The 54,531-nt window shown below is 59.3% G+C and carries 48 protein-coding genes; 25 read left to right on the top strand and 23 right to left on the bottom strand.

Translation table 11 applies throughout. The annotated features are described in order from the left end of the window. From E4M07_RS25915 to E4M07_RS25930, 4 genes are all read right to left on the bottom strand, one after another. Positions 1-1,207, bottom strand: a 1,207-nt coding sequence (locus E4M07_RS25915) for a M10 family metallopeptidase (protein WP_136661323.1), incomplete at its 3' end; no start/stop codon positions are given. A gap of 301 nt (positions 1,208-1,508) precedes the next feature. Further along, complete coding sequence (locus tag E4M07_RS25920; RefSeq protein ID WP_169054404.1) at positions 1,509-2,819, bottom strand: HlyD family type I secretion periplasmic adaptor subunit; 1,311 nt, start codon at positions 2,817-2,819, stop codon at positions 1,509-1,511. Next, a complete protein-coding gene (locus E4M07_RS25925) occupies positions 2,812-4,665 on the bottom strand; it encodes a type I secretion system permease/ATPase (protein WP_136661325.1) in 1,854 nt (617 codons plus the stop codon). Before E4M07_RS25925 ends, E4M07_RS25920 begins: the two co-directional genes overlap by 8 nt. Positions 4,666-5,092: 427 nt before the next feature. Beyond that, positions 5,093-6,439, bottom strand: a complete 1,347-nt coding sequence (locus E4M07_RS25930) for a ferredoxin reductase family protein (protein WP_169054405.1) — start codon at positions 6,437-6,439, stop codon at positions 5,093-5,095. Positions 6,440-6,795: 356 nt separating this feature from the next. Between E4M07_RS25930 and E4M07_RS25935 the strand changes: the two genes are divergently transcribed. Beyond that, entirely contained in the window at positions 6,796-7,533 is a 738-nt protein-coding gene (locus tag E4M07_RS25935; RefSeq protein ID WP_169054406.1) for an FkbM family methyltransferase, read from the top strand. Between the two features lie 167 nt (positions 7,534-7,700). After that, positions 7,701-8,105, top strand: a complete 405-nt coding sequence (locus E4M07_RS25940; RefSeq protein WP_136661328.1) for a DCC1-like thiol-disulfide oxidoreductase family protein — start codon at positions 7,701-7,703, stop codon at positions 8,103-8,105. On the opposite strand, the gene E4M07_RS25945 is transcribed toward E4M07_RS25940, so the two are convergent. Next, a complete protein-coding gene (locus E4M07_RS25945; protein WP_136661329.1) occupies positions 8,089-9,111 on the bottom strand; it encodes a hypothetical protein in 1,023 nt (340 codons plus the stop codon). The genes E4M07_RS25940 and E4M07_RS25945 overlap by 17 nt on opposite strands. Further along, complete coding sequence (locus tag E4M07_RS25950) at positions 9,108-9,614, bottom strand: hypothetical protein (protein WP_136661330.1); 507 nt, start codon at positions 9,612-9,614, stop codon at positions 9,108-9,110. Before E4M07_RS25950 ends, E4M07_RS25945 begins: the two co-directional genes overlap by 4 nt. A gap of 146 nt (positions 9,615-9,760) precedes the next feature. On the opposite strand from E4M07_RS25950, the gene E4M07_RS25955 reads away from it, so the two are divergent. Then, the gene (locus E4M07_RS25955; protein ID WP_136661331.1) at positions 9,761-10,006 is read left to right on the top strand and encodes a tetratricopeptide repeat protein; all 246 of its coding nucleotides are present in this window, start codon (positions 9,761-9,763) and stop codon (positions 10,004-10,006) included. Here the strand turns inward: E4M07_RS25955 and E4M07_RS25960 are convergent. Next, positions 9,970-10,995 (bottom strand): helix-turn-helix domain-containing protein, encoded by a 1,026-nt coding sequence (locus E4M07_RS25960; protein WP_136661332.1) that lies wholly within the window; start codon positions 10,993-10,995, stop codon positions 9,970-9,972. The two genes, E4M07_RS25955 and E4M07_RS25960, sit on opposite strands and share 37 nt — an antisense overlap. Before the next feature lie 141 nt (positions 10,996-11,136). Between E4M07_RS25960 and E4M07_RS25965 the strand changes: the two genes are divergently transcribed. From E4M07_RS25965 to E4M07_RS25990, 6 genes are all read left to right on the top strand, one after another. Next, positions 11,137-12,360, top strand: coding sequence for an NAD(P)/FAD-dependent oxidoreductase (locus E4M07_RS25965; RefSeq protein WP_136661333.1), 1,224 nt, complete (start codon positions 11,137-11,139; stop codon positions 12,358-12,360). Between the two features lie 41 nt (positions 12,361-12,401). Then, on the top strand, positions 12,402-13,304 hold the full coding sequence (locus E4M07_RS25970; RefSeq protein ID WP_136661334.1) for an alpha/beta fold hydrolase: 903 nt from the start codon (positions 12,402-12,404) through the stop codon (positions 13,302-13,304). A 285-nt stretch (positions 13,305-13,589) separates the two neighbouring features. After that, on the top strand, positions 13,590-14,267 hold the full coding sequence (locus E4M07_RS25975) for an isochorismatase family cysteine hydrolase (RefSeq protein WP_136661335.1): 678 nt from the start codon (positions 13,590-13,592) through the stop codon (positions 14,265-14,267). A 408-nt stretch (positions 14,268-14,675) separates the two neighbouring features. Then, positions 14,676-15,914, top strand: a complete 1,239-nt coding sequence (locus E4M07_RS25980) for a site-specific integrase (protein WP_136661336.1) — start codon at positions 14,676-14,678, stop codon at positions 15,912-15,914. Positions 15,915-16,794: 880 nt separating this feature from the next. Continuing rightward, positions 16,795-17,133, top strand: a complete 339-nt coding sequence (locus E4M07_RS25985; protein ID WP_136661337.1) for a helix-turn-helix transcriptional regulator — start codon at positions 16,795-16,797, stop codon at positions 17,131-17,133. Beyond that, on the top strand, positions 17,123-18,403 hold the full coding sequence (locus E4M07_RS25990) for a HipA domain-containing protein (RefSeq protein WP_136661338.1): 1,281 nt from the start codon (positions 17,123-17,125) through the stop codon (positions 18,401-18,403). The genes E4M07_RS25985 and E4M07_RS25990 overlap by 11 nt, the downstream gene beginning before the upstream one ends. 194 nt (positions 18,404-18,597) lie before the next feature. Here E4M07_RS25990 and E4M07_RS25995 read toward each other — a convergent pair whose 3' ends face one another. Further along, on the bottom strand, positions 18,598-19,779 hold the full coding sequence (locus tag E4M07_RS25995; protein ID WP_136661339.1) for a Fic family protein: 1,182 nt from the start codon (positions 19,777-19,779) through the stop codon (positions 18,598-18,600). Positions 19,780-19,931: 152 nt separating this feature from the next. Then, the gene (locus E4M07_RS26000) at positions 19,932-20,981 is read right to left on the bottom strand and encodes a hypothetical protein (protein ID WP_246660620.1); all 1,050 of its coding nucleotides are present in this window, start codon (positions 20,979-20,981) and stop codon (positions 19,932-19,934) included. Between the two features lie 48 nt (positions 20,982-21,029). Between E4M07_RS26000 and E4M07_RS29675 the strand changes: the two genes are divergently transcribed. Then, positions 21,030-22,295, top strand: coding sequence for a hypothetical protein (locus E4M07_RS29675; RefSeq protein WP_246660621.1), 1,266 nt, complete (start codon positions 21,030-21,032; stop codon positions 22,293-22,295). A 5-nt stretch (positions 22,296-22,300) separates the two neighbouring features. After that, positions 22,301-24,292, top strand: coding sequence for a hypothetical protein (locus E4M07_RS26010; protein WP_136661342.1), 1,992 nt, complete (start codon positions 22,301-22,303; stop codon positions 24,290-24,292). An 887-nt stretch (positions 24,293-25,179) separates the two neighbouring features. Here E4M07_RS26010 and E4M07_RS26025 read toward each other — a convergent pair. The 14 genes from E4M07_RS26025 to E4M07_RS26090 all read right to left on the bottom strand — a co-directional run bounded on the left by E4M07_RS26025 (position 25,180) and on the right by E4M07_RS26090 (position 40,405). Further along, positions 25,180-26,895, bottom strand: a complete 1,716-nt coding sequence (locus E4M07_RS26025) for a DUF3363 domain-containing protein (RefSeq protein WP_136661345.1) — start codon at positions 26,893-26,895, stop codon at positions 25,180-25,182. Between the two features lie 250 nt (positions 26,896-27,145). Next, complete coding sequence (locus E4M07_RS26030) at positions 27,146-27,673, bottom strand: S26 family signal peptidase (RefSeq protein WP_136661346.1); 528 nt, start codon at positions 27,671-27,673, stop codon at positions 27,146-27,148. Further along, positions 27,660-27,890, bottom strand: coding sequence for a helix-turn-helix domain-containing protein (locus E4M07_RS26035; protein WP_136661347.1), 231 nt, complete (start codon positions 27,888-27,890; stop codon positions 27,660-27,662). The genes E4M07_RS26030 and E4M07_RS26035 overlap by 14 nt, the downstream gene beginning before the upstream one ends. A gap of 113 nt (positions 27,891-28,003) precedes the next feature. Continuing rightward, positions 28,004-28,825 carry a DUF6499 domain-containing protein gene (locus E4M07_RS26040; protein WP_136661348.1) on the bottom strand — a complete coding sequence of 274 codons (822 nt, stop codon included), beginning with the start codon at positions 28,823-28,825 and terminating at the stop codon, positions 28,004-28,006. Between the two features lie 150 nt (positions 28,826-28,975). Continuing rightward, positions 28,976-29,299 (bottom strand): DUF736 domain-containing protein, encoded by a 324-nt coding sequence (locus E4M07_RS26045; RefSeq protein WP_136661349.1) that lies wholly within the window; start codon positions 29,297-29,299, stop codon positions 28,976-28,978. A gap of 452 nt (positions 29,300-29,751) precedes the next feature. Further along, positions 29,752-31,479 (bottom strand): ParB/RepB/Spo0J family partition protein, encoded by a 1,728-nt coding sequence (locus E4M07_RS26050; protein ID WP_136661350.1) that lies wholly within the window; start codon positions 31,477-31,479, stop codon positions 29,752-29,754. A 48-nt stretch (positions 31,480-31,527) separates the two neighbouring features. Continuing rightward, entirely contained in the window at positions 31,528-32,469 is a 942-nt protein-coding gene (locus tag E4M07_RS26055) for a zincin-like metallopeptidase domain-containing protein (protein WP_136661351.1), read from the bottom strand. Positions 32,470-32,758: 289 nt separating this feature from the next. Further along, a complete protein-coding gene (locus E4M07_RS26060; RefSeq protein ID WP_136661352.1) occupies positions 32,759-33,355 on the bottom strand; it encodes an isochorismatase family protein in 597 nt (198 codons plus the stop codon). Between the two features lie 133 nt (positions 33,356-33,488). Further along, positions 33,489-34,898 carry a M20 family metallopeptidase gene (locus E4M07_RS26065; RefSeq protein ID WP_348640542.1) on the bottom strand — a complete coding sequence of 470 codons (1,410 nt, stop codon included), beginning with the start codon at positions 34,896-34,898 and terminating at the stop codon, positions 33,489-33,491. Positions 34,899-34,963: 65 nt separating this feature from the next. After that, entirely contained in the window at positions 34,964-35,965 is a 1,002-nt protein-coding gene (locus E4M07_RS26070; RefSeq protein WP_136661354.1) for an oligopeptide/dipeptide ABC transporter ATP-binding protein, read from the bottom strand. Between the two features lies 1 nt (position 35,966). Then, positions 35,967-36,953 carry an ABC transporter ATP-binding protein gene (locus E4M07_RS26075; protein WP_246660622.1) on the bottom strand — a complete coding sequence of 329 codons (987 nt, stop codon included), beginning with the start codon at positions 36,951-36,953 and terminating at the stop codon, positions 35,967-35,969. A gap of 21 nt (positions 36,954-36,974) precedes the next feature. Continuing rightward, positions 36,975-37,874, bottom strand: coding sequence for an ABC transporter permease (locus E4M07_RS26080; protein WP_136661356.1), 900 nt, complete (start codon positions 37,872-37,874; stop codon positions 36,975-36,977). 1 nt (position 37,875) lies between these two features. Beyond that, positions 37,876-38,793 carry an ABC transporter permease gene (locus tag E4M07_RS26085; protein WP_136661357.1) on the bottom strand — a complete coding sequence of 306 codons (918 nt, stop codon included), beginning with the start codon at positions 38,791-38,793 and terminating at the stop codon, positions 37,876-37,878. A gap of 70 nt (positions 38,794-38,863) precedes the next feature. Then, complete coding sequence (locus E4M07_RS26090; RefSeq protein WP_206057403.1) at positions 38,864-40,405, bottom strand: ABC transporter substrate-binding protein; 1,542 nt, start codon at positions 40,403-40,405, stop codon at positions 38,864-38,866. A gap of 152 nt (positions 40,406-40,557) precedes the next feature. Between E4M07_RS26090 and E4M07_RS26095 the strand changes: the two genes are divergently transcribed. From E4M07_RS26095 to E4M07_RS26160, 14 genes are all read left to right on the top strand, one after another. Beyond that, positions 40,558-41,334 (top strand): IclR family transcriptional regulator, encoded by a 777-nt coding sequence (locus E4M07_RS26095; protein WP_136661358.1) that lies wholly within the window; start codon positions 40,558-40,560, stop codon positions 41,332-41,334. Positions 41,335-41,349: 15 nt separating this feature from the next. Beyond that, the gene (locus tag E4M07_RS26100) at positions 41,350-42,123 is read left to right on the top strand and encodes an IclR family transcriptional regulator (protein ID WP_136661359.1); all 774 of its coding nucleotides are present in this window, start codon (positions 41,350-41,352) and stop codon (positions 42,121-42,123) included. Between the two features lie 211 nt (positions 42,124-42,334). Beyond that, a complete protein-coding gene (locus E4M07_RS26105; protein WP_136661360.1) occupies positions 42,335-44,380 on the top strand; it encodes a conjugal transfer protein TraG in 2,046 nt (681 codons plus the stop codon). Positions 44,381-44,383: 3 nt separating this feature from the next. Next, positions 44,384-44,968, top strand: a complete 585-nt coding sequence (locus E4M07_RS26110) for a CopG family transcriptional regulator (protein ID WP_136661361.1) — start codon at positions 44,384-44,386, stop codon at positions 44,966-44,968. Further along, positions 44,961-45,956 carry a P-type conjugative transfer ATPase TrbB gene (gene trbB / locus E4M07_RS26115; protein ID WP_246660623.1) on the top strand — a complete coding sequence of 332 codons (996 nt, stop codon included), beginning with the start codon at positions 44,961-44,963 and terminating at the stop codon, positions 45,954-45,956. The genes E4M07_RS26110 and trbB overlap by 8 nt, the downstream gene beginning before the upstream one ends. A 13-nt stretch (positions 45,957-45,969) precedes the next feature. Further along, a complete protein-coding gene (locus E4M07_RS26120) occupies positions 45,970-46,329 on the top strand; it encodes a TrbC/VirB2 family protein (RefSeq protein ID WP_136661362.1) in 360 nt (119 codons plus the stop codon). 17 nt (positions 46,330-46,346) lie between these two features. Further along, positions 46,347-46,616, top strand: a complete 270-nt coding sequence (locus E4M07_RS26125; RefSeq protein WP_136661363.1) for a VirB3 family type IV secretion system protein — start codon at positions 46,347-46,349, stop codon at positions 46,614-46,616. 9 nt (positions 46,617-46,625) lie between these two features. Beyond that, positions 46,626-49,154, top strand: coding sequence for a conjugal transfer protein TrbE (gene trbE / locus E4M07_RS26130; protein WP_136661364.1), 2,529 nt, complete (start codon positions 46,626-46,628; stop codon positions 49,152-49,154). Next, positions 49,151-49,885 carry a P-type conjugative transfer protein TrbJ gene (trbJ, locus tag E4M07_RS26135; RefSeq protein WP_136661365.1) on the top strand — a complete coding sequence of 245 codons (735 nt, stop codon included), beginning with the start codon at positions 49,151-49,153 and terminating at the stop codon, positions 49,883-49,885. Before trbE ends, trbJ begins: the two co-directional genes overlap by 4 nt. 118 nt (positions 49,886-50,003) lie before the next feature. Further along, complete coding sequence (gene trbL / locus E4M07_RS26140) at positions 50,004-51,296, top strand: P-type conjugative transfer protein TrbL (protein WP_136661366.1); 1,293 nt, start codon at positions 50,004-50,006, stop codon at positions 51,294-51,296. Between the two features lie 7 nt (positions 51,297-51,303). Beyond that, a complete protein-coding gene (trbF, locus tag E4M07_RS26145) occupies positions 51,304-52,047 on the top strand; it encodes a conjugal transfer protein TrbF (RefSeq protein ID WP_136661367.1) in 744 nt (247 codons plus the stop codon). Then, positions 52,044-53,099: a P-type conjugative transfer protein TrbG gene (trbG, locus tag E4M07_RS26150; RefSeq protein WP_136661368.1), complete on the top strand. Its 1,056-nt coding sequence runs from the start codon at positions 52,044-52,046 to the stop codon at positions 53,097-53,099. Before trbF ends, trbG begins: the two co-directional genes overlap by 4 nt. Further along, positions 53,089-54,315, top strand: coding sequence for a TrbI/VirB10 family protein (locus tag E4M07_RS26155; RefSeq protein ID WP_136661369.1), 1,227 nt, complete (start codon positions 53,089-53,091; stop codon positions 54,313-54,315). The genes trbG and E4M07_RS26155 overlap by 11 nt, the downstream gene beginning before the upstream one ends. 2 nt (positions 54,316-54,317) lie before the next feature. Continuing rightward, the coding region (locus E4M07_RS26160) for a DUF2274 domain-containing protein (RefSeq protein ID WP_136661370.1) at positions 54,318-54,531 on the top strand (214 nt) is incomplete at its 3' end.

Genomic DNA, 54,531 nt, shown 5'->3' on the forward strand with positions numbered 1-54,531 from the left:
GATCATAGCCCGAACCACCGTCAAAGGACGTGTCAGCCGAATCGCCGTATATCCGGTCATCGCCGGCACCGCCATCAAACTGATCAGCGCCCGCGTCGCCAACAAGCGTGTCGTTGCCATCACCACCATTCAAAATATCGTTGCCGGAACCGCCTTCCAGAATGTTGGCCAGCTCGTTCCCGCCGATCGTGTCATTCCCGCTCCCGCCAATCGCGTTTTCGATCCAGGTGTTGTGGGCGATGCCGAGGTTGTTGGTCATCGTGTTTGAAACACCGCCAACTGAGGAGTAACTTCCCGGCGTCAGGTCGATGATGGCCCGTTGCGAGAAGCCGGAAAGGTCCAGCGTGTCGATGCCGCCGGCGTCGTAGATCGACAGCACCGGCGCCTGGTTCTGGGAAAAGTCGAAAACGTCGTGGCCGGCATTGGAGTTGAAGCCGTAGGTCGTGTCGCCGGTGCGGGTGGTCGTGTCGGCGCCGTAGATCGACTGGATCGTCAGGATGTCGTGCACCATCGGCGTCTGGGCGTATTTCCACCCGGTTCCGCCATTGTTGTCGGCGCCGGTGTAAGACGCGCTGAAATAGGACATGACCGACCATTGCCGGGTATCCTGCGCGTATTCGGCGTCATTCGCGTAGGAGGGCGATCCGCCGTTGTAGCTGCCGGGGTGGCTGAGGCCCAGCGCATGACCCACCTCGTGGATGATCGTCAGCCAGTAGTAGTCGCCGTAATCGGGCGAGTAGAGGCCGGAATAGGTCGGCGCGTTGAGCCAGACCGACCCGCCGACATCATAGAAACTGTTCGGATAATAGGCGTGCGCATAGGAGATGTTGGTGTTCGTGTTGCCGAAATTGACATCGGCGCTGCTGGGGTTGGACGTGTTCTCGACGAGGTCGACGGCAATCAGTTCGTCCCACAGCTCCATGATCTCGCGCGTTGCGGATTTCTGCTGGGCATTGAACGCGACAAACCCGTTCTGCTCGCCATAGGCCCATGACGGCCCGCTGTTCAGAAATCCATAGGAGATCTGGCTTCCGGACCAGCTGTAGCCGGAGTTGATCTGGTTGATGACCTGGGCGTCGGTAAAGGTCGGTGCGGACTGCGGTCCGGGATTGTCGCCCGTCTCCGTCACGTCCACGGCCTCGAAATCGATTTCTCCCGTGCAAATGGGGCATGCGCAATGCCCAATCAGCTGGTGTTGCAGGCTCATACGGACGCTCTCCTAGTCAAGCGCAATACACTTCGATCTGCCCCGCGTCAGCGACGGACGCGGGCTTGAAACTCCCCTCTCGCGAATACGAATCCCCGCGAACACCTTAGCGCATAACGCTTGAAGCAGTCCTTAACCGGTTTCTCAAAAAGGCGCGGCCGGGATTAACAGTCTGTTATCCCTGTCCCGGTGCCCGGCGGCGGCAAAGGCCAGCCTCCCGCCATCCATGCCTCTGTAATGATTCGACAATTGAAAACGGTAAGGGCCTGTGGGAAACCGTGTTTCGCTATCCCGGGCAGATTCACGTTTCGCGAAAGGCTTTCATGATGGACGTCGAGAACGGCTTGAGAAGGTAGTCGAGCGGCGTGCGCTCGCCCGTGCTGATAAAGGCCTCGACCGGCATGCCGGGAATCAGGACAAGGTCGGCGTCGAGCTTGGCGAGCTCGGTGTCCGGAATTTCCAGAGAAACGGAATAATACGGCGCGTTGGTTGCCCGATCCACCAATTGCGCGGCGGACATGTGCACGACGTGCGCGTTGAGGATCGGCGTCGTGCGCGCGTCAAACGCGGAAAGGTTCACGGTCGCGCCCTGGCCAACATAGACAAGATCGATATCCGTGGTCCTGACCCGCGCCTCGACGATGAGGCGGTCCTTGTCGGGAATGATCTGGAGGATCGGCGCCGCCGGCGAGACCACGCCGCCGACCGTGTGGACCGACAGGTCATGGATGCGCCCCGAAACGGGCGCAACGACGAGAGTTCTGACCAGTTGCTCTTCCAGCGCGGATCTCTGCTCCCGCAATTCGGCGATCCTGTTGTTGACCTCGCGCAGTTCCGACTGCACCTGCTCGCGGAAATCAACGTCGATCTGCAGGACCTGCAGTTCGGTCTCGTTGATCTGGCTGCGGACGCGGGCGATGGTATTCTGCAATTGGCCGAACTCGCCGGCGAGATCCGCCTGGCGCCCGTAGAGCTGGTCCATCGTGTCGCGCGAGACGATGCCCGATTCCGCGGCCGGCTCCTTGCGCTCGATATTGGCGGAAAGGATATCGGCCTGCCTGACATTCGAATCGATCTGCGCCTCAAGGCCGCGAATCTGTTTTTCCAGCTGCCGAATCTTCTCGCGCATCACCTTCTTCTGGCCGGTGCGGGTGGCGCGGCGGGACTGGAACAGGCCGGTCTTGCTTTCGATAATGCGGCTGACGAAGAGCGGATTTTGCGATCCGTGCAGTTCATCCGGAAAGGAGATAGTTTGCGCGCCATACTGTTCCGCCTCGAGCCTTGCCTTGCGCGCGATCAGTTCCGTCAAGCTGTTATTGACGATGTTGAGGCTTGCCTCCAGAGCCGTCTCGTCGATGCGCAGCAGCGGGGCGCCGGCGCCGACCTCGTCGCCGTCGCGCACATAGATCTGGCTGACGAGACCGCCGTCGAGGTGCTGGACGGTCTTGACCTTGGATTCGACGCCGATTGTGCCGGAGGCGATAACGGCACCGGATATCTTCGCGAAGGTCGCCCAGGCGCCGCCGGCGCCGAAGACGGCGACGATAATGATCAGTCCGGCGGCGATCCACGGACCGTTGCCGAAATCGCGCCTGTTCGTCCGTTCACTCACCGGAAACCAGCCTTCCCGGCTTGGCTGCACTGGTGCGCGCCCTCCTCGACGTGTAATTGCCGCCGGCCGTCACCCGGATACCGGATCCGGACGTGCCCCACTGGTTGGCGGCCATGGCGCCGGGGCCTTGCGGAACCTGCCGCTTCTTGAGTTCGGACAGAACGTCCTCGCGACTTCCGAAGGCCACCTGGGCCCCGGAATTCAGCACCAGCAGGTCATCGGCAAGGTTCAGCGTCTTCGTGCGGTGGGCGATGGTTATCGTGGTCTGGCCGCGGTCCCGCATCCCGACGATGGCAGAATAAAGGGCCTCTTCGCCCTCTTCATCGAGATTGGAATTGGGCTCGTCCAGTATTACCAGCGGCGGCTCGCCATAGAGCGCGCGCGCCAGGGCAACGCGTTGGCGCTGGCCTGCCGACAGGTTGCTTCCGCCCGGACCGATGCGTGTTTCATAACCGCCGACGCGCTTGATCATCTCGTGTGCGCCGGCTTGCCGGGCCGCCTTGACGATGTCTTCCGAGGCGGGTGACGCCTGGAGACGCGCAATGTTCTCGGCGATCGTTCCATCGAACAGTTCGATGTCTTGCGGCAGGTAGCCGATAAAGCGGCCGAGCCGTTCGCCGTCCCACTGATCGAAAGTCGCGCCGTCCAGCCGGATCTCGCCGGACGTCGGTTTCCACACACCCGTGAGAACCCGGGCCAGCGTCGTCTTGCCCGAAGCGCTGGGGCCGATGATGCTGAGCGTACGTCCGGGCGAAACTCGGAAATTGATGTTTTTGAGAATATGGACCTTGCCGCTCGGGTCGGAGGCGTGAAGCTGCCGGACCTCCAGCTCGCCCTTCGGCCGCGGCAGCCGTGTTTTCGGCGCCTCGGCCGGTGTATTCTCAAGCAGGGTCGACAGGTTCTTCTTGGCCTCGCGGTAGCGCACCAGTCCGCGCCAGTGGACGATCGACTGCTCGATGGGCTGCAATGCGCGGCCGAGGATGATCGAGGCGGCGATCATGACACCCGGCGTGATCTGCCCCTGGATCACCAGGACCGCGCCGGCGGCGAGAATCGCGGACTGGACGAAAAGCCGGAACGCCTTGGAGAACGCCGACAGGGTGCCGGCGCGGTCGCGCGCCTCGGACTGCCAGTCCAGTGCCTCGAGGTTCTTTTCCGACCACCTGCGCCGCAGCGGCCCCAGCATTCCCATGGCTGCCAGGACCTCGCCATTGCGCTGGCCCGCACCCGCCAGTTCGGACGCTTCGCTGGCCGCCTTGCCGGATTGTGTCGCCGGCGCCCGCGCGCGCCAGTCGTTGAGGAGCGCGACGACGAACAGCACGCATGCGGCTCCCAGGGCAAGCCAGCCGAGCATCGGGCTGAACAGGAAAATCACCAGGAGGTAGACCGGCACCCACGGCGCGTCGAAGAGAACGACAAAGCCCGGTCCGGACAGGTACTGCACGATGGTATCGAGTTCGCGCAGCGGCGCGATCGACTTTCTGTCCCCGCTGGTGCGCAGCCCGAGGAACATGACGGCGTCGAAGAGCCGTTCCTGGATGCGCTGCGCGACATGCGTACTGATGCGCACCAGGACCCGCGAGCGGACCAGTTCCAGCAGCCCCATCACCAGGAAGAGAACCGCGACAAGCCCGAAGAGGGCCATCAGCGTCGGCAGCGACCGGCTCGCCAGCACCCGGTCGTAGATCTGCAGCATGAACAGCGGACCGCTCAGCATGAGCAGATTGATGAAGAAACTGAAGATGCCGATGGCCACGAATGACGGCCGGCTCGCCTCGATCGCCTCCTGCACGGTCAGACACGGGCGCCGCATCGTCTCGCTGCTGCTTTTTTCGGAAAAATCCAATCGTCTCACCCGTACCACCGTGCCGCCCTTATGCCAGGCTGGGATCTTGGATCTGTTGGCGCGAAAAATAGCCGGGAAGTATTCTTTACTGAAATGCCGTATCCTGGCAGCCCGTTCCGCCGCTGTCCCAAAGAACCCGCCGGGTTGCTTCCTGCTGGTCTACACCAAATTGCGCCCCATACGGATGACATATTGTTTTCAACCGTCGCGATTTCGTTAGAAACGATGATGCAGAATCACCGCCCCGTTGATGCCCCATGAGACAGCGGGACGTTTAACATTTGTTAAAACTCGGGCGGGCCGGCGGTACAGTCCTGAATTATTGGTGTATTTTCGGTTACCCGCCACAGACAAATTGCGTATGGAGGACGCTCAACGCCGATAGTCGTGCCGCCATCCATCCCGCTTTGCATGATTATGACCGCTCTCATCGCTTCTGTCCGGCGGCGGACGCACCGGCGATCCCGCCGCCCCAACCCTTCAGGAATCCGAGAATAGGATCGATCATCCGTGCGAGACCGATGCCGGAGCGCAGTTCGAACGCCTCGTAGTGGAAACGCCTCGGCTTCAGGCCCCGGGCAACGAGTCCGGCCATCAGCGCCAGCCTCAGCGGCTTTGGACCGCAGTAATGGACCGTCGCCCCGGCAAGCGGCTGGCCGCAGAGCCTTTCCACCTGGTCGGCGGTCAGCCGCCGCCCCTTGGCGGATTCGAACAGATGAATATGAAAGCCGGGATTGGCCGCCGCGATCTCCTCAAGCTCTGCGAGGCACGGTGCGTGCCTACGATCCTTCACACAGTAGAACAGGTGCACCGGCGCGTGCCCGTCGGGCAGCGCCTGCGCCATGGCCAGGAACGGCGTCACGCCTATGCCGCCGGCGATCCAGATGGCCGGCCGCTTGCCGCTGCCGGCGGCAAAGTGTCCGTAGGGGCCGCAGACGGAAGCCGATGCGCCGACCCTGATTTCCCCTTTTAGTCGCCTGGTGAAGTCGCCGAGCGGCTTGATGGTGAATTCAAGCGTACGCTCGCCGTTGGGCGCGCTGCTGATCGAGAAGGGATGCGCCTCGCCGAGACCCGGGACATTGAAACGGATGAAAGCGAACTGGCCCGGCCTGTGGCGCAGCCCCCTCCCCTCGGGAGCAAGGCGCAGGCGAATTGCGTCGCCGGAGCTTTCGGCCGAGGTCACCACATAGGCGTGACGGCGAACGCGAAGCGGCCCGTCCAGAAGATCGTGAAGGTAGGAAAGGACACCGACGGCGCCAAAACCGAGCAGGTAGAGACCCAGAGGATCGAGATTGGTGAACGGCTTTAGCGCGGTGGCAAGATGCAGGACCGCAAGGGCGAATACCGCGCCCATCAGCTTGTGTGTCCAGCGCCACAGGTTGTAGGGAATGAACATTGCGACCGAGATGCCGGCCAGGATCAACAGGCCGTAATAGGCAACCTCGCCGAAATCCTCTGAAATCTCCGTCAGCGGGGTTTCGGCGCCGAGGCCGCGAATTTCCGCGCCGATAGCATCATGCGCCAGAACCGCGCAAACCGCCCCGATCCCCAGCCATTTGTGCAGGACGTAAACGCGGTCGAGCCCGCCGAAGACAGGTTCGACAAAGGGCAGCCGCGTCGAAAGAAGCTGCGAGATCGCCATCGCGATGATCGCGGCCGCGCCGAGATAATGGCTGAAGACCGCGGCCGGATCGTATCGGAGAAAGAGCGGCTGGAACCAGTAAAGCGGCAGCGAAAATGCCGCGACGACAAGAATGATTCCGACCGGGCGCATGCGCTTCTCCATCGTGCGGACCGCAAATTGCGGGAAGCGGCCAGGTGCGGATCATCCGCCGTCCGGCCGCTGGCGTGGCCCAGAGATGGTTTGGGGCTGCGTCACTGTCAACGCGCGCGCGGCACCCGAACAGGCAAAATAAACCTTAGTGCCATGTGAAAAGGCGGAATCCTGTTCGGCGCGGAAAAAGGTGACGACGGTATTGCGCGCATATGCTCGAAAAATGCTATGGCTCGCAGGAAGTGTCCGGCGTTACAGTGCCAAGGGCGGGACCGAACACGCATCTCGGCCGTTTGCCCACATGGGATTCGGCTCGGGATGGGACCGGCGGCGGGAAGACAGGCGGGCGGCAGGGTGTGAACATACGAACGGCGACACGCAGGCACAGATATCTCCTCGGCCGCTATTTCAGGGACTACGTCATTCCCGGTCACAGGCGGCGGCGGGCGATGCGGGTCTTCTTCGGAAAGTCCTTCTCGCTCGGCGACATCGACAAGAGGCTGATGGCGTTCCTGTCGGCCGACGGCGGATACTTCATCGAGCTCGGCGCGAATGACGGCGTCTCGCAGTCCAACACCTATCTGCTGGAGGCAAGGCACGGATGGCGCGGATTGCTCGTCGAGGCGGTCCCCCATCTCTACATGCAATGCAAGCACAACCGCTCCCCGCAAAACGACTACTGCCACGCGGCGGCGGTCGATTTCGATTATCCGGGCCGGTTCGTCGAGATGCACTACAGCGGCCTCATGACCGTGGGGGAAACGAGCGCGCTGGATATCGAGCACCACGCCCGTGACGGCGTGGAATTCCTCGGCGACGGCGAGGAGGTCATTCGGTTCGGCGCGCCGGCCCGCACGCTGACGTCGATCCTGGACGAGGTGGAGGCGCCGCGGCGCATTGACTTCGTGTCCCTCGATGTCGAAGGAGCCGAACTGTCGGTCCTCGGCGGCATCGATTTCGAGCGCTATTCCTTCGGCTTCCTTCTGATCGAGACCGGCGATTTCGACGGCGTCGCCGCGATGCTCGCCAAAAAGGGCTATGGCCTCGTTCAGGTATTCAGCGCGCATGACTACCTGTTCGCGCCGGGCGCCTAGGTGATGGGCGGCGGTCGGCCCATTGTGAGCGCCGCGCGTAACGCGACTTTCACAAGGACACTCGGGTGCCTGTGTATAAAATTGTAAAGGAAATGTTTAAGGCGCGGACCTATCTATAGGGAGATAAGACCCCGTGGAGGCGCCGGAAACGCGATCGTATCCTTGCGATGACACACACTCAGGAAACAAAGCCGCCGGCTGGCCAGGCGACACTGATATATGACGGCGACTGCCCGTTCTGCAGCCGGTTTTCAGACTATATCCGGTTGAAGAAGGCGGTCGGCAATCTGGTGCTTATCGACGCCCGTCAGGGCGGCAGCGCCGTCGACGATGCGGTTGCGCGGGGCTTTGACCTGAACGAGGGCATGGTTCTGATCGTCGGCGACAACTTCTACCACGGTGCCGACTGTCTCAACCGCCTGGCGCTGATGAGTTCCCGGTCCGACCTGTTCAACCGGGTGAACTACATTCTTTTCCGCTCGCCGCTGGTCTCCAGAGTGAGCTACCCGATGCTGCGGGCCGGTCGTAATCTGGTTTTGCGGTTGCTGGGACGGCCTATGTTGGAGACTTGATCGACGGGCGTGTAGCGACCGCCGCCCGTCCGCCCTCCGCCAGCAAGGGCCTGAATGCAAGGCCGAAAACCGGAAGCTGGCGCAGGGCCGCTCTCCAATCGAACCGGTCCGGTGCGAAGGGCGAAAAGTAGAACAGCATCGCATTGATCAGGACATGCGGCGGGAACGGGATCGCCATGAACAGGAACGTCCCGAAGTGGAAGGCAATGAGCATCAGCCCCCAGGTCCGGTGTAGCTCAGGCCGCAGGAACACGAAAATCGCCACGAGTTCGATGTAGTAGAGCCCCAGATAAAGCGGCCACCCGACCCAGGCATTCTCGATAATGAAGGGCGCCCAGATGGCATCGGTGCCTGTCTGCAGCATACGGTTGGCAAGGGTGATGGCCATGGCGTCCGGCGAAAACCCGCCGACCTCGCCCTGCACCAGGGCGCCCGCCGCCGCCGCCACCTTGTAAAAGCCTGACAGCGAATAGAACAGCAGGATCAATGCCTGGGCGAGCGAAAAGACCATCAGGAACGATAGGCGGGTCGCCCTATCCGGACTGTCACCCCGTCCGGAACGCGCAGGCAGAAACAGGAAGCAGACGCCAATCCAGAACCACTCGTGGAACCCGTGATTGATGCTGCCGAACGAATTGCTGAATGCGGCCACCAGAAGCTGGGAAACCACGACCAAGAGACGCGCACTGCGGTACTGCCAGAACATCATTCCGACAAAGCCCGCAACAATCGAGATATGCAGGATAATCAGGGAGCTCTGCTCGACGCCGACCCACTTCACCCAGATCACCGGCCAAAGCGGATCGAGCACCGCGCTCGACAGCCCGTCCTCCCTCAAGCCCGCAAGCTGGTTGTACACGAAGTAGAGGTTGGCCATGTAGTAGAAGCGAACGATCCAGGCGGCCTTGTCATACATCGCCTGATGCTTGGAAAATCGGGCCTTTTGCCGCGGCTCGGACGCGCCGCTGAAGATCCGCCTGTATCGCCTGACAATCTGGTCGGTCACCTGGTCAATGCTCCCGTCTGGAACTCGCCGAGCAGTTTCGTCGACATCACGGTGCCGTCGCGCCACCGGTCGATCGGGTTGTAGGTCCGGGTCAACAGCTTGTAGCGCACGTTCCTGCGCGCACTCAGGAAGCTGTTTTCAATGACCCTCCGAAGCGCATCGAATTCCGCCTCATTACCCTCGATGCGCGCCACACACGCCCTCTGCAGGGTTTTCAGAAGCCTGATGTCGCGGGATAGAGCGGCGGGAAAATACTCAGGCAGGTCGTAAAACTGCGTCGGTGCGGGCAGCTCCTCGCCATCGACAGAGATCACATCCAGTTCGCACAGCACGCGAGTGTCGCTCACATAGGTAAACAGCGACCAGCTGAAGACCGGGAAAAACTCGGCTCTGCTCGAGAGGCCACTCCCCAGCATGGCGACGAACGTATAGCAGGCCAGGAAGACCGGTATCGTCACGACGATACGACGGTAACCCGCCAATTTGCCCTTTGTGCGCATCATCCAACAGGTGCCCTGATTGATGGGCTACCCTTGGCGATAAACCGTAAAATTTCGTTTAAGTTTCCGAACTTTAACGGGTCCTCGGCGACATTTGCCTGTTCCGTTTGGTCCGGCCGCACGCTTCCGCGATAACGGATCGTTGCTCAATGGGTGGCAATTCGGTCGGAATGAGTGGAGACCAAGAGAAGGCCATCGCCGACTACCGTAGGGCGCTCGAACTGGCGCCTTTCGACAAGGACACCAAACAAGGCCTCAAGCATCTCGGCGCGCCGCCCGAGCAGCACGCCTGGCAAATTGCGGCTGTCGGGCTCGTATCTGCTGTGCAGCGGAGGTTCCCTCAAACTGCCGGCAGCAATCAAATCTGTGCGACGGCGCGAAAACGCTGGCGGTAACGCGCCGGCGTGACGCCCGTGCGCTTCTTGAACAGGCGGCGGAAATAGGTCGGATCCTCATAGCCGATCAGCCGGGCGACGCTGTCGGTCGCCATATCGGAGGTTTCCAGGATCTGTTTGGCCTCCTCGATACGCAACGTCTGCACGTAATCCATCGGCGAATAGCCGGTGGCCTGGCGAAAACGGCGCTTGAAGGTGCGCTCGGCGAGACCCGACTGCGCGGCCATCTGCGATACCGGGTTGTGCTCGCAATAGTGCATCGCCACCCAGGTCTGACAGTCGGCGATCACCGCGTCCTCGTGCTGACGGCGCCGGCCCATGGCCACATAGGGCAGCTGACCCTCGCTACGGTCGCCGAACAGATAGATCTTGGCCGCCTTGACGGCTTCGGCCGGACCGCAGAAACGAGCAATCAGGTAGAGCGCCAGATCTTCCCACGAAGACGTGCCGCCGCTGGTGATGATGCGATGCTCCTCTCCGACCGGAACGACAATACGTTCGGGCTTCAACTGGATGTTCGGGTAGTAGGCGTGCAGCAGGTCGCAGGCGCCCCAGTGGGTCGTGGCCTCGTGGTTGTCCAGCAGGCCGGCGTCGGCAAGCAGGATCGCGCCGGTGCAGACCGAGCAGACCGTGGCGCCGCGGTTGTGCTGGTCGACCAGCCATTGTGTAACGGCCGGCCAGCGGCCGCGCGGATCGAATTCGGCGGTGAATTCCAGATCGGTCGCCAACACCACGTCGGCCGTTCCCGAGTCGGCAAAGGAGCAGGCCGGGTTGATCGGAACCCCCAATGCACCGGTAAACGGCTTGCCGTCTTCGGAGACGATGGCAACGTCGAGCCTCGGCCTGATCTCGCCATCTCCGGTGAGCGCCGGCCAGATGACGCCGACCGACGAGAACACCTCATACATGCCGTAGAGCGCCGTGGGCGTCGTTTCCGGCAGCGCTAGGATGAGGATCCGGACGGGCGTCTGTCGTTTTTCTTCGATCATGGTTCCAATGTTGGCATAAATGCCCCGTTTGTGTCCATTATCGCTCTAGAGGCAACCAATGTCGTCACCTACTTTCCGGGCATCGACAGGCCAGGGCGGCGTTTGCCGCGGGCCTGAACCGTTTTCCGAAAGGTAAGAGCGATGACCATGCACAAACATCCCGCACCGCCTGCCGGGGCATGCGGCGAGCGCCCCGATGCGGACGTCGTCATCATCGGTGCAGGGACCGGCGGGCTGAGCACAGCCCATGCGCTGAAGCGGCGCGGCGTTGACGTGCGCATTCTCGACCGGGCATCGGAGGTGGCGACGTCCTGGCGCCGGCGGCATCCGCAGCTTTGCCTCAACACCCACCGGTCGCTGTCGAATCTGGCCGGCCTGCCGTTTCCGAAATCCGCCGGTGCGTTCCCGGCGCGCGACACGGTTATCCGCTATCTCGAAGATTATGCCCGTTTCGTTGGTGTCCCCATCGAGCACGGCGTCGAGGTGCAGCGGATCGACCAGGCGGCGCAAGGCTGGCAGTTGCAAACCTCCGCCGGCCGTGCGACCGCCGCGCATGTGGTTGTGGCGACCGGACGCGAGTGCGTTGCTTTCGTGCCCGACTGGCCGGGCCTGGACAGCTTCACGGGCGTCGTTCGTCATTCGGCGGATTTCGGCGATCTGAGCCAGTATCGCGACAAACGCGTTCTGGTCGTCGGTGCCGGTAATTCCGGGACCGACGTGCTCAACCACCTGGTGCGGGCCGGCACCCGGTCGCTGCGCGTTTCTGTGCGGCACGGCCCGGCCATCGCGCCGTCCCGGATGCTCGGCTTCCCGATGCAGCGGACGGCGCCGCTGCTCGAAATGATGCCGGCCCCGCTCGCCGACCGGGCGCTCAAGGATATGGGGCGACTGGCGTTCGGCGATCTCGCGCGGCTGGGGCTTCCCCAGCACCCGCAGGGCGGGGCAACGCGATTGCGCAAGGGCGGCATCACGCCGGCCGTCGATGACGGTTTCATCGCAGCCCTCAAGGCGGGGCGTATCCATATTCACCCGGCCGTCGAACGGTTCGACGGCGCGGACGTGATCACGGTCGACGGGCGCCGTGTCGAAGCCGACATCGTGATTGCTGCGACCGGTTACCGCACCGGGCTGGAGCCGATGCTCGGCCATCTCAACGTGCTCGACGGCAAGGGCGAGCCGCTGGCCAACGGCGCCATGGCGATCGACCATTGTCGGGGGCTGTGGTTCATCGGCATGCGGGCGTCGCTCAGCGGCTTCTTCCGCGCCGCCCGCAAGGATGGGCAGGCCATCGCCCGCCTGATTCATGCCGATCTCGCCGGCCGCGAGTTCGCCGGCCCGTCGCCCGGCTTCGCGCAAGCCGGCTGAGACTCCGACAACATCAGAAGCGGGAGAAAGGAAACGATCCCATGAAAACGCTGCAACTCGCGCGCATGCGCGCCCGCTATATAGACAGGGGAACCGGCCCGGCCGTGCTGTTGGTGCACTGTTCCAGCGCCAGCCATCGGCAATGGTCGTTCCTGGCGGATAACCTGGCTTCGCGCTATCGGGTCGTCGCGCCCGACCTGCTGGGCTACGGCGGATCCTCGCCATGGCCGGAGGCCGGCGGCGCCGTCGTCGACAACGACCTCGACCTGCTGGTGAAGCTCATCGACACCATCGGCGAGCCCGTCCACGTCGTCGCGCATTCCTACGGCGCAGCGGCCTGCCTGGAAGCAGCCCGGGTCAAAGCGGCGATCGGCGGCGATGCCATTGCCAGCCTGTGCCTGGTGGAACCGGTGGCCTTTCACCTTCTCAAAGCCGATGAGGAGCAAACGGATTGGCGCACCATCAGCCGCGTCGCGCACCTCTGCATGGACGGCGTCGCCGCCGGCAGCCGCCGGCGGGCGGCCAATGCCTATATGGGTTTCTGGCTGGGACCGCTGAAATGGCGCCTGGCGCCGCGGCGCTTCCGCCGCGAAGTCATGCGCACGGTCCACAAGGTGGCGGCGGAGTTCCGCGGCATGTTCGACATCGGTCTGTCACCGGCCGATTATGCCGGCATCTCCTGTCCGGTCACCCTGGTGCAGGGAACACGCAGTCCACAGCCGGCGCTCCGGGTCGTCGATCTGCTGGCCGAAATCCTCGGTGAAGCGCGCACAGAGACAATTGAAAACGCCGGCCACATGAGTCCGTTCACACACCGCAGCGAGATCGCCAGGATCGTAGAGCACCATTTGCATCGTGCTGCAAAGAGGCAGCCCGAATGTCCCGAAGCGAAGCTGCCCACGGACACGCTTTCGACACGGCACAAGTGCGCTAACTACGGTTGATTGCGCGTCAGTACCTGACCTTCGATCGACGCAACGACAAGCAAGCCGGCCGAAGACTGAGCGTCCTTACCGACCAGATGTATGTCAGAATATTGAACGAGCCAATCATCTGTCGGCAGACAGCTTGCGGCTATCCCTTTGATTGAATGGCGCGCTCGGGAAGATTCGAGCTCCCGACCCGGCAGCGGTTTGAAAAAGGTCAATCTTGAAATCAGTCCCAAAGTCAGCAAACTTCATGCAATGAAACCGCGCGAAGCAAGTAGCGGTCAGGTTTGAGGCTCACTTATGGAAGCATATGTCTACGGGAATCGCCGCATCCTGCCGCCGGAATTTCAAGTGTTCAATGACGTTGGAAACACGGCGGTCATCTCCGTTGATATGCATCAGGGTCATCTTTCAGATTCCCCGGAATGCCCGTGTCCAGCCCCGCGGGCACGCGATGTCGTGGACCCAATCAATGACTTTCATCGATTGGCACGCGCCGCCAAGGTTCCGGTCATTCATGTTCGCAGCGTTCTGCGAAAGGGTGGCGTTGATGACATCAATGGCGTCAAATCTGCATGGCGGATGACTTTCCCCTTGCACGTTGGCGACATCCCGAATGCCGATGAACATGCTATCGAGGGGACGCGCTGGACGGAATTCGTCACAGAGGTTACCGATGACGACTTGGTGGTAAGCGGTAAAAAACGTCTGTCACCGTTTTTCGCAACCGACCTCGACTTTCTGCTTCGCCAAATGGGAACAAAGGTCGTTGTGTTGAACGGTGGGATGACCGATTGCTGTATTCTAAACGCGGCCTTCGATGCCAGCAATTACGGGTATCGTGTCATAGTCGCCGGCGATCTTGTCCGGGGAACGGACCAAAATCTTGAGGCAGCGGGTTTGTCGATTGTCTCGCTGCATCTTGGTTTGGTGATGGATGCGGATGACATCATGGCTATGTGGTCAGCCCGGACATAACCAAGTTGCCACACGCGAATTAGGCACCGGGCAGTGCGGGTCACCGGCCAACCACAAAACGCGCGTCTGCGATTTTGTGCGGCCACATTTGAGCGCAATGTGGGTATCACACCAAGGCTTTGCTCCTAGCGTGCCCCCGGAACTGTCGGCTTGCGACCCAAAAAGCTATCTTTTTGAATTTTATGGCGCGCTCGGGAAGATTCGAACTCCCGACCCCCAGATTCGTAGCTTTAGAATGGGCGATTTCTAGAGTTTTCTGCAGATGGCCAAAAGTGGACTAACCCTCTGTTTTATAATATAATATTAATGCTTTCCGCTTCCTGCACGTTCTTCTGAATTCCCTCCAGTTGGACGCCATATGGACGCCATTTTTGTTGCCTTACCGTGATCCAAAACCTGGAGTTGGAGATGAAACTCTCGAAACGTAGCGTTGCAGCCCTGCCTCCGCGAAGCGGAAGATATTTCGTTTGGGACGATGAACTTTCAGGGTTCGGGCTTCGAGTAGAAGAGAGTGGGCGGAAAACGTTCTTGTGCCGATACCGCAAAAACGGAGTGAGACGGCAATATACGCTCGGACGTTACGGAAACATCACGCCTGACGAAGCTCGCACAGAGGCTAAGAAGATCATCGGCGCAGTGGCATTCGGGCAAGATCCAAGCAATGCCCGAAATCTCGAACGCTGTGCGATCAGCTTCAGTGATCTTTTTGATTTTTATCTCAGAGAGCACGGACCAAAGCTGAAGGAAAGTTCCAAGGCTGAATACCAACGTGCAATCACAAAGCACGCATTGCCCGCCATTGGCCAATTGCAAGCTGAGGCTATTACCCGTCAAGACCTCAACAAAATTCACCTCTCACTGGCGGATCGACCGCACAGGGCCAATCGAGTCATATCATATCTTGGCGGTGTATTTAGCTGGGCAGCAAGCAACGGATATCTGCCTGAAGGCAATAACCCAGCCCGATCAATCAAGCGATTTCGCGAACAAAGTCGCCAACGATATTTGACTGAAGAAGAGCTGTCAGCTCTTGGGAATGCATTAAGACTGGCAGAGACCTCCGGCATTCCCTGGATCACAGCGGCGACGGGAACTTCAGCAAAGCACACGCCAAAATCTAATCCGAACGTGACCTACCCCAACAGTGTTACGAACGCCATTCGCTTATTGTTGTTCACGGGCTGTCGGTTGAGAGAAATCCTGAACCTCCGCTGGAAAGAGGTTGATCTTCAGAGGGGCTTTCTATTTCTTCCGGATTCAAAAACTGGCCAAAAGGCTGTTGTGCTGAACGAAGCCGCTATTTCAATACTGCATGGGTCGCCTCGCGAGAGTGATTATGTCATTCCCGGTGACAATCCTGATCATCCCCGGCACGATCTGAAACGCCCATGGAAACACATCCGCGCGGTAGCTGGTATTGAGGATGTGCGGTTGCATGATCTTCGTCACACGCACGCAAGCGTCGGCGCAGCTGCAGGATTCGGGTTGCAAATTGTTGGGAAGCTACTCGGACATTCGTCACCCCAAACAACTCAGCGGTATGCGCACCTCGCAGACACACCGGTAAGACGTGCTTCAAATGCAATTGGAAGTGCCTTGGAACTGGCGCTTACCGAAAATAAGAAGGACGATTTCAGTAGCGGTTGAACAGCACCGCCCGCCAGATTGTGATTAGATCAAGCGGTCACTTCGAACAGCGCACTGGCTTCAGAAATCGTACAATTTTTTGGTCCAGTCGAAGGCCAACCCACGCAACATCGTAGAGTCCGCTGCTGCCTCCATCATTTGTACGCCGATAGTGGGGCACGATTGGATGCCGATCGGAAGCAACAGCGTGGTGGGCTATGGAATGCCACGCGATCTTGGCGGGAGTAATGATAACCGGGAAAGATCAGTCATTGGCCGACACGGGATTTATGACACGCTCATAGACCACCCAATCGCAGGCATCGGCGTGTCGATCATAAACGGCTCGCGCCCAGTAGTTGTCTTCTGATGTCGTGGTAAACTAATTATTCGGACTCTTTCAGTTTGAGGCTCGATAGCAGCCATTTTTGTAAAGTTATTACTGAGACTTTTTAGGGCTTTTCAGCCCATGACTGCATCAGGCTATCCGCATATTTGAGCTACTCGTCACGATTGGCGTTATGGCCGAGTTGGTAAATCGCTTACCTCGCAATCTTCATGTGCTTGGTTGGCTCATTGATTGTCGTGGCTCGCCAAAATGGTCCTAGCTTGGGACCAGTACGGTTGAGTTCCAATGCACTTGTCCTGCCATCGTTCTCGCGCAGCAAGGCAAGCAAACGCCAAGCGGTACTTTTTGAAATGGAAAGCTTGGCTGCGGCAGCACAGGCGAAGGCGGACGCACCCCAAAAACTGTAGCACCTTGCTCCATAAACAGATAACGAAGCAATCCTAAGATCTATTTATGGAACAAATGCTTCCCAATTGGCTTGCGATTTGATAAAATGGTCTATAAATGAGGCATGAAGCCTTTTTGTGATTGATTTATGGAACAAGAGAACCGATGGCAAAGCCTGCGCACAGAAGCTATTCCCGCTATGCCCGCGAAGCCGCAGAGCTTCTCGGGCTGATGATCCGTAACGCGCGCGCTGCGCGTGGCCTCACCGTCGCCGATGTCGCCGAGCGGGCCGGGATTTCGCGCGGCCTCGTCCATAGGATCGAAAAAGGCGAAATGGGCTCCTCCATAGGTGCGGCCTTCGAGGTGGCCGCAATTGTCGGGCTGCGCCTGTTCGAAGCCGAACCGACGACGCTAACGCGTCATCTGTCAATGGAACGCGACAAGCTCAGGCTGCTGCCGCAATCCGTCCGCATGGGGAAGGCGAAGGTAAAAGATGACTTCTGATCGCCCCGACACGAAAGCGCCGGACGAAGCCTATGTCTGGATATGGCTGCCCGGCGCGACGGAACCGGTCGTCGCCGGCCGCATCGCGCGAGAAGGCGACCGGATAATCTTCAACTACGGTCAGAGTTATCTGGAACGGAATGACCGCATTCCGATCTACGAGCCGGAACTGCCATTGCGCAGCGGTGCGATTGCACCCGAAGCCGAACTGAGCATGGCCGGTTGTCTGCGCGACGCCGCGCCGGATGCATGGGGCCGCCGAGTCATCCTGAACCGAACCTTCAGACGCAAGAGCAAGGATGTCGATATCGCCGCGCTCGACGAGTTGACTTATCTGTTGGAATCCGGCTCCGACCGCATCGGCGCTCTGGACTTCCAGCGCTCCCCTTCCGTGTACGAGCCGCGCGCTGCTCAGACCGCGACGCTTGAAGAATTGCTGAGCGCCGCCGAGAAAGTCGATAAAGGCGTACCGTTAACGCCCGATCTCGATCAGGCGCTGTTTCACGGTTCGTCGCTTGGCGGCGCGCGCCCGAAGGCGTTGATCCAGGACGGCGACACAAAGATGATCGCCAAGTTCTCGTCCTCCACCGACACCTACAACGTGGTGAAGGCGGAATATGTCGCCATGCGTCTTGCTGCCAAGGCGGGACTCAACGTTGCGCCCGTGCGTCTTGAACATGTCGCCGGGAAGGATGTGCTGCTGGTCGAGCGCTTTGACCGGACAAAGACGAATGACAAATGGACCCGCAAGGCGATGGTCTCGGCGCTTACGCTGTTCGGCCTTGATGAGATGATGGCACATTACACCAGCTATGAAGACCTCGCGGAAATCATTCGCCACCACTTCACCGCGCCGAAGGCAACGCTGCACGAGCTGTATGGGCGGCTGGTATTCAATATCCTGTGCGGCAACACCGACGATCACGCCCGCAACCACGCGGGCTTCTGGGACGGCAAGCACCTGACCCTGACACCGGCCTATGACATCTGTCCGCAAAGCCGCGCTGGCAACGTCGCCAGCCAGGCGATGCTGATTGTCGGAGACAACCGGACGAGCACCCTTGCGGCCTGCATTGAGGCCGCGCCCAATTTTCAACTCGGCGACAAATCAGCGAAGGACATCATCACCCGGCAGACCGGCACCGTCCGTGAACAGTGGGATGACATCTGCGAGGAGGCTGAATTGACCGAGGTCGAGCGCAACCTGTTCGGTCGGCGCATCTTCCTGAATGGCTTCATATTCGAAGGTGCACCGGAGGGCCTGCGGTGACCAAATCACCCTGATGAGGCTTCCGGTACCGTAGGCCGTCTTTCAGATCGTGCGAGAGATCGTTACACCTTGTGGGCGGAAACAGCTCCGCTGGCTCCGTGAAGCTTGAGCCGCTTGCGACCTTAGCGGAATAGAGCCCGGTGGTCCGGCAGAGCCGGGTGCACATATTTAATCCAAAACGAAGAAGCGTAAATTCAGGTTGTTATGGCGGCACGAAGTATTGCTATCAGACCAGCGAGGTCTCCCTCGCCCGCCTGCTTCACAGCCTTGTAGTAATCTGCCCCGCGGTCGATCAGGTCAGGTTCGACATGGCCGAATAGATCGATACATTGCTGTATCATGATGGCTCGTGCCATCCGGCCGTTTCCGTCAAGAAATGGATGGATTGAAAGCAACTCATGGTGAAAGTCCGCGATGGCTTTGAGCTTTTCAGCGTCACTAGACACTGCCAACGCGGCATAATTTTCGTTCCAAGCGGCCAGTAGTTTGCCTACCAACCCTGGAATCTGCGCCCAATCAGGAGGCTGGTATTCCGCTGCCTTGTCACCACCGGGATTACCGATCCATACGGTCTGTGTACGAGGTTTTCCGAGCATACGCGGCGGCAGGTCAGGGCAAGAGAGGCGGTGGACAGCAAGCAAAATGCCGACGCTGAGCGCTGCTGAAAAGGGAGACCAGTCGCCTTGCTCGCCGACAACGCGGTCTTGTTCCGGCTGAGCGGCTACTGGCAGAACATCAACATCTTCACCGAGGCTGTGAGCGATCCGGGCGACTGTTTCAACCGCGAAGTTTTGACCGACCTGTAGCGTGTCGATCTTGCGTGCCAGATTGCGGATTTCACGCGAATGACGCTCAAGCGCATATTCAAGCTTGTTACGGGATGAGTCAAAATAGGCGAGCTGCTCCGCCTCCGTCATGGGAAGGCGCAGAAATTCGAGCCTGACGCCATAGCCTGCAGGTGAGTCGAGAAGCGCGCGTATTCTCTCACGGTGGTAGAGGATACAAAGCTTGCCCTTCGACGCGGCGAGTTCCTCTAATTCTTGCCTGTCGGCAAGCCCTATGTGCTGATTGGTGATAAAGACAATGCCGTCCCTGTTGTGCCGGATCGGGCCTTCAACGTCGTCGTTAAACTTCTTTCGGACCGCATTGAACGTCTTGTCCGTGGTCGGGAAATACGCGGCCGCGACGTAAGTCTTTCCCTTCAGATCACAAAGGATGTCTTTACGATCGTCCGCTCCTCCCAAAGGGGCCTGGGGATCGATGTTCTCAAACTCGCTGATGTGAAGCAGAGCGGCAGCAAAGCGTTCCCCACCGACCTGGCCTGTGCGCCATTCGCGAAGCTGGCTTTCCGTCGATGCCCTGGGAACGTCATTCATTCTTTTTGTCTCGTGTTTCTCCTAACGGCTTTGTGATGCGTTCTACACAGGACGCACATGCGTCCTATCCTGCGATGCCGGATTGTTCCGACGACGGTTTGATTTTTGGCCGAGGGAGCCCGGCCAACGTCTCAACCAGCTCTTTCGCATTCTCACAAGCGGCTTGCATGCTGAATTGCTATCCGCAAAGGGATCAGCTTCGACTCTGGTTTTGACAGGTTGCCCGCCTGGATGCGGCATACCAACGCGCCATCAACCTGATCCTGGTCGGTAGGGACGTGGATCTCGCCGACAAACGGCTCTTCCCCGTTTTCATGACGCCACTGGTCACATTCAATACTAAAAGCATCTTGGGGCATCATGGGGCGGTCAGGCTTGTAGAAGAATGAATTGGGGTCACGAGCCTTTGGCTGAATGATCGGAGCGCGAAACCGCGCAGGATCAAGTACGCTACTGCCATAGTCCATCATCCCAGGCACACCGCGCAGCGAACGGTTGAGGACATCCAGTGCATGCAAAGGATGGTCATGCGAACGGCCGCCGATGGATGTACGCCTCTGACCGCAAGGAGCAGCGGGCGGACGGGGCAGTCCGGATGCCTGGTGCTTGTCTGAATCGTCAACTTCGTCGACCTGCTGGTCGTCGCGATTCTTGTATGGCGGCGGTTTGATCTGGAAATTGCCCCGCGCCTCGATTGTGACCAGGGCATCAGTAGCCGGCCGGGTGCCGCGGTTCTCGGCGAGAAACATGAACTCCAGCACAGGCTCTTCCTGCCGCAGCGTCCTGTGATGGTCGCGCAGCACTTCTTCGCAACGTTCCAGCCATTGGGGATAGGCTTCGTCGCGGTATTTTGCGATCTCATCGTCCGTGGCTGGCGTGAAGACCTGTTTCATGCCCGGAATGCGGATGCCGCCCGTTTGAGGTGCGTCGCGCTCCTCAGGCTCTTTCGGCCCGAAATCGGTTTCCAGAGGGAAACGCTCCTTGAGACGGTCCATTAGCTCACCAACTTCAGCATCGGTCAGCGCCTCGTACCATATGTATGAGCCTTCATAACGCTCGACCTCCGTGTCCGTTCCGTCAACGCAGCGAATGGCGAAAGACGGCTCGGCTTTCTTCAGACGCGCGTTCTCGTCCTTTAGGGCCGCCAGCTCTTTTTCGGTTTGCATTTTCTCGGGCGGCAGCAGCCAGTCATCGGGAATCATATCCACAGTCAAGCCAAGGCCCTGGGCCGTGTAAAGCGGGACGGTATCATGGGTCAGAAGACGAACGTCGGCACCTTGATTTTGCCAGGCGAATTCATGGACGGTTCCTATGAGCTGGTCGTCTCGCTCCTGATAATTCAGGCGGTCTTCAAGGTCTTTGCTATATTGGTGCTGGGACTCGACGGAAAGGACGACACGGGGGTCGCTTTCACAGACCACCTTCTGACCGTCTGCCAACATCTTGCGAAACGCGGCGGAGGCGGCCCGAGCGCGATTGGCAACACGGTCATTTCCCTTGTTCTTGAGGTAGTCGATCTCGCGCAGCACAGGAGCCGCAACGACGTCTGGTCGGCACAGCCGGACCTTGGCAAGCCCTCGGACCTCATTACGCCGGACCAGCAGAATGAGGACGAAGAAGAAGACGCCAGCAAGAAGTCGATTTCCGATGCACGACAGCTCCTGGAAGAGAAGAAACAGGCGCTGGAAAGCACGGCCGAGGCAATCCTGGGGACCACCCTGCAACTCGCATCCGATGATGAGGTCAACGCCCTGTTGCAGCAGCTCGGTAACGCGACCGATATGCTCAAGCCGGCGTCCCTTGCCGCACTGCCTTCCGTTACCGTCATAAAGAAACTGCGCGCAGTTTCCGATGAAGACTGCACGGCCGCGCAGACGCTCATCGAGGACATGGTCAAGCGCGCGAAGGTCGTAGCCGAAAGGCTGCGGAACAAGCAGGAATCGGCCCGCTGGCAGCTCTACGCGAAGGTGGCCGCCTGGCATGCTGAACATCATCAGGACACAGAACCAAAGGATTGTCCCGTCTGCGGCACCGACCTTGATAAGGTGCCTCCGGATGCCCTTCTCGACAAAGCGGTGAAGGACGCCTTGGCAGCTTGCAGTGAAGCGGATGCGGATGCCGCCAAGGGAGCCGACGAGTGGGAACGGGATGCTGCGCGTGAGTTTCTGGATGGCCTGCCCGAAGGCCTGCGCGCCTTTGCCGACAAGGCCCCTCCTGAGGACCTCCTCAGCATTTATCACAAGGCGTATGTCGAAGAACTGCTGGCCGACCGGGCGTTCGCAAACCGGCTGGCGCCGCTGAAGCAGAATGCCGGACAGGTCTGGGAAATTGCGGTTGGGGACAACAAGCTGCCTTATGCGCCCGCGCCGCAGCCCGTCGATCTGCCTGAGGAGTTCAGGAACGGCACACTTGCCCAGCGGATCGGCTATATCGTCAATGCGGTGGTGTTATCCAGGCATCGGGCTGAAAGCACGGAGGCAATCAAACCCTTGTTGAGCGCTATATCGGCGCGGTAGAAAAGGTGGAAGCCGAAGGAGAAGAGATCGCGGCCCAAGAACGGTCATTGCGCAATCAAATCGAGGCCGTGCGCAAGTGCGTGGAGAACACGGCGCCCATCGTCTCGATTCTGCGGCAGCTCGACGATCTGGAAAGGACGCGCAAAGAATATGTCGGCTACATCACGCGCCTGGTTCTGGTTGACGAGGCCGCAACGGCCATCGAAGCGTTTGCGAGATTTGAGGCCCTTGTGTTTCAGCAGGTTTCAGGGTTGATCCGGGCCCTCGACACGGACACTAGAAACTGGCTTGGCACAATCTATAGCCCGCACTATAGGGGCGGTCCGGCCTATAGCGGCATAGACCTTGGCGAGGAAACGGGGCTCGGTTTGCGCACCGCCATTGGGGGGATGCAGGTCCCGGCCTACAAGATTATGAACGCTTCGCTCCTGCGCGCCTGCGTGTGGGCGTTCGTGTTCAGCCTATGGAATCGCGTCAAGGCCCGGCTAGGCGGGCTAGACTGCATGCTCCTTGACGACCCTCAAACGCATTTTGACCCGATCAATGCAGAAAACCTGGCGGCGGCGATTCCCCAAATGCCAGGACATAGCATGCATCCCTTGATCACGTCGAACGACAACAGGTTTGTCGCATCGATCCGGGACAAGTTGCCTGACCGCTCGACCGCCACTCCGACATGGCATGCCTGGACGCTTAATCCGATTTCCAACTCCCGCCTGACGGCCGGAGTAAGTCCTGCTGTGGAGGAGATTTTCGATCGCCTGCAGGAATGGCAGGAAGATGAAAACAACACAGCCAAAGCGCAGCAGTTCGTCAGCACGGTCCGCCTTTACGTGGAAAACCGGCTTTGGGACCTGCTGGCAACTGATCCGATGGTCATGCACAAGCCTACTTTGGCTGATCTGATCCAGTCAGTGCGATCCGCTCACAATAACGGCGAACGCCCGTTTGAAGAGCCTCCCTTTCAGGCCTTGCTGGCCCATACAGCGCTACGGGACAGTGCGCCGTTTTATAAGATAATCAACAAGGCGCATCACCGCCTTCATGAAGTGACACCGCACGAGGCGGGAGAGGTAGCGGAGCCGTTCAAGGAAATCGATAGGCTGCTGCGTAGCTGTTCGGCTTCCTATGCACGATTCATGGGGCGCCTTACGCGTGAGGACAAGGACCTTTTTCTCGCCAGCCTGCCGCAGCCGCCCGCTCGGGTTACGCTGAACAGAGCGCCAATTCCGCTGCTGGGAGAAGTCAGCGCGCGAAGCCATGCCGACAGACTGGCGGCTGCGGCGGTAGACGAGGTTTTTGACTTTGGCGTACTTGGCGATATTGATCTTTACGGTGTGCGGTCGCCGGGCCTCGGCGCACTGGCCCTGCAGGGGCAGGTGGTAGCTGTATCCCTCGACAGAGAAGCGCGAGACGGCGATCCCGTCATCGCCCTCAATAGTGACAAGGTTTATTGCCGCCGGTTTCTTGGCGATTCGCGCGATCCCTCGCGCATTGCCCTTGCCTGCGATCAGTCGGGTACTGAACGGGTTCCGCCAACCCTGCTGCTCCCCAGGGCGAAGACACTGCTGCTGCCGATAGTTGGTGTGCTGTACGACCAGGAACGATTTGCTGGAAAAGAAGAAGCCTGTCCGGTCGCAACCAGTAAACTGCTGGACAGAAAGCTTGTTGCCGTGCGTGTAGTTGATGACAGCGCCTACCCGGTTATCCGGAACGGGGATATCGCTGTGCTCGAAGCCGTTGAGAATCTAACTGACAGCGAGATAGCGCGGCTTGAAGACAGGATCGTTGTGGCGGCCCTGGGCAACGAGGGAGATAGCTTCGCCTATCTCAAGCGGCTCGGAGGCGAAGTCTCGCCCGGCGTGCGAATACTTGAGAATGTGGGTACGAAGGGCAGCGCTCTTGCGGTCGTGACCAGTGCCGATACAGGCTCACTTGGCATCGGCGCATTGCAGAGGCTGTGGCGTGTACACGGCATGTTCAGACACCTAGGGTGACCTGCCGTCCCGACACTGATCCTTGTTGTGACGAATTGCGAGTTAGCTCATAGCATCTCGCCGAGCCGAGCAGCAATATGTTCATAGCGGTCTGTGCCGAGACCAAGCAACTGCAGTAGTAGTTTGTTGAGAATGACCTGACAGCGCGCTGCGTCCTCCGGGAGCGCAGAGCGCGCATTGCGGGCGATTTGACCGCGGCGGCCTTCTTCGTTTTCGATATGTTGGACAAGCCTAACATCCACTCGCGCCAGCGCAACTCCATAGGCAGGTAGTCAGGCTCGCGGTCGAAGGGTACGTCTGAGCCCATCGATTTCTTTGCTGCAGCGACGTTCACGGTGCCACCCCGTAGAGCCGAAAGCTGTCCCGGCCGGTCAGTTCCCTGGCGACCCCGAGTTCGACGAGGCAGTCGCAGAAGCGCCGGGCCGCGCGGAGACATTCGGGCGGAGATGCCATGTACGTGCGGTGCGAGCATTGTGGGGGCGACGGCGTCCTCCGCGAGGAAGAGACCCACGGCCGCGTCCGAGCCCTTGGCGCGTAGTTTTTGGGGCCGCCAATTGCAGAGCCGATGCACGCTCGGCCGGTGATTGGGATAGACGAACTGTCACGATGACGGATTTCAAAAACGCTTGCTGGGCGGCCAAACGCCCCCCTTCGCCCCGCCTGCAAGGTCCCGACAAAGCGGCTTGGTCATGTGCAGCGCAGTCAGAGCCAGCGGCCGGTCCCAACTCAAGGATTTCGAAAGGACCATGTCGGCCAGCATGCTGCCTACCCGCTCGGCCCGGTTGTCTGTCACAAGGACAGTTTCAATCAAGTGCACCGCCGCGGCCAATGGCCCCCACTCCCGAGACTTTGCCATTCATGCGCGGTTTTGTTGGATGGTTTCGAAGTTAAAGCGAAATCTCTTTTCTGGCTTCCATTACAATTCCCGATCTCCTCCGCATCTGAGCCACTTGCCGCCACGGTACAAGCGTGAATTCCTTGCTGCTTTTCATGACCGCGAAGCGACCAGACACCAGTCGGACTGATTGCACAGGTGTGCGGCCGGTACGACCAAAGTCTTTGGCAGTAACTCGCTTCAAACCGAGTTTGCTTTCAAGATTCGATCCAGCCGTTTCTATATCACGACGCTCAAGCTCAGCGAGCATTCGCTGGCGAGCGATCAATTGCCCATCTTTCTCCCGCATCAGGCCCTTCTGGACGAGCCATTGCTGGCGGTGGCGTAGCGCCTTTGTGACTTCTAATCCGAAGCCACGTTGCGCAATCTCTTCCGGCCCCCGCAATACCAATTGCCGGTCGAGCCAAGTCGCGCCGCTAGCGGTCGCAAGTTGCTCAACCCGGGCATGGGATTCGATGAATATGCGAGCTTGCAAAAAGTGCCTACCGGCCGACTGTCCATGCTGCTGCCGACCGCGCAAAGTCGCCAATACCCCTCTACTCGGCGGATCGGCTTCGTCGATGCGCCCGATCTCCGCATAGTGCAGCTTTCCGTCGATGCCATCGACGAGGACATAGTGCCTGTCGTTCATCTCGTCGGCCAGGCCGATGCCGACAATTTTGCCGACGGTCCGCGCGCTCGGGTCATCCGCCCGGAAGATACTGAAATCAGTCGTCCCGCGTTCGATACCAGCATGCTTCAAAACCCCTTGCATAGTCCTCATGATGTCGCCACGCCGTCCAAGATCCCGCAACACGGTTTCGGCACGTTCGGCGATCTTCCAAATGCCGGGCGATAACTCCTCCGATAGTCCCATGTTTTCGAGCTTGCGAAGACGGCCTGTCTTTAGCGATTGCCAGCGTTGGTCAGTATCCTGTCTTCGACCAACTACCAGGACGCCGTCTGCGGTATCGCGCAACAAGCTACGGTCGATCCGCGTGAACCGATCGGCTGTCATTTCCGCATCAAGTTTGCGGTCGAACTCGGCCTGTGTTTCGAGACCGAGTTCCAGCGTCATGAGATCGTTAGCGCGTTCCCGGAAGCCACGCGCTATGTAGTCCCGCGCGATGATCAAATCCTGTCCGGTTTCGTCCTTGCCGCGAATAACGATATGCGTGTGGGGATGACCGGTGTTGAAATGATCGACGGCCACCCAATCGAGCTTCGTGCCGAGGTCAATTTCCGCCTGCTGCATGAGATCGCGGACGAAAGGTTTGAGATCGGTGAGTTGTGAAGAATCTTCCGGCGCAACAATGAGACGGAACTGGTGCCGGTCGCCCCTCGCTTCTTCCAGAAATGCCTTTCCGTCGACCTGCTCGGAACGTGAATTGTATAACGATCCCCGTTCTCCCTCCTTTGTGACGCCATCGCGCCGGAGATATCGTAGATGGGATTGCGCAGCCTTTATGCCGCCCGCGCCGAACTTCGTGATACGTGCTTTGACGACGACGCGACGGCGCCTGGGTTGTGGCGCTCGGCTTGCGAAGGAACAAGATACCGCATAGCCGCGTCCGTTGCGACTACCGAACCAGGTTGAATGCCGCATACTGCGGCTTGTATTTCCGGCGCGTCTCATTTCGCGGACAACGCGTCCGATCCATGTTTTCTTTTTGCGCGCCGAAGGTGAGCGGATGCGTCCCAGTTTCGGGTTAAGGTCTCTGTCCGGCACGGCCGATCCCTCTCGTTTTCCGGTGTTAAGATGGAGATCGGGATCGGGGCAACAATTGCCAAGAGGGTGTCAAAAACATCAGGTTCGTAGAGGCACATGCAACGCTTTTGGCACTACCGCCAGTACTCTGGCACCAAAAAAAGCTTGGTCTTCCAGTCGCCTCACCCTGCTCCGGTGCCAGTTCTTTTATCTTGCCATCGCCCCAACCCTGCCGTTTTCTACACGCGTCCACCCCGGTCAATCATCCGGCTCATTTCGCATCAATCCACAAAGGCCGTGCCACGCCATGGATAACCCTCAGGTCCGACACCCCGAAATACCGCCCATCGAATGAATCCGGATGATCGCCGAGCAGAAAAACCTGACCTGATCCGAGTTCGAGACACCCTCTCCAGCGGGGCATCTTCAACCCTCGCGTATCGTTGAGTTTCGCTTTCGAGGTTGGCATTCCGCCTACAAAAACCGCACGTCCGAACCTGCAAACCGTGTCACCGGTCAGCGCGACGACACGTTTGAGCGCCGGCACATTTACCTGCAGATAGGCGCGCCGATCTGCCATCTGCCGTGCATGTTCAGGCAGCGTAACCAGCACAAGGTCGCCACGTTTGGGAGGTGTATGGGACACAGAATAAAGCCCTATCGGGATACTGGGCGAAGCGTTCCAGACTAGCCTGGTCGGCGGGTTCTCGATGGTGGAAACCGCGATCAAAACACATCCAGTGGCGCACAGTAACAGCGCAGCGCCCCTCTGCTTCAACATCAATTCAGTTCCGCTCATTGGGTGTTTCCGACGTCGATGAACGGCGCGTGCCTTCCGACCAGGCGTTCAGATCATCGATGGCATAGAGCACGCGAAACCCGTGCTTGCGGTATTTCGGGCCGTTGCCATAGACCCGCATCTTGGCAAGCGTGTTGGGTTTGAGGCCGAGATACTCGGCCGCTTCCCTCGAGTTCAGGAATGTCCTCCGGTCGCGATTGCTATCGTCGTTCTGCATTCTTGTCTCCCTGTTTTCCGGGCCGTGTGGCGCGGTTTCGCAAGGAATACTGGATTGGATTTTACTGACACGGGAGTGACGAAATCGCTGCGTTCAAATCCGTCACCACTCGGTCATAGGAACTTGCGATAGCCGCCGCGCATAAGTGACAGGCCGGCATTTCGGCTGCGCCAGACCTGTTTCTTAAGCGCCTCGTCTCCGCTCGCCGACCAGGAAAGCCGCGTCAATCGCAGGGCGCGAAACACATGCGCCGTGTCCTGCAACGATCCGCCCGTCTGGTGACATTCGAGCGCAACCAGCTGTTTCTTCCGGTTCAGACGAGCGGTTCTTGAGAGTGTTCGCATGTCGCGACAGCGCCGTTGTTTGAGTGCCGACGTGGTCCAGATCAGCGCCTTGGTTCCGCGCTCGACGGATGCAAATCCATGCAGGTGGAACGTCAGATTCACCGGTCGAAGCAGGACATTGGTGCCTTCTACGCTGACGCTGACCGAGGTTTTTTCCGAGCGAACGACGATCTCCTGCCGCTCAGTGCCGCACAGGATCGCCGCGCAGTTCCTGTCGCGAAACAGATCAAGATCGGCCTCATCGCTGTCGGTTCCGACGCAAAGTGAGGAGGCGTTGACCGTGTGCGTGAGGGCGGATTTCAGCCAGAATATATCGGCCTGCCGCGCATTGAGATCGGGATCGACAAAGGCAGCAAGACCCCATTTCGCGGCGTCGTTAAGACAGCCCCGTGGCCGATAAATCCGCACGCCGGAGGCGTGCGAAACGGGCCTAGCCGCCTTCTTCCGGCTCGCGCGATAGTCACTTCGGTATTCGGGATTGTGCCGCAGGAACTCCCAGGCCCAATCGGAATCGGAGAGGCTGTCGGCATAATCATAGTCGCTTGGCGACCTGCCGAACGCGGCAATAAAGCCCTCTGCCCGCTTCGCCATCAATGCTGCCTGCGCTCCGCGATAACATATTCGATTGAATTAGTGACAATGGAATCCGATTGCATTGTGGCAACTTATGCAACCAACGGTAATCTAATTAGAAAACCCCCGCATCGACGGATGCGAGGGTTGTTCGCAAGAACCGGTTGCTCAGTCCCGTGGGTTCCAGATCAGCGCGAAGACGTTGTCGTCGTCCTGGCCGGCAGCCTTGCCGAGATTGGCGTAGAGCTTCTTCGGGCCGAATTCCGGGGCGGCGATGGAAAGCGAGACATAGTCCTTACCCGAGGTCTCGGACTTTCGGACCCAGGCGGCGCCGACTTCGATGCCCTCAGCAAGGACCCGGTAGTCGGGCTGTGTTTCGCTGGTCTTACCGCCGTTCGGCGTGATGGCGATTTCGGCGCGAATTGAGAGTGTCTTGAGTTCTCCTGTGAACCGTCCGTCCTTGTGTTTGGTGACATATCCGATTGCAGCCATTTGTCTGCTCCTTGGTTTGAATTTGCGGCGGAAGCTCATCTTCCTGCCTGACGGCGAACCGATTGGACCTGACGGAGGTCGGGTGCATCCGGAGGACCGGAACTTCAGTGGAGGATCGAGTGGGAACGGTTTTTTGGACGCGCAGCGTCATGCGCGAGGAGCAGCCTGCTGCGGGGAAAAAACCGTACACAATCGATTGCACCCGAGCGACAAAGGTCTGGTATCGCCAAGGGAAGGCAGGCGGATGGGCTTTCCTCCGAATACAAAAACAAGGACCGAATGCGTCCGGCAATCGGTATCCAGCCAACAAATTGGCATGGACGACGGGGCGCGAACGCACCTTTCGCGAACGCGGCGAAAGCACTGCAACAAGCCAGATATGCAGTCAATCGAACGAATGCCCCGCTGCCGGTTGGCAACGGGGCGATGCTATCGCATGGCGGACAATCCGCTTAAGAACGATCAGGTTCCGGTTTGAATACCTCCGCAATCCTCCGCCAGTCGGCACCGATAGCGGTCGTTTCGATCGGCGCTTTCGTGTGTCCGGTGAAGGGGAATTTCAGCCAGTCCGGAACCCAATCCTCGATCCTTTTGCGTCCGTTTTCGCCGCGCAGGCAGTCCACGACAATGCCCTTTTGAACCTTGCCGGTTGCCTGACTGTTCGCTTCGGCAACATCCTTTCCGGCAATGTCTTTCAGTACGGCATTGATGGTTGCCTTGTCCCGCAGGAGTTCGAAGAAGATGTCGTCGGCGTGCCATTTCCCTTCTGCTCCAACAGCCAGATGAACGCCGACGGCCTCGACAAGACAGGAACCGGATTGCAGTGTCTCGGCCATGGCGAACGTCATGATGCGCATGACGTCGGCGTCTTCCATTTCCAGCAATTTGGCGAACATCATTGCCGCCGGATAGGCGTCGCCGTTGTGGCGAACCAGCTCGGCGCGGTCCGGTTCCAAATCCAAGAGCTTGAGGACCTCAGCCCTTTCATTATCGAACTCGGATTGGGAAGCGCTATTGCGAACCGAGGCCGCGATCTCCGGCTTGGGTGCCTTCTGCGGTTCCGGCTGCACATTCCAAAGCGCTGAACCGGCGATCATATGCGCGATGGTCAACCGCAGTGCCACCGCCGGATGGTTCAGCAGTTCGGTGCGGACCAGCGCATGGCGATGCAGTTCCAGATAGGTCTGCATGGCCTTGGTGATTTCCGGTTTTGCGCACGCCTCAACACCGTCCCCGCCCCTTGCTGCCTTGGCGCGGGCCTCGCGAAGCGGAATATAGCCCTCATGGAAGGCCACCTCGCCATCGTGGCGGATCGACACATAGACGCGCCCGCCCTTTTTCTTCTGCGTCTTTTCATGGTCCCACTCGCAGAAATACGCGCCGCGTTCCAGCACGTCGACGCTGGTCCAGCCCGCATCCAAAAGGGCCTGTTTTCTGGCTTCGACAGCCTCTCCTTGCAGCTTCCAGAACTGATCCGCATCGGCAAAATAGCTGTCTCCGCCAAACAGATCGGCAGCAATCGCGCCGTCATAGTCGCTCACATCAAAAAGCGCGACGGACGTTCTGATATTGTGGCCGCCGAACAGCCAGCGTTTCAACTGCTCGCCGCGCGGCGCGTAGCTGTCTTCGCCACGGTGGAGTTTGAGCCATTCAGCCTGCTGCGCCTTGCTTGCCATCGTCAGGACGCGCAGCGTCGACTGATCGATTTCGTCGTTGCGGTACGCCGTTTTGATCGCCGGAATGAGATTGGCGAGCGCCAGCACGCGTTTGACCGTCAGGTCAGTGACGCCGAAGGTTTCGGCGATTTCGGCAATCTCCCTGCCCTCCCTGGCAAGCTTCGCGAACGCCTCGTACTGGTCCATCAGATCCATCGGCAGGCGGGCAAGATTCTCCAGCAACGAGGCCTCGACCGCTTCCGCATCGTCCTGTGTATCCATGACGGCGCAGGGCACAGGACCGAACTCGCCGGCTTCCTTTTGGACTTTCATGGCCGCGAAGTAACGCCGGCGACCGGCGACGATTTCAAATCCATCGCCGTTCGGTCGCACGAGAAGCGGTTGCAGAATGCCGCGCTTGCGGATCGATGGCAGGATGTCCGAGACATCCGGCGCTTTCCTTCCGTGCCGGACATTCACCTTGGTGAGTTTCAGTTCCTCAAGCGGGATATGACGCAGTTCCATGGGTCATTCCTTTCATGGATCGAATAAAAGATGAGTGCTTGCAGGCGGCTAAGCCGCCCGCCCTGTCGGCTCAGTGGAGCCGAATTGATCGAAGGCGAGCAGGAAATCGGCGGCTTTCGAGGCCTGACTGGCGGCGCGGAAGATCGCCCGCTTGTCGCTTTTGAGGAGGTCCAGCCATGTGCCGAGATAGTCGGCATGGCGCACCGTCGGTACGATTTCGAGACTAGCGCAGGTGAAGGCCGCGCATAACTCCGCGACCAATTCCTCGCGCGCATAGGCTTGCGATTTCCGCCTGCCCGACTGATCGCGGGCGAGCCGAGACCCATGCCCGGTCCAGTGCCCGAGTTCGTGAAACAGGGTTCGGTAGTAATTGACCTGATCGGCAAAAGCGGGCTGCGGCGGCACTTGCACGACATCATGCGCCGGGCTGTAGAAAGCCATACCGCCACCGATCCGTATCGTCGCACCGGTGGCACTTGCCACCCGTTCAGCACGGGGTACGATCTCCTGTTCGGGCAATGGGGCTGCGCCGATTACGACATCATCCGGCAGGCCGTCGCACTGGTCGGCGTTGAAGACGCGGTAGCGTTTGAGGAACGGAACGCTTTGCGTTTCACCTTCGTCAGTGCCTTTCCGCTCCGCATCCTTCGGCACAAACCGGTCGACATAGCAGATGATTTCGCCATGCTCACCCTTGCGGACCGTGCCGCCGAGGTCGTTTGCCTGTTTGAACGTCAGCCAGTTTTGCGATGCGTATCCGTGTTCAATGACCGCACCCCACAGGATCAAGATGTTGATGCCGGAATAGCAACGGGTAGTGACGGCGTTCCTCGGAAGGCCGACAGCGCAGGCGCAATGGTCCGCATTCCAAGGCCGAACCCACGGAAACCGCCCCTCCTCCAGTTCGGCAACAATCCTGTCCGTGATCTCCTGATAGAGGTCACTGCGCGGCTTGCTCTGGGTGTTTTGCCGTTTTGTCTTGGTCGTCATGACAATTCCCTTCGTTTCCAATCAAACTCCAACCCACCCCGGGAAGCGGGGTGGGCGGCGAACATCGAAGGGAAGGCCCGCTGAAACGAGGCGCGCGGCACCCGAAGGGCCGCAAGGAGGAACGACTGGAGGACCGGCTGAGCCGTTCGCATCAGAGAAACGAAGACGTGAGAAAGATACGGATCAGCCGGTTGCGGCGTGCCGCAGCGGGCCTATCCCGAAGAGCCGCCCACCCAAGCGCACCGGGGGCCTGCAAAAACGACATGAACAATCATGCCCAACGACAACTTTAGATGATCTCGCGCGACCCACCGGCCTGTTGCTGTTCCGTCCAAATTGCCTCCAGCGCCTTGCGCCGGATGTGGTCGTCCGTCTTGGCGGTCCACTCGTAAAGCAGGTTTTGAAGCGGCATTGGAACGATGCAATATTGGTTCAGGCGATCGATCGAAAGTTGCCGCTTTTCGACATTCAGTGATGGGCTGAGGTCGACAATGACATGGGTGTTGAAGCCAATCGGCTGGGCTTCAAGCGCTGCGGCCGTCACGACATCGTCCAGCCAGAAGCCACAGATAAAGAGCTGGTCACGCCCCTCTTTCCGCATTGCATTCAGCAGGTCCTTGTTCGACCAGACCGGACGATCATGCTCAAAACCGAACACGCGCGGTTTGTTCTTTTCGCACGGCGTTGAAAGCCACATTTCCCCGGAAGATTTACCCTGCGACACGGCAAAATACCGCGGGACCAGGGCCAGGTCCGCCGCACTCGAGATACGCTTGAACTGCACCGCCAATTGGCGCTTCAAGTCGGAACCAAGGCGGCAGGCGTTTGCATGCCAAGGATCAATGATGAGCAGCTGCGAATTCTCTGGAACAGCCAGCACCGGCATAGAATTTCCCCTCCACCATCAACTTGAGGATACCCGGCGGCAACACGGAGGCCACCGCCGGGTGGGGTCCGCCCTGGGAGGAGCGTGAATTGCGCAGCCGTTAACGGACGTTGTCCGGGAAGCGGCCGATTTCTCATGGCCTTGGCAGTGCGTTGCCGATATCCCAGAACACACCGGTCATGATCTGCAGACCTTCCTTGAGGATCGGCGCGAGCGCGTGTTCGTCAGGGGCGTGCTGACCGCATTCCGGATAGGAGTGGGGTATCCAGACCGTAGGCATGCCAAGAATGTCGGAAAAGCAGTCGTTTGGGAGGGATGCCGCCAGATTGGGAAGGCGCACGGGCGGCTGACCGGTCGTGTCCTCGATGGAATTGGCCACGAACTCGACCCATGGGTGGTCGGGATCCTGCCTTGTGGCGGCAAGGTCGACCGCATGGTTCGGTTCGATCGCGATATCATCGAACCCGGCTGCATCCAGATGCGCGCGAAGGTCCTCAAGCGCAGACTTCGGCTCTATTCCGACAACGAACCGAAGCTGGCAAGCGGCGATGGCTTCTCCCTGGATTGCGTTGACCGGATTGTCGGAATCGCCACTGCTGATCGCGACGACCGCAAAGCTGTTCCAGGCATAGAGCCGTTCGGCGAGCGTCAAACCGGGTTCGCCCCAGTCGCGGTCGACGCTGGTATCGTCGTCAGAACCGCCGATCGGACAATCCGCCAAGGCTTCCTTTATCGCCGGCGACGGGGGTTCCGGGCGCCATCCCTCGACGAGGAGGCGACCGTTGGAATCGGCAATCGATGCGATTGCGTGGGAGAGCCGAATGACGGGATCCTTCAGAACTCCTCCCCAGTTTCCGGAATGGAAATTCCGCTTGCGGAAACGTGCCCTCAAATTGAAGTTGAGGTTGCCCCGCGCGCCCATATAGATCGTCGGCCGGTCCGCCTGCAGTCTCGGGCCGTCGGATGCGATCAGCACGTCGGCATTCAGAACATGCCGGTGCTGCCTGCAGAATACGTGCATGCCCGGGGAGCCGATTTCCTCGCTCATATCCAGCAGGAAACGCGTGTTGAAGCCCAACCTTCCTTCGTCGGCAATCAGACAGTGGATGGCAGAAAGCGCTGTCCAGTGCTGACCCTTGTTGTCGACCGTGCCACGCCCGTACCACTTTTCTCCGACAACTGTCACTGCCCAGGGGTCGAGATCGTTGCTCCATTGATCTTCCATCCCCGGCACGACATCACCGTGCCCGTAAATCAGCACCGTCGGCAATCCGCGGTCTTCGAAACGCTCTGCGACCAGGAACGGGACCCCGGCTGGATCGGGATTGTCGTAAATCTGCCAATCGAACCCGAGAGGTCTCAGTTTGTCGGCAATAACGGAGCTCATATAGTGTTCCAGGCAGTTCCGGAACTGAGGATCCTGGCTTTCTGTTCGGATGGCCACAAGATCACGTAGCCCTGAAAGAAAATGGCCGTTTTCGAAGAAATCGGTGGCCGCTTCGATGGAAGATTGTCGAGACATCTGCTTTCCGTGCTTTTTCATTGCAGGGTTTTCGGTCGGGCGGCGGTTTGGTGAACCACTGCCGGTATCGTCATGACTGTCCGAACTCATGGCTTTGCGTCTGCCATGAACTGTCCGCCGCCACTGTCATAATGCATACAGGCGATACGCGCCTCGCCCTCGATACGCTCCTGCGGCTCTGTGCCAGAGCAGTCGCCCTGCGCCATCGGACAGCGAGGATGAAAACTGCAGCCGGTCGGCGGTTCGAGCGGGTTCGGGAATTCACCGGCAAGATGAACATCCGGTACGCCGAGTTCCGGATTTGGCGAAAGCACCGATTCCAGCAAGGCCTTTGTATAAGGGTGGCGGGGGCGACTGAAGATCTCCCGGGCCGGCGCTTCTTCAACGATGCGCCCAAGATACATGACCGCGATCCGGTCGGCGATATGTTCAATGACCGAAAGGTCGTGACTGATGACGAGGTAGGTTAGGCTTAATTCCTTGCGCAAATCCATGAGCAGATTGAGGATCTGCGACTGAACAGACACATCAAGGGCCGATGTCGGTTCGTCGCAAATGACGATCCGCGGCCGCAGGATCAGCGCACGTGCAATCGCGACCCTTTGTCTTTGACCGCCCGACATTTGACTGGGATAGCTGTCCATTAGGCGCCGCGGCAATCCGACGAGATCAAGCGTTTCGGTGACACGTTTGTCCCAATTTTCCGGATCGCCGCTCTTGTGCACGCGCAAAGGCGCGGTGACGATTTCGCGGACGGACTTGCGCGGATTGAGGGACGAATGGGGATCCTGGAACACCGGCTGTATCCTCTCGGAAATCCAGATCCGGTCGTGGCTGGCATAGGACTGGCCATGAACGCGGACCTCACCCACGCTTGGCGCGATCAGGCCCAAAAGCAGCTTTGCCAGTGTGCTCTTGCCACACCCGGATTCGCCGACAAGACCCAGGACCTCACCGCTTTTGAGCTTGAGGTCTATTTTCTTGACGGCGTGGAGCTGCCCGTCTTTCTTGAAGTATCCGCGAGAGACCGAGTAGACCTTGGAGACGCCTTTCAGCTCTAGCGGGATCTGAGCTGCTGCCGGTTCCATACTACGCTGCCTCCCATCGTAATTCGTCCAGTTCGGCCGATGCCAATACGCACCTGCAAGCATGACTCGATCCTCTTTCGGTAAGATCCGGTTCCCGTTCGCAAAGGGGAGCGGCGTAGGGGCAGCGGGAGGAAAACCCACAACTTGAAGATTCTCCGATGAATGCCGGAACAACACCCGGAATGGAACCCAAGGGTTCACCAGATGCGGTTTTACCCGGCACCGGCAAGCAGGAGAGCAGGCCCTTGGTGTAGGGGTGCAAGGGCCGGGAGAAAAGCTGACGCGCAGTTCCGGTCTCGACAAATCGTCCAGCATACATGACGGCAATCTTGTCGGCGATCCTCGCTACCACTCCCAGATCATGGGTGATGAATATCATGGCCATTCCCAGTTCACTTTGAAGTTGCTTGAGCTGCCTCAGGATCTTCGCCTGGATTGTCACGTCCAGCGCCGTGGTCGGCTCGTCGGCGATCACCAGTTCCGGCGAACACATGAGGCTCATCGCAATCATGACCCTTTGCCTCAGTCCACCCGACAATTGATGCGGGTATTGTGCCATTCGGCGCCCCGCCGCCGTGATCCCCACCTTCTCCAGGAGGTCGACCGCATGGTCCCGTGCTTCCCGGCGGCCCGCTCGCCGGTGCCTGATCAGCGGCTCAGCCAGCTGATCACCAATCGTGTAGACCGGATTGAGCGATGTCATCGGCTCCTGGAAGATCATCGACATCCGGTTGCCGCGCAAATCCGCCATCTGCCGCTCATTGAGCCGGCTGAGATCGATGCCGTCGAAGTGCAGACGCTCGGCCTGGTGTTCTGCCGATTTGGGCAGGAGGCCCATCAAAGCCAGGGATGACAGGGACTTGCCGCAGCCCGATTCCCCGACGATGCAAAGCGTTTCACCCTTTTCAAGCGCGAAAGACAAACCCCTTACCGGCGTGAACCGCGCCGCTCCTGCCGGGATGGTGACCCGCAGATCTTCGACCTGCAATAGACTGTTCATCCCTGTCTCCTAACTCCGGCTTTCTGGTGCAGTGATATCGCGGACGCCGTCGCCCACGAGATTGATTGCGAAGATAAGGGCGAACAGCGCACATCCTGGAATCGCTATCAGCCAGGGATCGAAGAGAAGCATATCCTTGCCTTCCGCGACCATGAGCCCCCAGGAAGGCAAGGGCGGCTGAACCCCAAGTCCGAGAAAGGAGAGTGCGGCTTCGAGCGTGATCGCATGCGCCATTTCCAGTGTTGCAACCACGATGAGATTGTTGAGCACGTTCGGAAGAACCTCGCTCGCTATGATGCGCGGCGTCGAGCACCCCAGGGCCCTTGCCGACGTGATGTAGTCAAGGTCTCTGATTTGCTGCGTCGAGGAGCGGATGACAACCGCGAATCTGTCCCATAGAAGCAGCCCGAGCACGATCATGACGATTGTCAGCGAACCACCGAAAATTGCCACGATCGCCAGCGCGACAAGCACGACGGGCATCGATAGCCGTACAGTGATCAGGAACATGATAGCCGCGTCAACGCGGCCGCCGAAGTAACCGGCGACAAGGCCGAGAATAGTCCCCAGTGTTCCGGATATGGCAACCGTTACACATCCGATAAGCAAGGAAATGCGCGCGCCGTGAAGCAATCTTGAAATGTAATCGCGTCCCAGATGATCGGTGCCGAGAGGATGCTTCCAGGATCCGCCATCCTGCCAGACAGGCGGGATCAGCCGCGAGCCCAGGTCCTGGATATATGGATCATACGGCGACAACACTCCCGCGCCGATGGCTGCGGCAAACACCACAAGGACGATGGCCGTGCCAGCAATGAAACCGCCATGGTGAACCGCCCGCTCGAATAGCTGCCTCCCCGGCCCCTTCGTTAAAGACTGCGGTTCTGTACGGTTTGAGACGCCAATCATGTCAATGTACCCTCATGCGCGGATCGAGCCAGGCGTTCAGAAGATCCGCCAGCAACGTCAGAAGAACGAAAATCAGCGAAAATAGTAGAATGAGGGCCTGGACGACCGGAAAGTCGTTCCTGCTGATCGACTCATAGGCCAGGTATCCTGCTCCGTTCAGCGCAAACACACTTTCAACCACGACGGATCCGCCCAGCATGAATCCGAGTTGGACCGCCGCCAGCCCAACCACCGGTATGACCGCATTGCGCAATGCGTGCTTGAACAGTATGGCAATTGGAAGCAGACCTTTGGCGCGGGCAGTCCTGATGTAGTCGGACTGGAGGACTTCAAGCATGCCGGCGCGGGTCAAGCGCATGATTGCCGGCGTTGCATAGTAGCCGAGAACCACCGTCGGCAGCACGAAGTTGAGCCAGCTGCTGCTGCCCGATGCCGGAAGCCATCGCAGATCGACCGAGAAGACGACTATGAGCATCAAGCCGAACCAGAAACTGGGCATGGCCTGGCCGATAACGGCAATGAGCAGTGCCAGGCGATCAAATATACTGTTGGGCTTGATTGCCGCCAGGACACCCAACGGTATCGACAGAACGATTGCGAACACAATCGACGACAGGCCGAGCTTGAGTGTAATCGGCATTTTTTCCGCGATCAGCTCCACCACGGGAATCTTGAAGAAAAAGCTGTGCCCGAAGTCGCCCTGTAGAGCATTGGACAGCCAACCCAGGTACTGAACGGGGAGCGGCCTGTCGAAACCGTACTGCTTTCTGACGGCCAAAACATCCGCTTCAGTGGCGCCCTCCCCGGCCAATGCGATCGCCGGATCTCCAGCCAGGTACAAAAGCAGGAACGCCACCGCTGAAACAGTAAATGCAACTAACGCAGCCAGGCAAAGCCGCCGGACAATGAAATGGAACATCTTTTCCTCCCGGACCGCCCGTCAATACCGCGTATTGACGGGCGAACACGTTTCTTGAGATCCTGCTGCGCTATTTCCAGGAAGCGGAGAAAAAGCGGGGTATCTCGTCTGCCGTGGGAGTGAAGGCGAGTTTGTCCGTGTAGACGTAGTACGCATTGTAGGAAAACAGGGGCAGCCAGTAGACCTGCTCTGCAATTCGCTTAAGCGCGAGCGAGTAGTTCTCCCGACGTCTTTCCGGATCCGTCACGGTATCGCCTATCTCAAGCCATTCGATCACTTTCGGATCCCGGGCATAATCATTGACGCCTCCATCGAAGAAGTTCCCGGTGATCGCCGACACGTCGTTGATGGAATAGGAGGCATAGGTCATGAACAAAAACGGCACCTCACCGTTTTCGAGCTTTTTGCGCAGGGCCGGATAGCTGAGGTAATCCAGCGACGCATTGATACCGACATTGGCAAGGTCGGCCATCATGGCTTCGACATAGCCCCTCTCCCGGTAAGCCGCGAACGATGTCTCGAAACCATCCGGGTATCCGGCCTCGGCTAGCAGGTTTCGCGCTTTGTCCGGATCATAGTCATAGGACACCACGTCCTGCTCGCAGCCGAACTGGCTCGGAAAACAGGCAGAGTTCACAACAACGGATTTGCCCTTGAGCAGCGCTGAAACCATTCCCTCCCGATTGATGGCATGGGCGACTGCCTTGCGCACGCGAATGTCGTCGAAGGGTGTTGGACCATACCTGTCGGATGCATCGAACCCAAGATAGCCAATACGCATCGTCATCTCGTTCGAGACGGTCAGGTCCTTCATGCCCTTGAAGCGCTCGGCCTGGTCGGCGGGCACATGCCAAATCCAGTCGACGCCTCCGGACAGGAGCTCCGCATATTGCGTGTTTTTCTCAGGGATCATTCGCCAGACGATAGTCTCGATGCTGGGCTTTCCCTTCGGGCTGCCGGGATGGTAGTCCGCATTGCGGGACAGAACCAACTGAACACCAGTATCGTATCCGGTCAGCCTATACGGTCCCGTACCCACCGGTGACCTTCCCATACCTTCAAAACCGACCGTTCGGGTATATTCGTCCGGAAAAACAGCAAGGGGCCCGGCCAGAAACTCCAGTGCAGCCGGGAACGGTTCCTTCAACAGCAAGCGCACCTTGTATTCGCTCACTTTCTGCGCACCCTTGATCCACGACACGTTACGCTGCGGGATAACGCCGTTCGCGGGATCCGCAATGTAGTTGAACGTAAAGACGACATCGTCGGCGTCGAACGGTTCACCGTTGTGGAACTTCACACCCTCACGCAGCGTGAATTCGAGAGTAATGTCGTCGATCCATTCCCAGTCGGTCGCCAGATTTCCCTCATATTCACCGTTTTGCGGGTTCCTGTAGAGGAGCCCATCCCAGATATGGCGGGAGAGGACAATGCCCTCACGGGTATTGGTTCCGTAGGCGTTCAACGTTTCCAGTTCCTTGGGGAAGGCAACAGTCAAAACCTGACCTTGTGTGTCTTCGGCGGCCATAGCTCCGGTTACTGCGCCCGTTACGGTCGCCGCTGTCGCGACCGCGGAGCAAATCAAAAATCCATAGGCGGTCATATTCATCATTTCTCCTCCACATACTTCCGCAATACGATATTTAATTCTGCTTGCTGATTTAAGATCAGCGACATCTTCAGCAGAGTCAATAAAAATCTTATCGCGTATTGAAATATCGCATTGCGTAAGTATTGTAATGCATCGGTTATGGAGGAGAGCACGTGGAGACAGACCCATCGCGCACCAGGATCAATGTCCTGGAAAAAGCGTTTTCGGTCCTTGAGGCATTCAGCGCCTCAACACCAGAACTCAATCTGGACGGCTTGTCGGAGCTGACTGGCATCGGGAAAAGTTCGCTCCAGCGATTGACCCATACGCTGTGCGAACTGGATTATCTGCGGCGAACCGACAAAAGAGGCTATTACGCGCTGACCCATCGGCCACTGGTGCTTTCCTTTGCCTATTTGAGGTTCGATGAGCTTGCCCGCGCCGCGAGCCCGTTGCTGGGGCGCCTTGCGGACCAGACAGAATTGCGCGCGGATCTGACACTTCTGGACGGAACGGACATTGTTTATGCGGTCCGCATTCCGTCTCGCGTGGAGACGTTTTCCATCTCTCCCGCGGGACGTCGCTGGCCGGCCCTTGCCAGCGCGTCCGGGCGAGCGATCCTCAGTGGATTGCCGGAAGAGACAGTGGATGCGGTTTTCGCACAAACCGAATTGCCTGCCGCCACGACCAGATCCATCCTCGACAAGGAAACAATCAGGCGAGCGATCGGCCAAGCGAAAGTCGACGGATATGCCTACCAGATCGGCGAAGTCCTCGAGGGCGCTGCCGCGGTTGCTTGCGCGATCAACAATGCGAACGGCCTGCCCTTCGCGGCCATAAGCCTTGGAACCACCGTTTCCGAACTGGAGAACATCGAACGGCGACGGGAGCTTGCGGCCACCGTGATAAACGCCGCCAATTCCCTCAGCAGTCTTTCCTTTGTCAATTGACCGGGTTCTAAAATCATGACCGCCAAATCCGAAAACCAGACCAATCCGCTTTTCATCGAATCTCTCGCCCGGTCGTTCCAGGTGCTCGAATTGTTCAGCGGAGACCGGTCGGCTATTTCGATGAGCGAGATCCGGAACATGACCGGACTGACGTTTCAGACGATACACCGCATCACAAACACACTGATACATCTTGGGTACCTGCAACGCCAAAGTCAGGGAAAAACATTTAGGCTTACCGTCAAAACACTCGACCTGCAGCACCGGTTCCTGAGTTCAAACCGGCTGACCAAGCTGGCCTGGCCGGTTCTGGTGGAGTTGCGGGAGCGCACGCACCAGCGCGTCTCCTTCTGCGGCCTGGACAGTCCGGATATCATCTACCTGCTCAGGCTCAAAGGCGCTGAATCGGATTTCCAGACTTCCCTTGTCGGCGGACGTCAACCTGCTTTTCTGTCTGCCGGCGGCCTGGCGATCCTGGCCTTCATGTCGCAGGACAGGCAGCTGGAGATGCTGGAAAGGCATATAGGCGAACACCGGCAAGCCAACACTTCAGCGGACCGCGATGCGCTGGCCTCTGACCTCGCGCAAACAAAAAAGCTCGGATATTGCGTATCGCAAACACATGCTTTGGCCGGAGAAATTGATGTTGCGGTCCCGGTGTCGTCACCGGACGGTACTGTCTCCAACTCTATCGTCGTTTCAGCGCTCCTTCAGACCCATCCGGAGGAAGTTATCCATCGCGATATCATCCCGGCCATGCAGATCGCAGCACGTGGCTGCACTTTGTAAACCAGCCCTTCGATATACGCTCCGACGCGCGGCCGCCTGCGTAACAATTCGTGACCGGTTGGACGGAAATGGACCGCCATCGACACATGTGTATTCATTTTTCAATCCATTGATTTAATTGGATATTTCAATATCCCCGTTCACTTGTTACCGGGCTGATTTCCCTGTCTCCTGAGGCCGTTCCTTCAACTCAACAGGACGGCTCTTTTCGATGAAACCCACAACACTCCTGATAGGCCAGGCAACGGTTGTGACCGGCACGATCACCGGCACGCTGTGGGCATCGACGCAACTGGCTGCTGCGCAGTTGGGTTATCAGCCGGGGCTTGGAGAACCCTGGTTTTCGATTGCCGGCTGGCCGGTCTATCACCCGTGGCGTCTCTTTGAGTGGTGGTACGTGTACGAGGCCTATGCGCCGGACGTGTTCCACCGGGCCGGATCGCTTGCCGCCGGCGGCGGCGTGCTTGGAACGGCGACGGCGGTCGCCGGCTCCCTGTGGCGGGCACGGCAGACGAAAAACGTCACCACCTACGGTTCAGCTAAATGGGCAGCGGATCGCGACGTGAAGCGGTCCGGTCTCCACCATGGCCACGGCGTTTTCCTCGGCAAGGTCGGAAATAGCTATCTACGCCACGATGGCCCCGAGCATGTGCTGGCCTTTGCACCGACGCGCTCCGGCAAGGGCGTCGGGCTTGTCGTGCCGACGCTTTTATCCTGGACCGGCTCCGCCGTCATTCATGACATCAAGGGTGAGAACTGGAACCTGACCGCTGGTTGGCGGTCGAACTTCTCCCATTGCCTGTTGTTCAATCCGACCGATCCACGTTCGGCCAAATACAATCCGCTGCTCGAGGTCCGCAAGGGCGCCAACGAGATGCGCGATGTGCAGAACATCGCCGATATCCTGGTGGATCCGGAAGGCGCGCTGGAAAAACGCAATCACTGGGAAAAGACCGGCCATTCTCTGCTGACCGGCGCGATCCTGCATGTGCTCTACGCTGAGCAAGAAAAAACGCTCTCACGTGTTGCAACCTTCCTTGCCAATCCGAAACGGACGATCGAGGCGACGCTGCGCATCATGCTGACGACGAACCATCTGGGATCGAAGACCGAACCGAGGGTCCATCCGGAGATCGCCTCGATCGCCCGGGAGATGCTCAACAAATCGGAAAACGAGCTTTCGGGCGTTGTCTCGACGGCGATGTCTTTCCTGGAGATTTATCGGGACCCGATCATTGCGCGAAACACGTCGCGCTGCGACTGGCGGATCGCCGACCTCAAGGAAGCGGACAGGCCTGTTTCGCTTTATCTCGTCGTGCCACCCTCGGACATCTCCCGAACCAAACCGCTGATCCGGCTGATCCTCAACCAGATTGGCCGGCGCCTGACGGAACGGCTGCCCGAAACCGGCAAGGCCAGTTGGCACCAGTTGCTGCTAATGCTCGATGAGTTCCCCGCCCTCGGCCGCCTCGATTTTTTCGAGACGGCGATGGCCTTCATGGCGGGTTACGGAATCCGCGCCTATCTGATCGCCCAGTCCCTGAACCAGATCGAAAAAGCCTACGGCCCGAACAACTCGATCCTGGACAACGCCCATGTCCGCGTCGCCTTCGCGACAAACGATGACCGCACGGCCAAGCGCATTTCCGATACGCTCGGCACGGCAACGGAGCTTCGCGCGCAGAAGAACTATGCCGGCCATCGGCTGGCGCCTTGGCTTGCCCATGTGATGGTCTCACGCCAGGAGACGGCACGCCCGCTGCTCACACCCGGCGAGGTCATGCAGTTGCCGCAGGACGAGGCGCTGGTGCTTGTCGCCGGCCATGCACCGATCCGGGCAACGAAGCTGAGATATTTCGAGGACGGCAATTTCACCGACCGTTGCCTGCCGACGCCAACCCTTGAAAAGGGTGGCCGATACTGTGACGCACCGCGACCGCGCGGCGATGACTGGGGTACCCGGAACCGGCGCATGAGCCGGAAGCTGCAACGGAATCTTACCGGCAGAGGAACATCCGGCGATGACGACGGCGGACTGAAGCAGCAGCCATCGCTGTTCGATGACCACGGAAACAAAACCGCGCCTGCCCCATCGAACGATCTCGCCGTTCTGGACGACGACTTCGACGGAAGCGCCGACCTAAAAGGCTTGTCGGACCGCTCGGTCAACGGATCCCCTGCCCCCGCCAGCTCCGTCCATCGCGCCCACGCGATCAACAATGCCGACAACCGGCCTGACCTTTTGCCGGAGTTCTGAGCCATGAAACCGCGCATCAATATCTATCTCGACGATCACACGGCGGCGCAGCTTGCCATGGCCGCAAGCCGGCCGGGCGGAAACAAGTCCCGCATCGTCAACGAGGCGATCGACCGGTTCCTCAACCCGGAAAAGTACGACAGCAACCGCGCTCTTGTCCGCCGTCTCGACCGCATGTCGGCAGCAATGGACCGTATCGACCGCAACCAGTCGATCGGGATCGAAACCCTTGCCCTCTTCATCCGTTATTTCCTGACGATCACGCCGCCGCTCTCCGAGGAGGACCAGGCCACGGCCCATGCGCTCGGCCGGGAGCGCTTCGAGGTCATTGCCGCGCAGGTCGGCCGGCGCCTTGCCTCGGAACAGAACCTCTTGAGTGAAGTGCTTCAGACGATAGCCGAAACACGGCCCGATCTTTTTGCCGTCGATCCCGACCGTCCGCCGGAGCCGAAAACCGAAACGCCGCCGGTTGAACCCGATGATGACGATGATCTGCCGCCGCTACGCCCGGTGGTGCTCGAAGACGACGATGCGGACTTTAACGGCCCCTTCAGTGACGAGGAATTCGAGGACGATCCCGATGTTTAACGATATCGACACCCAGGAAGCGCTCATTGCCGAGGCGCGGCTTCGCCGACGCCAGATGTTGCTGACGGCTTTCGGACCAGTGATTGACGCAGCGCTCAACGATGACAGCGTTATCGAGGTCATGGTCAATCCGGACGGCAGACTGTGGGTCGAGCGGACCGGCGAAGGTCGGGTCGATATGGCAACCGATATGCGCCCAGCCGAGACGGAACGCATCATCCGTCTTGTCGCTGCCCATATGCGCGGAGAAGTGCATGAAGAATCGCCGATCGTCTCGGCAGAACTTCCAGAAACCGGCGAGCGGTTCGAGGGAATCCTGCCGCCCATTTCATCGGCTCCCTGTTTTGCCATCCGCAAGCCGGCAAAGAGCATCTTTGAATTGTCCGATTATGTCGACACGCACATCATGACGCCGCATCAGGCCAAGGCCCTCTCTGAGGCGGTGGTTGACCGGCAGAATATCGTCGTGGTGGGCGGAACGTCGAGCGGCAAGACGACGCTTGCCAATGCGCTTTTGTCGGAAGTCGCCAATAGCGGTGACCGTGTGGTGATCCTGGAAGATACGCGCGAACTGCAGTGTGCCGCCGATGATGTCGTGGCTTTGCGGACCAAATCAGAGGTCGCATCGATGACGGATCTTGTCCGATCGACCATGCGACTACGACCGGACCGCATCGTGGTCGGCGAGGTCCGGGGCCCTGAAGCGCTCGACATGCTGAAGGCCTGGAATACAGGGCACCCCGGGGGCCTTACGACACTGCACGCCAATTCCGACAGGGCAGCGCTCTATCGTCTTGAGCAACTGATCCAGGAGGCGGTGCATACGGTCCCGCGCCATCTCATTGCCGAGGCCGTTCAGGTTCTCGTCTTCATCGAGGGGCGCGGGGCCGCCCGCAAGGTGCGCACCGTCTCTAAGGTCGAAGGGCTCGACACGTCCGGCGACTACCGGCTCGAGCCGCTCGTGCCCGTTCACCTCACCTCCATCTGAAGGGACATCACCGATGCCAGAAGCCGCACCCGACCTCCGAAAACGTACCTCCAATGGCCTTAGAACCGCGCTCACCGCTGCGTCCGAATTCGTGACCTTCACAGTTCTCTTTGCAGGACCGGTGCATGCAGCCGGTTCCGGCATGCCCTGGGAAGCGCCGCTCGAACAGATCCTTGAATCGATCGAGGGGCCGGTCGCCAAGATCATTGCAGTGATCGTCATCATCATCACCGGTCTCAGTCTTGCGTTTGGTGACATGTCGGGTGGTTTTCGGCGGCTCATCCAGATCGTCTTCGGGCTGTCGATCGCCTTTGCTGCGACCAGCTTCTTCCTGTCCTTCTTTTCCTTTGCCGGCGGCGCGGTCATCGGATGACAAAGGAGAACCGCGCCATGCCCATTCAAACCCGCATTCCCGGCTTCGAAGTGCCGCTGCACAGATCGCTCACCGAGCCGATCCTGCTGGCAGGTGCGCCGCGCACAATCACGATCATCAACGGAACGATCGCCGCCTCGGTCGGCCTTGGTCTCAGACTCTGGCTTGCCGGGCTTGCTCTGTGGTTCGTCGCGCACATGGCGGCTATCTGGGCAACCCGCAAGGATCCCGCCTTCATGGATGTGCTCGCAAGGCACATGCGCCACCGATCTCATTTAGGCATGTGAGGCTGATCGATGCTGAACCTGACGGAATACCGCAAGAAACCGGATCGCCTCGCCGACTACCTGCCCTGGGCTTGCCTGGTTGCGCCCGGTATCGTTCTCAATAAGGACGGATCCTTCCAGCGCACGATACGTTACCGGGGACCGGACCTTGAAAGCGCTACGGAATCGGAACTCATCAGCATCACGGCCCGCATCAACAATGTGCTGCGCCGCTTCGGCTCCGGCTGGGCTCTGTTTTTTGAGGCAACACGCATTGAAGCGACCGCCTATCCGGAAAGCAACTTTCCAGATGCCGCCTCATGGCTGGTCGACCAGGAGCGAAAGGAGACGCTTCAGGCAGAAGGCTCACATTTCGAGAGCCGCTTCTACCTGACATTCCTGTTCCTACCGCCACCAGACGCAACAGGCAGAAGCGAGAACCTGCTGTTCGAAAAGACAGACGACAAACGTTCAGGCCCCAACTACCAGGATCATCTCGACGCCTTCATCGTCGAAACCGACCGCGCGATCGATCTGCTGACGACCTTGCTGCCTAAAGCCCACACACTCGATGACGACCAAACCCTGACTTACCTGCATGATACGATCTCGACCGATCAGCATCAGGTGCGCACGCCGGAAACCCCTGCCTATCTCGATGCCATCCTGCCCGATGCGCCGCTGACAGGCGGGCTCGATCCTGTGCTTGGCGAAGAGCACCTGCGTTGTTTGACGATTACAGGCTTTCCGGGCAGCACGGTGCCGGGCCTTCTCGACGAACTCAACGATCTCGGCTTTGCCTATCGCTGGGTCACGCGCTTCATTGCACTCGACAAGCAGGAAGCGATGAAGCTGCTCACACGCCTGCGCCGTCAATGGTTTTCCAAACGCAAATCGGTCGCTGCAATCCTGCGCGAGGTCATGTTCAACCAGGAAAGCGTTTTGCTCGATAGCGACGCGGGCAACAAGACCGCGGATGCGGACGAGGCGCTGCAGGAGCTTGGCGCGGATGATGTCAGTTTCGGCTATGTGACCGCCACCATCGTGGTTCAGCACGCCGATCCCATTGTTGCCGATGCGATGCTGCGCAATGTTGAGCGGGTCATCAACGGCAAGGGCTTTGTCTCGATCTGGGAGCGGCTCAATGCCGTCGAAGCCTGGCTCGGCGCCCTGCCTGGCAATCCTTACGCAAATGTCCGCCAACCAGTTCTCCATACGCTGAACCTTGCGCACATGATGCCTGTTTCGGCGGTTTGGGCAGGTCCCCTCAAAAACCGGCACCTCGATGCCCCTGCTCTGCTTACCGCCAGGACACGCGGTTCGACGCCGTTCCGGCTTGATCTTCATGTCGGCGATGTCGGCCACAGCCTTATCGTTGGCCCGACAGGCGCCGGCAAATCCGTTCTGCTTTCGCTTCTTGCGCTTCAGTTCCGCCGCTACTCCGGATCGCAGGTCTTCGTCTTCGACAAAGGAAAGTCGGCACGCGCCGCGGTGCTTGCCATGGGCGGCTCATGCTTTGACCTGGCGCTTGACGGCGGCCTTTCATTCCAGCCGCTGGCGGAGATCCACAAGGGTGCGGAGCAGTCTTTTGCCCTTTCCTGGATCTGCGGCCTGCTCGCCAATGAAGGCGTAGAGATCGCACCGGAAACAAAAGACGCCGTTTGGCAGGCTCTCCTGGCACTCGCCTCAGCGCCGGCCGAAGAGCGCACGCTCACAGGATTTGCAACGCTGTTGCAGTCGAACCGACTGCGTCAGGCGTTGGTTCCCTACACACTCGAGGGCGCGTTTGGGCGCTTGCTCGATGCGGCGAAAGACGACCTCACAATATCCGACGTACAGCACTTCGAGATGGAGGAGCTATTGCATCACAAGCAGTTGGTGCTGCCGGTTCTGACGTACCTCTTCCATCGGCTTGAAGCCCGTTTCGATGGTCGCCCCGCCCTGCTTGTACTCGATGAAGCCTGGGTGTTCCTCGACGATCCGCTTTTTGCCGCACGCATCCGGGAATGGCTGAAGACCCTGCGCAAGAAGAATGTCAGCGTTGTTTTCGCCACCCAATCATTGGCCGATATCGAGAATTCCTCGATCGCACCGGCGCTGATCGAAAGCTGCCCGAGCCGCGTTTTTCTTCCTAATGACCGGGCGCTGGAACCACAGACACAATCGGTCTATCAGCGCTTTGGCCTCAACTCCCGGCAGATCGAGCTGATCGCCCGGGCCGTGCCCAAGCGCGACTATTACTACCAGTCCCAAAGAGGCAACCGGCTGTTCGAACTCGGACTCGGTCCGATTGGCCTTGCCTTCTGCGCCACCTCATCCGCGGCCGACCAGAAACAGATCGATGCGATCCACCACGAGCATGGAAACCGCCAGTCATTCGCTGACGCCTGGCTACGCGCAAAGGGCCTCGACTGGGCAGCCGACCTGCTCACCGGGTTTGCCCATGAACACGAAACCCTGACCGACCCGCAGGATCAGGCGCAGACCACCGCAGACATGATCGACAGCCCGCAGCAGCCAATCACCCCCAACGACAGTTCGAAAGGAGTCCCACAATGAGGACCAGCAAATCCGCCTTGAAACATGCATCAGCCGTCGCCGCCATTTGCACCGGGCTCATCCTGGCAAATCCGGTACGGCCGCCCGCGGCCTGGACCGTGTTCGATCCCTGGAACTACCACCAGAACATCATGACAGCCTCGCAGACGCTGACAGAAATCAACCAGCAAATCGAGCAGTTGCGCAATGAGGCGCAGATGCTCCTCAACATGGATTTGGATCTGACGCAGCTGACTGAGACGATCGCACCGGACCTCGCCGCCACCCTTTCCGAAATCAACACCTTGATGGATCAGGCGAACGCAATCGCCATGACGGTTCAGGAAACAGATGCGGCAATTCAGGAACTCTTTCCGGACACCTTCGAGGCATCGCTCTCCACCGATGATATGCTGCAGAACGCCAGGGAACGATGGGAAGAAGCGCTTGCCGCATATAAACGCTCCGCCAACCTGCAGGCTCAGATCAGTCAGAATGCGGAAGCCGATGGTGACCTGCTCAACACTCTGCTTTCCCGCTCGCGCGCGTCAGTCGGAAACCTGCAAGCGACACAGGCCGGCAACGAACTGACGGGGCTTGCAGTCAAACAATCGCTGCAACTGCAGCAGCTGATTGCAGCCGACGCTCGCGCCGCAACGGTCGACCGGGCAAGCACGCTGGCGGCCGAGGAAGAGGCCCGGACCCGGTTCAGGAGTTTCCTGGGGGAGAGCGACGCGTATTCGCCGGACTGATCTGCCCCATCGCTGAGCCGCCTGACTGAAGCAGGCGGTCAGCTTTCGAAACAACTCCGACACATGCGCACGGAAGCCACCTCTTCCGTGAACGGGAAAGGCTTGCCTGGAGAGCCCCATGGACGATCTCAACGTCATCGACCGGTTCACTGAGACATTCGTCACCTACATCGAATCCGGCTTCGGGCTGCTTTCCGGCGACGTTGCCTTCCTGGTCTCGATACTGGTTGCGATCGATATCGTGCTTGCCGGCCTTTTCTGGGCGTTGATGGGCGATGACAATATTGCCGCGCAGCTCATCCGGAAGGTGCTCTATGTCGGCTTCTTTGCGCTGCTCATAAACAACTTCCAGTCGCTTGCCGGCATTGTCTTCGACTCCTTTGCCGGCCTTGGCCTGAAAGCCGGCAATGCTCCCTTTGGTGCCGATCAGCTCATGCGGCCGGGATTTGTTGCTGCCACCGGTTTTACCGCTGCCTGGCCGATGCTGGAAGCAGCGGGTGAACTCATCGGTTTTACCACCTTCTTCAACAATGTGGTGACGATTGTCGTGCTGCTGATTGCCTGGCTGATCGTGCTCCTCGCCTTCTTCGTCCTTTCTGTCCAGCTCTTCATCACCATCATCGAGTTCAAGCTGACAACCCTTGCCGGCTTCGTTCTCATACCCTTTGCCCTCTTCGGCAAGACAGCGTTCCTGGCAGAGCGCATCCTCGGCAACGTCATCACCTCCGGCATCAAGCTGATGGTGCTTGCCATCGTGCTCGGGATCGGATCGTCCATCTTCAGCGAGATCGCGACACCGCCCTCGGGCGACGTGGATTTGGCACACGCCGCATCCGTCATCCTTGCCGCCATCGCCGTCTTCGGGCTTGCCCTCTTTGTCCCAGGCATTGCGGCTGGCCTCGTTTCCGGCGCACCGCAATTGGGTGCAGGCGCTGCGGCCGGGACAGCCGCGGGACTGGTCGGTACCGGCGTTGTCGGAGGCATGGCGGCATCCGGCGCGCTTCGTGGCGCAGGACATTTTTCGGGTGGTGGCGTCAAGGCAGCCGCCAACATGGCCGGACGCACCAGCGCAGGCCTTCAAAGCAGCGGTGCGGCTGGCGCAATGAAGGCCACGGTCGGCGCGCCGCTGAAAAACACGGCCTCAGCTGCGGCAGCACCGGTTACGGATTCTTACCGGCAGGGACAGGCATCCGGCTTTCGGGCGAACCAATCCTCTTCAGCGTCACCCTCAGGCGGCCGTGGCGCAGGCGTCGTAGGACCGCCCTCTGGCAGCACCGGAGCACCAGGCTGGGCCAGGAAGATGCACCGGCGTCAGCGCTTGCGCGAAGCCAGTCAGTCGGCAGCGCATTCCCTGCGCGAGGGCGACCGCGGCGCCCATGGCGACGGCCCCAAACTCGATCCGGACAAGTGAGGTTTCCATGATCTTCAAACGATCCCGCACGGCCTATGGCGATACGCCCATCCCGGAAACGCCCTATCAGAAGGCCGCTCAGGTCTGGGACACAAGAATGGGCGACGCGCTGGTGCGTGCACGAAACTGGCGGCTCATGGCCTTCGGATGCCTGTCGCTGGCGCTCAGCCTTTCAGGCGGCATGATCTGGCTCGCCGCACAAACGCGGATCGTCCCCTATGTGATCGAACTCGAAACCGATGGTTCGGCAAGGGCAACAAAAGCAGCAGCAGCAGACTACGATCCAACCGACGCGCAGATCGCCTTCCATCTGGCGGCCTTCATTGAAAACATCCGTTCCCTGCCCGCCGATCCCATCGTGGTGCGTAAGAACTGGCTGAGAGCTTACGATTACACCACTGCCCGCGCAGCCAATACGCTGAACGAACACGCACGCGATGCTGATCCCTTCGCGCGCGTCGGCGAGCGCACTGTATCAGTGGAAGTCACCAGTGTCGTTCGCGCCTCAGCCAGCAGTTTCCAGATGCGCTGGCTGGAACGCATTTACGTCAATGGATCGCTCAGCCGAACCGACCGGTGGACCGGTGTTTTTGCGGTTGTGATCGAACAGCCGCGCGATATCGAGACCCTGCGCAAGAATCCGCTCGGCATCTATGTGCACGACATCAACTGGTCGCGCGATCTGAAGACAGGATCGCCTTCCAATCCCTCCGACCGATCCCATCAACCCTCCCCCGGAGATAATCCATGAGATCTACCGCCCTGAGATCGGGTGCGCGATTGCTCGCGCTTGCCCTGCCGCTTCACCTTGCCGCCTGCGCTGCGAAGCCGGACATTCCGGAAATACGATACGACAATCTCGCCTTCGACACGGCCGTGCGCCAGCAGGAACCCGGTAAGCCGGTCAGACTGGTGGAATTGCCGAAACCGCTTCCCCTGCCCGGCCAGTTGAAGCCGCCTCCCGGGGGCGGCAGGGCAAAGGAGAAAAAGGGCGATCTGCCGCCGGAACAACTGGTGACCGAGGCCAACAAGATCGCCAAGTTCGAGCCGACGCAGGACGGTTATGTCAACGCCATACAGAATTACCCCTTTGTGGAAGGCGCGCTCTATCAGCTCTATGCGGCGGTCAACCAGGTCTCGGACATCGCCCTCGAACCCGGCGAGGAGCTGATCTCGGTTTCGAGCGGCGATACGGTGCGCTGGGTGGTGGGCGATACCCGTTCTGGTGCAAGGACAACCAAGGGCGGCCGGCAAGAACAGGTTCATGTCCTCGTCAAGCCGATCGCGCCGGATCTCCAGACCAATCTGGTGATTGCCACAGATCGGCGCACCTATCACCTGGAAATGCACTCGACGGACGCGACCTATATGGCGTCGGTCTCATGGACTTATCCCTATTCCGATCTCCTTGCCCTGAAACAAATGAACACCAAGGCGACTGCAACGACGCGCAACACCATCAGCTCCGGTTTGAACCTGGACCGGATCAGGTTCCGCTACCGCATCGAAGGCAAAGCGCCTTGGAAGCCTGTCCGCGCCTTCGATGACGGCCAAAAGGTCTATATCCAGTTCCCCTCCGGCCCGCGTCAGGGCGAGGCGCCGCCCCTCTTCGTGATTGCCGCCGACGGACAACTGGCACTGGTCAATTACCGGGTGCGGGACAATTACTACATCGTCGACCGGCTCTTTGCGGTTGCCGAGCTGCGCCTTGGAAAGAAGCCGCAAAGAATTGTGCGCATCGTTCGAACCGATACCAAACGCCGGGCAGCGCCGGACAAACGCGAGCTCTTCCATGACCGATAGGAAAGAGCCTCCCGAGAACTTCGAACTGCGCGCCAGGCCAAGACCAGTGACACGCATCAATCGGAACGTCCTGTTTGGCGGAGCGGCAGTCACCCTCGCCTTGATCGGTGGTGCTTTCCTGATTGCACTCGATCCGCCGAACTGGCGAACCGACAAAAGCCGAAAGGAGCTTTACCAGACCCGACATAAGGCACCGCCGGACGGACTTGAAAAACTGCCCGAAACCTATGACCGCATTCCGAAGCTCGGCCCGCCCAATGCCGGCGACATTGGCAAAACCATCACTCGAGTCGAGCGTGATCTCGGCATCAATCCACTTCCCGGTCGACCGCTACCGCCCTACCGGCCGGATCCGGAGGAGGAGTTCAGGCGCGCCGAGCGCATCAGGATGGCACGTCTTGCAGCGCAATCCGCTGGATCCGATCTGTTCTTTTCGCAGAGGAAGCAAACCTCTGACCTCGGAAACAACAGAAAGGCAGAGCCTGCATCGACCGCCAGGCCAAGTGTAAGCCCACATTCAGCGCTATCGACACTGCCCCAGGGCAACCGACCCACAGATCAGAACCAGCAAAAGGCAAAAAATGCGTTCCTTGAGGATGTGCCTGACGAAGACATCTACAACGCACACGCCATGCAGCAACCTTCCACACCCTATCAACTCATGGCGGGCACGATCATCGCGGCAAGCTTTGTCACAGGGCTGAACTCCGATCTTCCCGGCACGGTCATCGCCCAGGTCACGGAACACGTCTATGACACTGTCAGCGGCCAGCACCTACTCATCCCTCAGGGCTCACGTCTCATCGGCAAGTACGATAGCCAGGTCTCTATTGGACAGAACCGGGCGCTTGTCGTCTGGCAGCGCATCATCCGACCGGATGGCTCATCGATCGTAATCGACAATCTGCCAGGAACCGATGAAGCCGGATATGCGGGTGTCACCGACCGGGTGAATCATCACACTGGCGCCCTTATCAAAGGCATCGCACTCTCCAGTGTTCTCGGAGTCGGCACCGAACTCACTTTCGGCGACAACGAAACCGATCTCGTCGAGGCGATCCGGGAAAGCACACAACAATCCGCAAATCGTGCTGGCCAGTCCCTCGTTCAACGCAGCATCGATATCCAGCCGACCATCACCGTGCGGCCCGGCTGGCCGCTTCGCATCATCGTACACAAGGATATCGTCCTGCGACCCATGAAGGAGAGCCATTAGACATGTCTCCACTCAAGCTCAAAAAACTTCCGAACCGGGAAACGGCCAAAATAACGTTCACCGCCAGTGCGGACCTGCAGCAGATGCTTGAAGCATATGCCGCTTATCAAGACATGAGACATGTCTCATGGGACGGTATTCGACCTAAGTTATTGAAATGTTTTCGGGCGGCGCTGCGGCGCCTGTGTGAGACACTTTTTGCGAGTTTGGCCGCCG

Source organism: Nitratireductor sp. XY-223 (assembly GCF_004959855.1).
Taxonomy (GTDB): Bacteria; Pseudomonadota; Alphaproteobacteria; order Rhizobiales; family Rhizobiaceae; genus Hoeflea_A.

What these genes read in the sequence shown, in the direction of transcription:
- E4M07_RS25930 (WP_169054405.1), bottom strand. Translation starts at nt 6,439, where the DNA reads ATGCGCCCGGTCGGAATCATTCTTGTCGTCGCGGCATTTTCGCTGCCG.
- E4M07_RS25940 (WP_136661328.1), top strand. Translation starts at nt 7,701, where the DNA reads ATGACACACACTCAGGAAACAAAGCCGCCGGCTGGCCAGGCGACACTG.
- E4M07_RS25950 (WP_136661330.1), bottom strand. Translation starts at nt 9,614, where the DNA reads ATGATGCGCACAAAGGGCAAATTGGCGGGTTACCGTCGTATCGTCGTG.
- E4M07_RS25955 (WP_136661331.1), top strand. Translation starts at nt 9,761, where the DNA reads ATGGGTGGCAATTCGGTCGGAATGAGTGGAGACCAAGAGAAGGCCATC.
- E4M07_RS25960 (WP_136661332.1), bottom strand. Translation starts at nt 10,995, where the DNA reads ATGATCGAAGAAAAACGACAGACGCCCGTCCGGATCCTCATCCTAGCG.
- E4M07_RS25965 (WP_136661333.1), top strand. Translation starts at nt 11,137, where the DNA reads ATGACCATGCACAAACATCCCGCACCGCCTGCCGGGGCATGCGGCGAG.
- E4M07_RS25970 (WP_136661334.1), top strand. Translation starts at nt 12,402, where the DNA reads ATGAAAACGCTGCAACTCGCGCGCATGCGCGCCCGCTATATAGACAGG.
- E4M07_RS25975 (WP_136661335.1), top strand. Translation starts at nt 13,590, where the DNA reads ATGGAAGCATATGTCTACGGGAATCGCCGCATCCTGCCGCCGGAATTT.
- E4M07_RS25980 (WP_136661336.1), top strand. Translation starts at nt 14,676, where the DNA reads ATGAAACTCTCGAAACGTAGCGTTGCAGCCCTGCCTCCGCGAAGCGGA.
- E4M07_RS25985 (WP_136661337.1), top strand. Translation starts at nt 16,795, where the DNA reads ATGGCAAAGCCTGCGCACAGAAGCTATTCCCGCTATGCCCGCGAAGCC.
- E4M07_RS25990 (WP_136661338.1), top strand. Translation starts at nt 17,123, where the DNA reads ATGACTTCTGATCGCCCCGACACGAAAGCGCCGGACGAAGCCTATGTC.
- E4M07_RS25995 (WP_136661339.1), bottom strand. Translation starts at nt 19,779, where the DNA reads ATGAATGACGTTCCCAGGGCATCGACGGAAAGCCAGCTTCGCGAATGG.
- E4M07_RS26000 (WP_246660620.1), bottom strand. Translation starts at nt 20,981, where the DNA reads ATGATTCCCGATGACTGGCTGCTGCCGCCCGAGAAAATGCAAACCGAA.
- E4M07_RS29675 (WP_246660621.1), top strand. Translation starts at nt 21,030, where the DNA reads ATGGGTCAGAAGACGAACGTCGGCACCTTGATTTTGCCAGGCGAATTC.
- E4M07_RS26030 (WP_136661346.1), bottom strand. Translation starts at nt 27,673, where the DNA reads ATGAGCGGAACTGAATTGATGTTGAAGCAGAGGGGCGCTGCGCTGTTA.
- E4M07_RS26035 (WP_136661347.1), bottom strand. Translation starts at nt 27,890, where the DNA reads ATGCAGAACGACGATAGCAATCGCGACCGGAGGACATTCCTGAACTCG.
- E4M07_RS26040 (WP_136661348.1), bottom strand. Translation starts at nt 28,825, where the DNA reads ATGGCGAAGCGGGCAGAGGGCTTTATTGCCGCGTTCGGCAGGTCGCCA.
- E4M07_RS26045 (WP_136661349.1), bottom strand. Translation starts at nt 29,299, where the DNA reads ATGGCTGCAATCGGATATGTCACCAAACACAAGGACGGACGGTTCACA.
- E4M07_RS26050 (WP_136661350.1), bottom strand. Translation starts at nt 31,479, where the DNA reads ATGGAACTGCGTCATATCCCGCTTGAGGAACTGAAACTCACCAAGGTG.
- E4M07_RS26055 (WP_136661351.1), bottom strand. Translation starts at nt 32,469, where the DNA reads ATGACGACCAAGACAAAACGGCAAAACACCCAGAGCAAGCCGCGCAGT.
- E4M07_RS26060 (WP_136661352.1), bottom strand. Translation starts at nt 33,355, where the DNA reads ATGCCGGTGCTGGCTGTTCCAGAGAATTCGCAGCTGCTCATCATTGAT.
- E4M07_RS26065 (WP_348640542.1), bottom strand. Translation starts at nt 34,898, where the DNA reads ATGAAAAAGCACGGAAAGCAGATGTCTCGACAATCTTCCATCGAAGCG.
- E4M07_RS26070 (WP_136661354.1), bottom strand. Translation starts at nt 35,965, where the DNA reads ATGGAACCGGCAGCAGCTCAGATCCCGCTAGAGCTGAAAGGCGTCTCC.
- E4M07_RS26080 (WP_136661356.1), bottom strand. Translation starts at nt 37,874, where the DNA reads ATGATTGGCGTCTCAAACCGTACAGAACCGCAGTCTTTAACGAAGGGG.
- E4M07_RS26085 (WP_136661357.1), bottom strand. Translation starts at nt 38,793, where the DNA reads ATGTTCCATTTCATTGTCCGGCGGCTTTGCCTGGCTGCGTTAGTTGCA.
- E4M07_RS26090 (WP_206057403.1), bottom strand. Translation starts at nt 40,405, where the DNA reads ATGATGAATATGACCGCCTATGGATTTTTGATTTGCTCCGCGGTCGCG.
- E4M07_RS26100 (WP_136661359.1), top strand. Translation starts at nt 41,350, where the DNA reads ATGACCGCCAAATCCGAAAACCAGACCAATCCGCTTTTCATCGAATCT.
- E4M07_RS26105 (WP_136661360.1), top strand. Translation starts at nt 42,335, where the DNA reads ATGAAACCCACAACACTCCTGATAGGCCAGGCAACGGTTGTGACCGGC.
- E4M07_RS26110 (WP_136661361.1), top strand. Translation starts at nt 44,384, where the DNA reads ATGAAACCGCGCATCAATATCTATCTCGACGATCACACGGCGGCGCAG.
- trbB (WP_246660623.1), top strand. Translation starts at nt 44,961, where the DNA reads ATGTTTAACGATATCGACACCCAGGAAGCGCTCATTGCCGAGGCGCGG.
- E4M07_RS26120 (WP_136661362.1), top strand. Translation starts at nt 45,970, where the DNA reads ATGCCAGAAGCCGCACCCGACCTCCGAAAACGTACCTCCAATGGCCTT.
- E4M07_RS26125 (WP_136661363.1), top strand. Translation starts at nt 46,347, where the DNA reads ATGCCCATTCAAACCCGCATTCCCGGCTTCGAAGTGCCGCTGCACAGA.
- trbE (WP_136661364.1), top strand. Translation starts at nt 46,626, where the DNA reads ATGCTGAACCTGACGGAATACCGCAAGAAACCGGATCGCCTCGCCGAC.
- trbJ (WP_136661365.1), top strand. Translation starts at nt 49,151, where the DNA reads ATGAGGACCAGCAAATCCGCCTTGAAACATGCATCAGCCGTCGCCGCC.
- trbL (WP_136661366.1), top strand. Translation starts at nt 50,004, where the DNA reads ATGGACGATCTCAACGTCATCGACCGGTTCACTGAGACATTCGTCACC.
- trbF (WP_136661367.1), top strand. Translation starts at nt 51,304, where the DNA reads ATGATCTTCAAACGATCCCGCACGGCCTATGGCGATACGCCCATCCCG.
- trbG (WP_136661368.1), top strand. Translation starts at nt 52,044, where the DNA reads ATGAGATCTACCGCCCTGAGATCGGGTGCGCGATTGCTCGCGCTTGCC.
- E4M07_RS26155 (WP_136661369.1), top strand. Translation starts at nt 53,089, where the DNA reads ATGACCGATAGGAAAGAGCCTCCCGAGAACTTCGAACTGCGCGCCAGG.